General features: G+C 70.3%; 32 protein-coding genes and 5 pseudogenes. 13 read left to right on the top strand and 24 right to left on the bottom strand.

The genetic code is table 11. The features are described from left to right. The 15 genes and pseudogenes from ACWDA7_RS28240 to ACWDA7_RS28170 all read right to left on the bottom strand — a co-directional run. Nucleotides 1-846 (bottom strand): annotated as a pseudogene (locus ACWDA7_RS28240) (IS200/IS605 family accessory protein TnpB-related protein); the annotation flags it as partial. Between the two features lie 300 nt (nucleotides 847-1,146). Beyond that, nucleotides 1,147-1,566, bottom strand: a complete 420-nt coding sequence (locus ACWDA7_RS28235; protein WP_450607465.1) for a hypothetical protein — start codon at nucleotides 1,564-1,566, stop codon at nucleotides 1,147-1,149. 640 nt (nucleotides 1,567-2,206) lie between these two features. Beyond that, nucleotides 2,207-2,887, bottom strand: a complete 681-nt coding sequence (locus ACWDA7_RS28230; RefSeq protein WP_450607463.1) for a TetR/AcrR family transcriptional regulator — start codon at nucleotides 2,885-2,887, stop codon at nucleotides 2,207-2,209. Nucleotides 2,888-3,033: 146 nt separating this feature from the next. Next, nucleotides 3,034-3,381 carry an ATP-binding protein gene (locus ACWDA7_RS28225; protein ID WP_450607461.1) on the bottom strand — a complete coding sequence of 116 codons (348 nt, stop codon included), beginning with the start codon at nucleotides 3,379-3,381 and terminating at the stop codon, nucleotides 3,034-3,036. Nucleotides 3,382-3,689: 308 nt separating this feature from the next. Beyond that, nucleotides 3,690-5,657: an FUSC family protein gene (locus ACWDA7_RS28220; RefSeq protein WP_450607459.1), complete on the bottom strand. Its 1,968-nt coding sequence runs from the start codon at nucleotides 5,655-5,657 to the stop codon at nucleotides 3,690-3,692. 376 nt (nucleotides 5,658-6,033) lie between these two features. Further along, nucleotides 6,034-6,621 carry an NADPH-dependent FMN reductase gene (locus tag ACWDA7_RS28215; RefSeq protein ID WP_450607457.1) on the bottom strand — a complete coding sequence of 196 codons (588 nt, stop codon included), beginning with the start codon at nucleotides 6,619-6,621 and terminating at the stop codon, nucleotides 6,034-6,036. A gap of 688 nt (nucleotides 6,622-7,309) precedes the next feature. Then, the gene (locus ACWDA7_RS28210; RefSeq protein ID WP_450607455.1) at nucleotides 7,310-9,454 is read right to left on the bottom strand and encodes a discoidin domain-containing protein; all 2,145 of its coding nucleotides are present in this window, start codon (nucleotides 9,452-9,454) and stop codon (nucleotides 7,310-7,312) included. An 87-nt stretch (nucleotides 9,455-9,541) separates the two neighbouring features. Continuing rightward, nucleotides 9,542-9,736: pseudogene (locus ACWDA7_RS28205) on the bottom strand (DUF3459 domain-containing protein); the annotation flags it as partial. After that, nucleotides 9,736-10,554 (bottom strand): annotated as a pseudogene (locus ACWDA7_RS28200) (ABC transporter substrate-binding protein); the annotation flags it as partial. The pseudogenes ACWDA7_RS28200 and ACWDA7_RS28205, both read right to left, overlap by 1 nt. Before the next feature lie 110 nt (nucleotides 10,555-10,664). Beyond that, nucleotides 10,665-11,663 (bottom strand): LacI family DNA-binding transcriptional regulator, encoded by a 999-nt coding sequence (locus ACWDA7_RS28195; RefSeq protein WP_450607454.1) that lies wholly within the window; start codon nucleotides 11,661-11,663, stop codon nucleotides 10,665-10,667. Nucleotides 11,664-11,739: 76 nt separating this feature from the next. After that, nucleotides 11,740-12,891, bottom strand: a complete 1,152-nt coding sequence (locus ACWDA7_RS28190; protein ID WP_450607452.1) for a winged helix DNA-binding domain-containing protein — start codon at nucleotides 12,889-12,891, stop codon at nucleotides 11,740-11,742. A 77-nt stretch (nucleotides 12,892-12,968) separates the two neighbouring features. Then, entirely contained in the window at nucleotides 12,969-13,784 is an 816-nt protein-coding gene (locus ACWDA7_RS28185) for an ABC transporter permease (RefSeq protein WP_450607450.1), read from the bottom strand. A 15-nt stretch (nucleotides 13,785-13,799) separates the two neighbouring features. Beyond that, nucleotides 13,800-14,690, bottom strand: a complete 891-nt coding sequence (locus ACWDA7_RS28180) for an ABC transporter permease (protein WP_450607448.1) — start codon at nucleotides 14,688-14,690, stop codon at nucleotides 13,800-13,802. 10 nt (nucleotides 14,691-14,700) lie between these two features. After that, a complete protein-coding gene (locus tag ACWDA7_RS28175) occupies nucleotides 14,701-15,906 on the bottom strand; it encodes an ABC transporter substrate-binding protein (RefSeq protein ID WP_450607446.1) in 1,206 nt (401 codons plus the stop codon). A gap of 27 nt (nucleotides 15,907-15,933) precedes the next feature. Further along, nucleotides 15,934-16,971 carry an ABC transporter ATP-binding protein gene (locus ACWDA7_RS28170; RefSeq protein WP_450607444.1) on the bottom strand — a complete coding sequence of 346 codons (1,038 nt, stop codon included), beginning with the start codon at nucleotides 16,969-16,971 and terminating at the stop codon, nucleotides 15,934-15,936. Between the two features lie 113 nt (nucleotides 16,972-17,084). Here ACWDA7_RS28170 and ACWDA7_RS28165 point away from each other — a divergent pair, with 113 nt between their 5' ends. Together ACWDA7_RS28165 and ACWDA7_RS28160 are read left to right on the top strand one after the other, a co-directional pair. Further along, the gene (locus tag ACWDA7_RS28165) at nucleotides 17,085-17,822 is read left to right on the top strand and encodes a FadR/GntR family transcriptional regulator (protein WP_450607443.1); all 738 of its coding nucleotides are present in this window, start codon (nucleotides 17,085-17,087) and stop codon (nucleotides 17,820-17,822) included. Between the two features lie 38 nt (nucleotides 17,823-17,860). Further along, nucleotides 17,861-18,616, top strand: coding sequence for a cache domain-containing protein (locus ACWDA7_RS28160; RefSeq protein ID WP_450607441.1), 756 nt, complete (start codon nucleotides 17,861-17,863; stop codon nucleotides 18,614-18,616). Between the two features lie 136 nt (nucleotides 18,617-18,752). On the opposite strand, the gene ACWDA7_RS28155 is transcribed toward ACWDA7_RS28160, so the two are convergent. Beyond that, nucleotides 18,753-19,424: an MmyB family transcriptional regulator gene (locus ACWDA7_RS28155; protein WP_450607439.1), complete on the bottom strand. Its 672-nt coding sequence runs from the start codon at nucleotides 19,422-19,424 to the stop codon at nucleotides 18,753-18,755. Between the two features lie 220 nt (nucleotides 19,425-19,644). On the opposite strand from ACWDA7_RS28155, the gene ACWDA7_RS28150 reads away from it, so the two are divergent. From ACWDA7_RS28150 to ACWDA7_RS28130, 5 genes are all read left to right on the top strand, one after another. Then, on the top strand, nucleotides 19,645-20,301 hold the full coding sequence (locus tag ACWDA7_RS28150; RefSeq protein ID WP_450607437.1) for a helix-turn-helix domain-containing protein: 657 nt from the start codon (nucleotides 19,645-19,647) through the stop codon (nucleotides 20,299-20,301). Between the two features lie 32 nt (nucleotides 20,302-20,333). Next, nucleotides 20,334-20,867: a toxin-antitoxin system, toxin component gene (locus ACWDA7_RS28145; RefSeq protein ID WP_450607467.1), complete on the top strand. Its 534-nt coding sequence runs from the start codon at nucleotides 20,334-20,336 to the stop codon at nucleotides 20,865-20,867. A 20-nt stretch (nucleotides 20,868-20,887) separates the two neighbouring features. After that, nucleotides 20,888-22,072 (top strand): MAB_1171c family putative transporter, encoded by a 1,185-nt coding sequence (locus tag ACWDA7_RS28140; RefSeq protein WP_450607435.1) that lies wholly within the window; start codon nucleotides 20,888-20,890, stop codon nucleotides 22,070-22,072. Nucleotides 22,073-22,169: 97 nt separating this feature from the next. Beyond that, nucleotides 22,170-23,132, top strand: coding sequence for a polyprenyl synthetase family protein (locus ACWDA7_RS28135; RefSeq protein ID WP_450607433.1), 963 nt, complete (start codon nucleotides 22,170-22,172; stop codon nucleotides 23,130-23,132). 87 nt (nucleotides 23,133-23,219) lie between these two features. Next, on the top strand, nucleotides 23,220-24,638 hold the full coding sequence (locus ACWDA7_RS28130; RefSeq protein ID WP_450607431.1) for an FAD-dependent oxidoreductase: 1,419 nt from the start codon (nucleotides 23,220-23,222) through the stop codon (nucleotides 24,636-24,638). A 42-nt stretch (nucleotides 24,639-24,680) separates the two neighbouring features. Here the strand turns inward: ACWDA7_RS28130 and ACWDA7_RS28125 are convergent, their stop codons facing one another. The 3 genes from ACWDA7_RS28125 to ACWDA7_RS28115 are packed head-to-tail and all read right to left on the bottom strand — an operon-like array spanning nucleotide 24,681 to nucleotide 27,675. Continuing rightward, nucleotides 24,681-25,925 carry a DUF6545 domain-containing protein gene (locus ACWDA7_RS28125; RefSeq protein ID WP_450607429.1) on the bottom strand — a complete coding sequence of 415 codons (1,245 nt, stop codon included), beginning with the start codon at nucleotides 25,923-25,925 and terminating at the stop codon, nucleotides 24,681-24,683. A gap of 4 nt (nucleotides 25,926-25,929) precedes the next feature. Beyond that, a complete protein-coding gene (locus ACWDA7_RS28120; protein WP_450607427.1) occupies nucleotides 25,930-27,093 on the bottom strand; it encodes an MAB_1171c family putative transporter in 1,164 nt (387 codons plus the stop codon). A 9-nt stretch (nucleotides 27,094-27,102) separates the two neighbouring features. Further along, the gene (locus tag ACWDA7_RS28115) at nucleotides 27,103-27,675 is read right to left on the bottom strand and encodes a toxin-antitoxin system, toxin component (RefSeq protein ID WP_450607426.1); all 573 of its coding nucleotides are present in this window, start codon (nucleotides 27,673-27,675) and stop codon (nucleotides 27,103-27,105) included. Nucleotides 27,676-28,219: 544 nt separating this feature from the next. Here ACWDA7_RS28115 and ACWDA7_RS28110 point away from each other — a divergent pair. Continuing rightward, nucleotides 28,220-28,444: a hypothetical protein gene (locus tag ACWDA7_RS28110; protein ID WP_450607425.1), complete on the top strand. Its 225-nt coding sequence runs from the start codon at nucleotides 28,220-28,222 to the stop codon at nucleotides 28,442-28,444. A gap of 1 nt (nucleotide 28,445) precedes the next feature. On the opposite strand, the gene ACWDA7_RS28105 is transcribed toward ACWDA7_RS28110, so the two are convergent. Beyond that, entirely contained in the window at nucleotides 28,446-29,126 is a 681-nt protein-coding gene (locus tag ACWDA7_RS28105) for a 4'-phosphopantetheinyl transferase family protein (protein ID WP_450607424.1), read from the bottom strand. Beyond that, nucleotides 29,074-29,979 (bottom strand): metallophosphoesterase family protein, encoded by a 906-nt coding sequence (locus ACWDA7_RS28100; protein ID WP_450607423.1) that lies wholly within the window; start codon nucleotides 29,977-29,979, stop codon nucleotides 29,074-29,076. Before ACWDA7_RS28100 ends, ACWDA7_RS28105 begins: the two co-directional genes overlap by 53 nt. A gap of 330 nt (nucleotides 29,980-30,309) precedes the next feature. Between ACWDA7_RS28100 and ACWDA7_RS28095 the strand changes: the two genes are divergently transcribed. Both ACWDA7_RS28095 and ACWDA7_RS28090 read left to right on the top strand, forming a co-directional pair. Then, a complete protein-coding gene (locus ACWDA7_RS28095; RefSeq protein ID WP_450607422.1) occupies nucleotides 30,310-31,440 on the top strand; it encodes an ATP-grasp domain-containing protein in 1,131 nt (376 codons plus the stop codon). Between the two features lie 220 nt (nucleotides 31,441-31,660). Continuing rightward, nucleotides 31,661-33,346, top strand: coding sequence for a carbohydrate binding domain-containing protein (locus ACWDA7_RS28090; RefSeq protein ID WP_450607420.1), 1,686 nt, complete (start codon nucleotides 31,661-31,663; stop codon nucleotides 33,344-33,346). A 121-nt stretch (nucleotides 33,347-33,467) separates the two neighbouring features. On the opposite strand, the gene ACWDA7_RS28085 is transcribed toward ACWDA7_RS28090, so the two are convergent. Genes ACWDA7_RS28085 through ACWDA7_RS28075 form a run of 3 tightly spaced genes read right to left on the bottom strand, consistent with a single transcriptional unit; the run spans nucleotide 33,468 to nucleotide 38,655 of the window. After that, complete coding sequence (locus ACWDA7_RS28085) at nucleotides 33,468-36,524, bottom strand: alpha-mannosidase (protein WP_450607418.1); 3,057 nt, start codon at nucleotides 36,522-36,524, stop codon at nucleotides 33,468-33,470. A 29-nt stretch (nucleotides 36,525-36,553) separates the two neighbouring features. Then, the gene (locus ACWDA7_RS28080; protein ID WP_450607416.1) at nucleotides 36,554-37,894 is read right to left on the bottom strand and encodes a 6-phospho-beta-glucosidase; all 1,341 of its coding nucleotides are present in this window, start codon (nucleotides 37,892-37,894) and stop codon (nucleotides 36,554-36,556) included. Next, the gene (locus ACWDA7_RS28075; RefSeq protein WP_450607414.1) at nucleotides 37,885-38,655 is read right to left on the bottom strand and encodes a DeoR/GlpR family DNA-binding transcription regulator; all 771 of its coding nucleotides are present in this window, start codon (nucleotides 38,653-38,655) and stop codon (nucleotides 37,885-37,887) included. Before ACWDA7_RS28075 ends, ACWDA7_RS28080 begins: the two co-directional genes overlap by 10 nt. Before the next feature lie 81 nt (nucleotides 38,656-38,736). Here ACWDA7_RS28075 and ACWDA7_RS28070 point away from each other — a divergent pair. From ACWDA7_RS28070 to ACWDA7_RS28060, 3 genes and pseudogenes are all read left to right on the top strand, one after another. Continuing rightward, nucleotides 38,737-40,122 (top strand): annotated as a pseudogene (locus ACWDA7_RS28070) (beta-galactosidase small subunit-related protein); the annotation flags it as partial. 43 nt (nucleotides 40,123-40,165) lie between these two features. Then, nucleotides 40,166-42,013 (top strand): LamG-like jellyroll fold domain-containing protein, encoded by a 1,848-nt coding sequence (locus ACWDA7_RS28065; protein ID WP_450607412.1) that lies wholly within the window; start codon nucleotides 40,166-40,168, stop codon nucleotides 42,011-42,013. Beyond that, nucleotides 42,010-42,542: pseudogene (locus ACWDA7_RS28060) on the top strand (histidinol-phosphatase); the annotation flags it as partial. The gene ACWDA7_RS28065 and the pseudogene ACWDA7_RS28060, both read left to right, overlap by 4 nt. Nucleotides 42,543-42,835: the final 293 nt, after the last annotated feature.

Raw genomic sequence — 42,835 nt, 5'->3', positions numbered from 1 at the left:
GCGGTCTGTGTCGTAGTGGATGCGGTAGGCCACGGACCGGGTCGTGGTGATGCGGTCGGCCCACTCGTCGCTGCGGTGGTGGAAGACCGCGGTTGCGGCGAGGACGTACCGGCCGTGCGGGGCGTTCGCCAGGTGGGCGAGCGGAGCAGGCAGCTTCAGTGACACTTCGCCGTCGGGCGTGACGCGGATCGTCTCGTTGCCGAACCGCTTGCCCGATTCGCCGTCCGCCTGCAGGAACCAGCGCGCTGCTTCCCAGCGCTGTCGCCATGCGTGCCTGGTGAGCTGCGCCGCGTCGAGGTGGTGTCGGGTGGTGAGCAGGCGTTTGCCGCCCCGCACGACCCGCACCCGCCCCACCTCGTGATCGGCCCGCTCCCGCTCCAGCCGGTCCTTGAGCAGATGCAGTCGCCGGGACTTGTGGAACCACTCCTGCCGGGTGCGGTATCCGCCCGGCGCCCGCTTCGAGCCCTTCTCGCCCACCGGCAGCGACAACCGGTGCGCGATCGTCTTGATGCCGGCCTCAAGGCTGCGGATGTGCGCGAGTTGGGCACGCCGGGACAGCGCCCACTGATCGTGGGTGGCCTTCGTGATCGAACCGGCCCACCGCGAGGACGACGTGTCGGTCAGGGCCCGCTTGCGCCTGGCCCACGTATCCGCGGAGTGCTCCAGGCCCTCGGCGCACCGGCGTTTGAGATCCTTCGAGGCCAGCGATCCCAGATGCGCGCCGACCAGACGTAACACCTGCTCGTCGTCCGGCGTGAGGGCCTTGAGGCGGGTGCGGATCGCCACGCCGGACGGGCCGACGGCCACGAAGGGGGCAGCGATCGTACGCAGCGACTCACCACGCATCGACGTGCCCCCTCCCCAACACGTGATCGGCAACAGGAAGAACGCTACCGGCCGGCACTGACATTCAGAGCCCGCCAAGCGTCGTGCGCGCGCTGCAACACCACAAACCGGTACATGCTCGTGCGCACTCACACACACTCCTGCACATCCGAAACCGAACAGCTCCCAACCCTCGGCGACCTGCTCCGCATGGCCCAGCGCAGGGAACCCGCGATGGCGCCCCGATCGGGCGTCTGCTTCCGGGGTCTCGGACGTGCGCCTCGCGATGCAGGACAGAAACCCGGACATCGCAAGACCCGCTCAGGCGGGGCGCCCACCCCACCACGGCCGACTGCCACGGACGTCGTGGTCCCGATCCTGCACGCCGTGACGACCCGTGAGGTCACCGTACGACGCGAAGAGCGTCAACTGGTCGGCGACCCAAGGGTGAAAACGGGCGTCCATGCGATACTCCCCGTCACCGCACCGACCGGTGCACCAGCCGTATGCCCCGAAGCAACGGTCACCGAGCCGGTCCCCCCGCCAGTCGCACCCCTGGTCCTGTCGTACGTGGTAGCCGTTGGGCGCCATGGCTCCCACGGCCGCGGTGACCTCGACGGGCAGGTGCCGGACGGGCGGAAGCGTGGCCGCCGTCGCCGAGCCGCCGGCGGCGAGCAGAGCACCTGCGGCGAGTGCGGCGGCGGCCACCCAGGCGGCGACGGGCCGCATCAACTTGTTCATGGTGGGTTCCTTACTCCTGGATCTGCGAACCGCGGCACTCGGCATCTCCCGCGCGCTGCCGCGACTCCAATTACATTACACATATTGGCTGTAACTTAATTCGCTGTCTACTGTGTCATCGCTCATAGAGCGCCACGCGAGCCTCATGGTCAGGAGCTGTCGCCGTCGGCCCCGACTCGATCGGAAGTCGAACGGCTCTTCGCGCCGGCTCCCCGGTCCGCGAGCCAGTCCCTTGCCAGGCCTGGCAGGTTCAAGTCCTGGCAGACAGTACGAAGCGTCGCCGCACAGCCGCACTCCTGAGCGCCCACGACGACGGGGCCGTGCAGAACAATGCGAATACTCGCATCAACCCAGGCCGGACGAGCGACCTGAACCGCTCGGATCACAACACCGCCGGTTCGGTGAGAACCTCTACACCGACACCCTCGATATGGCGCGACGACCCCGCGGTCAGACGGGAACGCCGGCGGCGCATCGCACGAACCGTGAACCCGTGGAATCCATCACGGCCTTCTCCGAAGAGGGTCCGTAACCGCGCTTCGACGACAGCACGCGCAGCCGGACGCCCACAGCACATGACGCGGTCGCCTGCCCGCCGCGCCATCTGTCGGTCGCGACTCTCCCCATATGTCGGGCGTGATCAGTCGGACGAGGCGGGGTCGGTTGCGATGGCGGGCCAGAGGGTGTCGACAACACGGTCGGGGAGGTCGGTGCCGTCTCCCCCGGTGCGCAGGTAGTCCGCGAAGTAGCTTCCGAAGCACAGGGTGACGACGGCGTCCAGGTCGACGTCCTCACGCACCTCACCGCGCTGCTGGAGTCGTCGCAAGATCTCCATGAGCTCGTCGCACCGAGGCCGCACTCCTTGCTCGCGCAGCTGCTCCAGGAGGCCGGGGACGCGTTCGGCCTCCGCCATGAAGTTACCGTGCAGCGCCATCGCGGCCTTGTTGTGGTACCGCGGATCAAGGCGGCGCACGGCCTCTCGGAACGCCTCGACGGCCGGCAGTTCATCGAAGTCGATGTCGGGATACGCCTCACGCTGGGCACGGAATCCGTATGCGAGAGCGTCGATGACCAGGTCGTACTTGTTCGCCCACCGGCGGTACAGAGTGGGCCGGGTGACGCCGGCATCGGCGACGATGTCGCCGATGGTCATCTGGGAGTAGCCGTCGGCAACCAGCCGCTTGCGTGTGGCCTGGATGATCGCGTCCTCGATCGCGGGATCGCGCGGCCGACCGCCGGCTCGCCAGGCGCCACCGCCGTCCGATGCAGGGCCCGGCACCTTGTCGCCCTTGGCGCCTGCGGCGCGGTCGTCGCTGGTCATCGGCGGTTCTCCCTGGGCCCGGATACAGCTTCATGACATTGGTTGCGGGCATTACAAGGCATAAGCGTAACGGCGGGGTGGCTCCACCTTGACGGCGCCTCGGTCCCGCGTGCGCGGCAACCGAGTTGCCACCCCGAGTGAGCGCGTCACCATGCGCCGACCTCCGCCCACCACACCGTTGTGCCCCCCTCACCTCGCAGGGTGCCACGGCGGGACGCAAGCACGGTGATCACCGTAATGCCACGGCCCCCCTCATCCGCCCCGCGGACAGGACAGGGGGATAGCGCTCCATCGGCCGGACCGCCGTCGACAACCTCCACCCGAACAGCCGGGCGGCCGTCGCGGGAGACCACCTTCCAGGTGATCCGGACGTCGGGGCGCGCGTGACAGACGGCATTGGTGACCAACTCGGAGACGACCAGTTCGACGCGGGCCGCACAGTCTCCGTTCACGCCCCAGCGGTGAAGCAGCGGAAGCGTCAGTCGTCGGGCCATGGACGCCGCGGAGAGCGAGTGCGGAAGCGGGCAGGTGAAGTGCCTGCCGACACTCTCCCTCCCGAAGGGCCCACCGTCGTCTTCCCGGCCTGGGTATGTCCTCGCCCAGGACACCGTCGCGTGTGTCGAAACGGTGTTCCGCCGTCGGCGACTCGCGGTGCCCTCAGGGTTGACGCGACTGATCATCGCGGTTCGCTCTTTCCTCGCCCTTCCGCGCGGCCCCGACCGGGCCGGCGGGCCGTAGACCGGATATCGATGCATCCCACTGTGCATCGCGCTTTCATTACAGTCAATACTTGTAACTTAATTCAGCGCCTCATCGGCCGGTCGGGCCATGCCCGCCGGCCGATGCGCATTCGCCTCGGGGTCCCGACCCTGCCGGACACACGGGTTCGGATCCGCAAGCGCGGCCGTCCGCGGGACGGGCCGGGCCCGCATCCGGAGGGATTGTCGCCGGCGTCACCCGCGATGCCGAGGCTGTCGTACATGCTGAGCCATGCGGCTGACAGGCAGGGCAGAGCACCGAGGGACCCCAGGTGCAGGACCGAGGGTGGCTCGCCGGTCTCGACCGCAGCGGCGAGGGCTTGGAAGGCGGCGCCGACGCGCCTTGCCTCCACGCAAGTGAGCCGTGCTCGGCACCGCAGGGAACGAGAGACCGAGATCGCCAGGTAGCCGATCCGCTGAGTCGCGACGACAGCCGACCAGAGCAGTTCCGACTCGCGGCACGTGGGAGGGTCGCCAGCAGCGTTTTCGGCGACGGTCCGCAGGTCGATCAGCTCCGTACGAAGCCGGTGGCGCGCCTGCCGGGCACCCGCGCTCTCCGTATCGCCACTATCCACGAGGATCAGCTCCCACGCCCGTCCCTGCGCGCGGAGCGCGTGTGCCAAGGCGCCCGGGAGCCGCACGGACGGCGTCCGCCCCCAGAGGGTGCGACCCGCGATCAAAGCGATGACACAACCGCACGCGGTGTCCAGGAGGCGGGCGGTGACCAAGCGGTTCGGGGGCAGCGCGGGATCCGCGGCTTCGGTGAGCAACAACGAGAGTGGGGTGATGAAGGCCACCCCGAGCGCGTAGTTGCGTGCCATGACGGTCTCGGCGGCGAACTGCAGGAGCATCACGGCGGCGACCAACAGCGGCGCGTCCGGGTGGAGGGCAAGGACTCCGCCGGCGAGGGCGACCCCCGCCGCGGTCCCCACACTGCGCTGCGCACTGCGCCGCATCATGGTGGTGACGTTGGCCCCTTGCAGCACCACGATCGCGGCTCCGGACGCCCAATAGGACTGCGGGAGTCCACAAGCATGGGCGACCCAGCCCGCTACCGCGGCACCGGCCAAGACGCGCAGTGCCCCGGGCAGCACCAGCGAGTTCCGTGCCGCGCCCGAGGCGAGCAGCCTGGGCGCGCTCGACGGCTCGAGTGGTTCGTCCTCGTCGTGGAAGGGCACGGTCTGGGCTGCAGTCGGCAACCCGCGGTTGACCTGGGTCCGCAGCGCACGCCGACCCTTCGGCTCTGCGTCCGGCAGAGGGAGCGCGGGCAACGGCCCTACGGTCATGGGCCGGTGACGGAGTGACTCGGCCATTCGGGCGACGGCGTCAATGAGATCGTGCGGGATCGACTCGCTGGATTCCGCGGCGGCACGGATGGCCGCCGAGAACAGGTGATGTGCCTGACGCACGTGCAGCCGTAGCCGCACCACGGTCCCCGCACGTCGAAAGGGCTGCGGCGATGCGGCCACGGCGTACCACGCGCGGCGCAGCGCGACGGCGGCCTCGTGCTGAGCAGTGTCCTGACGCGGGCCGCCGATCGCGGACAGATAGGCGACGAGCCGGTCGTAGCCGTGGGCGACGGCCGCGGTCTCGGGCCCGCGTCGATTCACCAGGGCCCCGGACATGGCCACCAGCCAGACGCAGGCGGCTCCCGACAGGGTGAGGACGGCGCGCTGCCCAATGGCCGCTGTGTCGGCTGGAAGGCCGGCGGACGTGGCGCACGCAAGCGCGAACAGGTATCCGCCCGGCGCCCCTGTCCGAAGCGCGTCGCAGACGTAGCCGGCCACCGCGCCCACGAGGCCGACCATGACGGCCGCAAGCCAGACCCGGCCTCCCACCAAAGACCCCGCCACGACGCACAGCACGAAGCCCGCCCCCGCTGCGGCGAGCAACACTGCGCGTCGGCCGTACGGCTCACCCGTCGCGTAGACGGCGGTGAAAGCCCCCATCGTGGCGGTGAGTCCCCATGACAGATGGCCTGTGGCCACGCCCACAGCCAGGGGAACACCCATGCTGACTGCGACACGTGAGCCCGCCGCGAAGCTGTTGGCCGTGCCACCGACAAACCGCAAGGCGTCACGCAGTGCGCCACCGGTCGGTCCTCGCGGCCCTGGCGGCTCTCCCACGGCGTCGGGATCTGTGTGGTGCGGCACCTTTGTCGTCTCCGAACCCTCATACATGACGGCCTCTTGATGACTCGTCAGTCGTTTTCGCCCCTTGGATCGACCTGGTCCGCAGCGCGGCAGGACGCCACGGGACGGGGCGTCCCCGCGTTCCGGCCCGCTGCGTCGGGGGCCCGAACGCCTCCCCCCGTCGACCTCCTGATCACGGTGCCGATGACCGGGGCGACGGTTGCAGGAGACAGGTCGCCCTGCCCCGGCGGCGGCCTCAAGCGCTGCCGGCGGAGGCGGCAGCGTCACGCCGCTGCTGCTCGACGAGTCCGAGCAGACCGCTGAGCACATCGCCCAGGAGCTCGTAGGCGGGCGAGTCCACGGGCAGCCGACCGTCCGGTCCCAGTTGCTTGTGCGCGTGGAAGAGCAGGAACTCCGGCTGCCCGAGGACGTACGCGTTCATCTTGTGGAGCACCTGACGCAACGCCAACTGAGCCCGGAGCGTACCGAACGGGCTCGGCGAAGCGCCGACGATCGCCACCGGCTTGAGCGTGAGCACCGGGCGTTCGCCGGTGGGGCGGGACAGCCAGTCCAGGGCGTTCTTCAGCACGCCGGGCAGCGATCCGTTGTACTCGGGCGTCGCGATCAGGACCGCGTCGGCGCCCCTGACCCGGCGACGCAGGTCGCCGACGGGGGGCGGCTCCGGATGTTCCTCGTCCTCGTTGAACGGCGGGATCCGGGCGAGTCCGTCGTAGGGCTCGACACGGGCGCCCGTGGCGAGACGGGCGGCTTCCCCGAGTAGCCGTGTATTGAGGGAGTCCCGGCGCAGACTCCCAGATATGGCCAGAACGCGAATGTCAGACATGTGATACCTCTCCGCCGGCGATCGGCCGGCTGCTTTCCGAACAGACTCCGGGTCCGGGAAGGGCAGTTGGCGCGCCTCGGCCCCTGCGTACGGCCCCGCGCGCCTGGGCCGAGGTGGCGCCGCCCTCGTGGATCGGGCGCGATGCCTCGCACTGTCGGCAGCACGTCGCCCAGGTCCGGATGCCGTGGGCTTCTACGTGTTTGTCGCCGGACCCTGGTGCCGGGGCGGGTGGGTGATGTCGTAGGAGATGCGGCCGACAGGCAGGTAGAACAGGGCGATCAGAGCGCCGCCCGCCGGTAATCCATCGTCCGTCCTCCTCCACGGCTGTCCGAGCGACCGGGTCGCCCCTGTCGAGGGATCACGCTCGCACAGGTTTTCGTTACAGTCAATCTATGTAAACAAAACCTTCAGAGATCGCCCCCTCCCACACCACCGAGCCCGCCACCGCCACCGCCACATCCAGTGGTGAACGGACCATGGTGGCCTGGTCGGTCTCATCCTCTCGACCCCGGCCGCCACGTGGCCCTCGGGATTGCCTTTCGCCATCGCCGGGGAACATCTTCAAGGTCACGGATGGCGTTGGGCGTACGCGATCGGCGCCCTGCTGACTGGGTGACCCCGCGCCGCGGCCGGCTCCGGACCCGTGGTCAGCAGCGGGCCGGAGCGGTGCGGCGCGGGGTCACGGTGGTCACGAGGCCGAGTACGCCCCCACCTCACTGAACTGACCGGCGGGCCAGCCGGTGTTGGCACTGACGGTCAGCCTCAGGTAGCGCAGATTCGTGCCGGCGGGCAGGGCGACCGTCGCGGTGTTGCCGGTCGCCGGGTCGAAGCGGTAGCCCTGCGATCCGACCACCGTCGAGAAGTTCGAGCCGTCGGTGCCGCCCAGCACCGTGATGGTCTGGGTGCGCGCACCCCAGGCAGGGGACGGCGGCAGCTTCAGCACCAGTCGGCGCACGGCCTGGGTGGAGCCGAGGTCGACCGTCCAGGACTGCGGGAAGGCGTTGTTGGTGGACTCCCAGTAGCTGTTCGCGTCCCCGTCGACGGCCTTGCCCGGGGTGTAGACGTCCTGCGAGCCGGTCGCGGTGGCCGGACGGCCCTTGGCGAGGTTGCGGTCCGGGTCCGGGGGCGGGTTGCCCTGACCGGGCTGGGGCCAGGTCGAGCAGTCCGACCAGGTGCTGCTCCAGCCGGAGTTCCCGCCGCCGTCGGTAAGCGCGAAGGCGCCGGAGCCGGACGGGTAGGGGCAGTTGTAGATACCCGCCGAGCCCACGCCGGTGGCGGTCACGTTGCGGAAGGTCGCGGCGCCCTGGGCCTCGGCCTGCACGACCACCGTGCCGGTGTTGCGCACGGTCGCGCCGTCCACGGTGACGTTCCTGACCGGGTAGCCCTGTCCGCCGCCGGAGACGAACTCGAAGGCGCTGTAGGGGCCGTCGGTGATCGTCGTGTTGGTGATGTTGACGGCGGCGTTGATGGCGCTGTCGTAGGAGTCGACACGCAGCGCGCTCATGGGGTGGTTCCAGTTGGGGTTCATGGCCCCGGTGCGGACCAGCGTGTTGCCGTCGACCGTGATCGTGCCGGCCAGCGGGTTGAAGGGGTCCAGGAACTTCTGGTTGGAGATGGCGATACCGCTGCCCAGGGCGTTGGTGTCGGAGATCAGATTGTTCCTGACAGCGATGTCGGTGCCGCCGTAGATGGCGATGCCGTTGGCAAGGTTCGGCTGCGAGATGGTGTTGTTCTCGAAGCTGCTGTTGGTGTCGGGCGAGTACAGCGACCACATGGCGAGCGAGTCGTCGCCCTGGTTGCGCAGGAAGTTGTTGCGGACACGCACGCCCTTGGCGGTGCCGTTGAGGTTGAGACCGTCCGCGGTGGTGTCGAGGATGCGGTTGTTCTCCACGACAAGGTTGTCGTTGTTGCCGGTCAGCCAGAGGCCGACCTTCAGATGCTGGATCCACATGCCCGAAACGCTCGATTTCGGGCCGAGCGAGCCGTTGACGAAGTTGTCGGGGCTGGAGTCCACGCGCTCGGTGACCTCGCCGAGGACCGCGAAGTCCTTGATGTGAACGTTCCCGGAGGATCCGGACTGGTCGATGAAGCGCGAGGTGTGCACGACGGAGTACCAGCTGCCCGCGCCTTGGAGGGTCACGTTCTGCACGCCGCTGAGCGAGGAGGTGAGCCGGTAGTCGCCCGGCGGGATCCAGACCACTCCGCCCTGGGCAGCGGCGATGGCGTCCCGGAACGCCTGGGTGGAGTCGCCCTGTCCGCTGGGGTCGGCGCCCTTGGAGGTGACGGAGACCGATCCGGCCGGCTGGGCGGCGGCCACCGGGACCTGTTCGAAGTCGGCGACGTCCACCGAGACCTGCGTACCCGTGGACTCGAAGGCGATCCTGTCGCCCGCCTGCACGTTCTGCCCGAGCAGCAGCCTGGCGTTGTCGAAGAAGTGGTGGGTCTTCGAGCCGGGGATCCACCCCGTGTCGATGTACGAGTACTTGGAGGTGACCGCCAGGGTCTTCGACAGCCTGGTGCCGTTGACGTACACGTTCAGCGTGCCGGACTGGCCGTCGGGGACGCTGTAGGCGACGTTCACCGCGTTGGCCGCGCGTGGCACGGTGAACTCGACGCGCTGGCCGGCGCCGAGGCGTACGGCCTGACGCCCGGAGGCCTCGGAGGCGAGGGTGCCCTGGGTGTAGTCCGGGCCGATCCTGGTGCCGGTGGTGGTGGCGGACTCGGCCTCCACCGAGGTGAAGGGCAGGGTGGCGCCCGCGGCATGGGCGGCGGGGGTGCCGAGGGTGGCGAGCATGGCGGCGGCCAGGGCGACGACTGCCCCGATGGCTGGCATGCGCCTGACAGAACTGCGTGTGTGCCCGTGCATGTGCTGATCCCTTCATTGTGGGGGTGGTGGGATAGCGCGGTGCGTCAGGCGGTCTCAGGCGCGCAGCCAGGCCGCCGTGTCCTGCGGCAGGCGGCCCCGGTCGTCCAGGGGGCCGCTGGTCAGCAGGGGTCGGGAGTGGGGAGGCAGTTCGGCGGGCGTGGCGCTGAGGTTCACCATGCAGATCACCCCGTCCGCGCGCCGGAAGGCCAGGACGCCCTCGGGGGCGGGCAGCCAGGTCAGCGGACCGTCCCGAGCTTCCCGGAGCCCATCAGCTGCTGTACGTCGTTGATGACGAGGAGCTGCTTGCTGCCCATGGAGTTGTCGGTCCAGCGCATGTCGTGCATGTTCTGCAGCACCGCGTGGCCTTCGGGCGTGTCGATGGTGGCCTTCTTGCCGTCGGTGCTGACGACGTCCCCGCCCTGTGAGTACAGCTCGGCCGTGAAGTGCCAGCCGCCCTGGTTCTGCGCGCTGTAGTCGGCGTAGCCCACGGTTCCGTTGCCGAGCGCGGCGATCTTCTTGGCGTCGGCGCGGACCTCCTCCCAGGTGGCCGGGGGCTTCTCCGGGTCGAGACCGGCCTTCTGGAAGAGCTGCTTGTTGTAGATGAGCCCCATCGAGTAGCCGGTGCGCGGGATGCCGTAGATCTTGCCGTCGACGGTGTAGATGTCGCGCAGCTGCTGGATGGTGTCGTAACTCTTCAACTCCTTGACGTACGAGGTCAGATCGGCCGCCTGACCGGTGTCGACGACGTGCTTCACGTCCGTGAAGTAGGTGTAGAACACGTCCTCCATCTGACCGCCGGCGAGCTTGGCGTCGAAGGTCTTGGGGTCCTGGCAGGGGAACGCGTCATGGGCCACGACGTCGATGTCCGCGTTCTTCTTCTCGAAGGCGGCGATGTCCTGCTCGAAGAACCCGCGGTCGACCTCGGCGCTCTTGGGCGGCTCGCAGTTGACGGTGATGCGCGTCTTGCCGCTCGCCGAGTCGTCCCCGGAGCCGCAGGCGGATGCGGCGAGGGCGAGGGAGCAGACGCTGAGCGCGACGAAGGTACGGCGGAACCCGGTGCTTCTCATCGGTGGACCCCTTTGGGCAGGAGCGGTCGGCCCCGCACACTCAAGCACCGACAGAAGCAAGCCGCAAGATGTCGCACAGAATCTGAAATTATTTGACAGCACACCGGATCTCAGAGACGAGGCGCTTGCGCGGTCGACCCCCTGACCACCAGTTCGGGCTCGAACAGCAGCTCGTCGGCCGGTACGGAACTGCCTCCGATCTGCGCGTTCAGCAACTCGACCGCGGCTTTCCCCATCGACTCGATGGGCTGGCGGACGGTGGTGAGAGGTGGTTCCGTGCAGTTCATGAGGGCCGAGTCGTCGTAGCCCACGACGGATATCTGCGACGGAACGTCAAGTCCCCTGCGGCGGGCGGCCCGTACCACCCCCAGCGCTAGCGGGTCGCTGGCGCAGATGAACCCGGTGACCCCTCGGTCGATGAGCTTGGACGCCGCCGCGTGACCGCCCTCGATCGAGAACATGGCCCGCGCGACGTGCTCGTCGGGCAAGTGGCCGGCGATCGCCCGGGCCGCCGCGAGCTTGCGGGCCGAGGGCACGTGGTCGCCCGGTCCGAGCACCAGCCCGATGCGCTCGTGCCCCAGCGAGGCGAGGTGCCGCCAGGCCTGTTCGACGGCGACGGCGTCGTCGCAGGAGACGCCCGGGAACCCGAGGTGCTCGATGGCCGCGTTGACCAGGACCACCGGGATGTTCCGCTCGGCGAGCACCCGGTAGTGGTCGTGCGGGGCGTCGGCCTGCGCGTACAGGCCGCCGGCGAAGACGACGCCGGAGACCTGCTGTTGCAGCAGCAGCGCGACGTAGTCGGCCTCGGACACGCCGCCCTTGGTCTGCGTGCACAACACGGGGGTCAGGCCCAGCTGGGCCAGGGCACCGCCGATGACCTCGGCGAACGCCGGGAAGATGGGGTTCTGCAGCTCGGGAAGGACGAGCCCGACGAGCCGGGCGCGCTCCCCGCGCAGCTGTGTGGGCCGCTCGTAGCCGAGGACGTCGAGCGCGGAGAGCACCGCCTGCCGGGTGGCTTCGGAGACTCCGGGCTTGGCGTTGAGCACCCGGCTGACCGTGGCCTCGCTGACCCCGACCTTCTTCGCCACTTCAGCAAGTCGTCGCGTCATGCGCGCAAGAATAGCGCAAGAAATGCAAAATGCTTGCGCGATCGCACGAGCTGGAGCCGATGGCCCCGTGGGCTTCTCAGGAGACGGCGCGGCCCGGGAGTATCCGCACCCGGGCGTCGGGGAGTTTGTCCCACCAGTGGCCGTACCGGCTGTAGACGAGGGGTTCGCGATCCGCCAGCAGCGTCGTCAGGGCCCGGGCCTCCGCGGCGAGTCCGTCCCAGGCCTCGGGCGACAGTTCACGGAAGGCCGTCGCCTCGATACCGCCCTCGACCGGGCGCCACACGCCGGCGACATGGCCGTCCACCAGCAGCGTCGGCAGCACGTCGCCGTTCCTCCGGGTCACCAGCGGGCGGTAGTCCTCGGGAATCACCCGGCCCCGGTCGGCGTAGGCCAGCAGGACGCTGTCCCACATGGCCATCAGTCGCGGTGGGGCGGGTGTGTCCGCGGACGGGCGCGGAGCGCCGGGTATGTCGAACAGGGGCGTACCGCCGGGTCCCTGGATCCGCTCCACAGCGCCGTCCAGGGCGTGCAGCGCCTCGCGGACGTGGGCCCGCTGCACCATCGCGAACTGCGCCACGTCCGCCACCGACGCGGGCCCGAACCCGGCCAGGTACCGCAGGACGAGGGCCTGCACGGCCTTCGGATCCGTCTGCCGCCCCGTGGGCGTGAAGGCCGCCCGCGACGCGACGTACGACGGCCGGGCGCCGAAGGCGCACGGCCCGCCGTCCGCGACGTGCCACAGCGGCGCGTACGACCGCAGTCCCCACCAGGCTCCGGCCCGCTTCTCGGCGCCCAGCCGCCGCTCGAGCCAGGCCTCCAGCTCGGTGGCCGTTCGCGGCCGATCAGTGAACTCCACCAGTTCCGGTACCAGTTCGCCCGCGTCCGCGGGGGTGAGCCCCGCCGCCGCGAAACGGTAGCCGAGCCGGGACGCGTACAGCGTGGGCTGCATCGCCGCACGGAAGACCGGATAGTCGTCCACGTGGACCGCGTGCGGCGTGATCCGCATCAGGGTCGCCTTGACGACCTCACCGCCGGTGAAGGTGGCGTCCAGGTCGGCCGGGTCGAAACCGCTGAGCCGGTTCCACAACGCGAGGTACGGCGAGGCCGGGTGCTGCGCCTGCAACGCCACGACACGACGGACCGCGTCGGCGGCAGTCAGGGACTCCCGCCGCAGCAGCAGTTGACGGGCGAGTGTGGCCCGGTTGAGTTCGCGTGGGGTGAGCCGCATGACCGAGATTGTGCCGCGAACCGCTCCAAGGTCGCGGGGCCGCCCCCGTGGTTCGGCCCCAAGCCCAAGGCCGGGCGTTAGATCCGGCTCTCCGTCGCCGTGTCCGCCGACAGCCGCTGGGCGACGTAGATCGGGATCACCGACAGCAGGACGAGTACCGCCGCCACCACGTTGACCACCGGTGCCTGCTGCGGCCGGGTCATGTTGTTGAAGATCCAGATCGGCAGGGTCTCGATGCCGGGTCCGGCCGTGAACGTGGTCACCACGATCTCGTCGAAGGACAGCGCGAAGGCAAGCAGCGCACCCGCGAACAGCGCCGAACGCACCAGCGGGAACGTGACGTCGACGAACGCCCGGAACGAGTCGGCGCCCAGGTCCATCGCCGCCTCCTCATAGGTGCCCGAGGTGCGGCGCAGGCGTGCCACCACGTTGTTGAACACCACGACGATGCAGAAGGTGGCGTGCCCGATCACCACGGTGAACAGGCCGAGACCGACCCCGAGCGGCTCGAGGACCGTGCTGAACGCCGAGTTGAGCGCGATGCCGGTGACGATGCCGGGCAGCGCGATCGGCAGCACGACCACGAACGAGATGACGTCGCGGCCGAAGAAGCGGTGCCGGGCCACAGCGAACGCGATCAGCGTGCCGAGCACCAGCGCGATCACCGTGGCACCGAGGCCCGTCTTCACCGAGACCCACAGCGCGCTGCGGGCACCGGCGTTCTCCCAGGCCACCGACCACCAGTGGAAGGTCCACCCGGGCGGCGGCCAGCTCGCACTGCGGTCGGGGTTGAAGGAGTTGACGAGGACAAGGGCCAACGGGACGTAGATCACCGCGAAGCCGAGCCCGGCGGCGATGCGCAGCGCGATGCGCGCGGAGCGGGACAGTTGCATGACGAGGGACCTCTTCTAGAGGCTGCTGAGTGCGCCCGTGCGGCGCATCGCCAGCAGGTACAGCACGATGACCACCACCGGAACCGTGCCCAGCGCGGCAGCCATGGGCAGGTTGAGCTCGATGTTGGAGTAGACGAGGTTGCCGATCAGCTGGGTCTTGCCGCCGACGATCTGCACGGTGATGTAGTCGCCGAGGCTGAGCGAGAAGGTGAAGACCGAGCCGGCCGCGACGGACGGCAGCACCATCGGCAGCACGACCGAGCGGAAGGTGCGGCCGGGCCGCGCCCCCAGGTCGGCGGAGGCGTCCATCAGGTTGACCGGAAGCTGCTCGAGCGCGGTGTGGATCGGCAGGATCATGTACGGCAGCCACAGATAGGTGAGCGCGACGACCGCCGCCGGGAGGCCGAACCCGGGCCCGCTGAGGCCGAACGGGCGCAGCATCCAGTCGGCGAGCCCGCCCTCGGACAGGATCAGCCGCCAGGCGTACACCTTGACCAGGTAGCTCGCCCACAGCGGGGTGAGGATCGCGACCACCAGCAGGGGGCGCCACCTGGGCTTCGCCACCCGCGCGGTGTAGAAGGCCAGCGGGAAGGCGATCACCGCGCACAGGACGGTGACCGCGAGGGCCACGCCGATGCTGCGCAGGATCACCTGGCGGAAGACCGGTGTCGTCACCAGCTCCTGGAAGTTGTCCGTCGACCAGACCTTCACCACCTCGGAGGTGAAGGAGTCCGTCGTCCAGAACGCGGAGACGAACAGGACGCACAGCGAGCCGAGGTAGAGCACGGCCAGCCACAGCAGGGGGGCGGTCAGCAGCAGGGACAGCCGCAGCCGCGGGCGGCGGTGCAGCAGCCCGGCGAGCCGCCGGACGGGGGTCCGTCCGGCGGCAGGCAGGGTGGCGGTCATCGTCGTGTCCTCAGCCCTTGATCTCGGTCCAGGCCTGGACCCACTTCGCGTACGGCACGCACTTGACGTCCGTACGGCCGTCGAGGCACTGCTCGATCGGCGTGTTCCAGAAGGCGACGTTCTTCCAGTAGGCCGTGTCGGCGGCGTGGAAGGTGGTGCAGAAGCTCTTGTCGCTGGTCTCGTCGCACGCCTTGGCGTTGGACGGGGCCTCACCGAAGTACTCGGCGACCTGGGCGTTCACCTTCGGCGAGATGATCCAGTCCAGCCACTTGTAGGCGCAGTTGGGGTGCTTGGCCTTGGCGGAGACCATCCAGGTGTCGGACCAGCCGGTCGAGCCCTCCTTGGGCACGAAGGCCTTGACCTTGGCGCCCTCGCCCTGCGCGAGGTTGGCGATCACCTGCCAGGTGGTGCCGACCACGGAGTCACCGCTCTTGAAGGCGGAGATCTCCTTGAGGTAGTCGCCCCAGTACTCGCCGACGTTCGCGTTCTGCTTCTTCAGCAGGTCGACCGCCGCGTCGAACTGCTTCTGGTCGAGCGCGTACGGGTCCTTGATCTTCAGCTCTGGCTTGGTGGCCTTCAGGTACAGCGCCGCGTCGGCGATGTAGATCGGGGAGTCGTACGCGGTGACATGGCCCTTGTACTTCGCCGCGTCGTCGAAGACCGCGGACCAGGAGGTCGGCGCGGGCTTGACCTTGTCGGTGTTGTACATGAGCAGGTTGGCGCCGCGGCCGTGCGGGATGCCGTACGCCTTGCCCTTGACGGAGTTCCAGGCCTGCAGCTTCAGGTCGCCGAAGACGTCCTTGTAGTTCGGCACGAGGTGGGTGTTGACCGGCGCGGCGTCACCGGAGGCGATCAGGCGCAGAGAGGCGTCACCGGAGGCGGAGACGGCGTCGTACTCGCCGGTCTTCATCAGCTTGACCATCTCGTCGGAGCTGGCGGCGACCTTCGAGTGGACCTGGCAGCCGGTCTGCTTCTCGAAGTCGCTGACCCAGTCGACCTTGGGGTCGTTGGAGCCGTCCTCGACATAGCCGGCCCAGGCGATCAGATTGACCTGTCCCTCGGTCTTGCCGAGTTTGGACGGCGCCTTCATGTCCGGCGGGTTGAGACCGGTGGACGAGCCGCCCGAGCCGGACGATCCGCAGGCGGTGGCCGCGATCAGCAGCGACACGGCTGCGGCGACCTGGAAGGTACGGGTGAGACGCACGACGTTCTCCATACGTGAGGGTGGGCCTGGCGTGAGGGGTCAGCGGGCGTCGGGGACCTGGACGGTGTGCCGGCGGTGCCACGTGAGGCGCACCCGTCCGCCGCGGAAGGCGGCGACGTCCTCGGAGGAGGTCTCCAGGTTCTGCTGGAGCGCGGTGAGGCGGCCACCCGCGTCGAGGTCGACCAGGAACCGGGTGGTGTCTCCCAGGTAGACCACTTCGGCGACGGTGCCGATGGCGGTGGAGTGCTCCGGATCGTCCGCGGTGGCGGACTCCTTGAGGACGCGGATCTTCTCGGGCCTGATGTTGTACGTGCCCGCCGTGCCGACGACCCGCTCGGCCGCCTCGCCGTCGAGCAGGTTCGAGGTGCCGACGAAGGAGGCGACGAACGCGGTCGCGGGGCGCTCGTAGATCTCCGCGGGGGTGCCGACCTGCTCGATTCGGCCCTGGTTGAAGACGGCGATGCGGTCGCTCATCGTCAGGGCCTCCTCCTGGTCGTGGGTGACGAACACGAAGGTGATCCCGACCTCCCGCTGGAGCGCCTTGAGTTCGACCTGCATCTGCTCGCGCAGCTTGAGGTCCAGGGCACCGAGCGGTTCGTCGAGCAGCAGCAGGCGGGGGCGGCCGACAAGGGCGCGGGCGAGCGCGACCCGCTGCCGCTGGCCGCCGGAGAGCTGTCCCGGCCGCCGTTTGCCGAACCCTTCGAGGCGCACCCCGGCGAGCGCCTCGCGGGCCCGCTCGCTCCGCTCGGCCTTGGGCACCTTGCGGACCTTGAGGCCGTAGGCGACGTTCTGCTCGACGGTCATGTGCGGGAAGAGCGCGTAGTCCTGGAAGACCGTGTGCACGTCCCGCTCGAAGGGCGCGAGGCCGGTGACCTCCTGTCCGGCCAGTTCGACGGTTCCGGAGGTGGGACTCTCGAAGCCGGCGATCATGCGCAGGACGGTGGTCTTGCCGGAACCCGACGGGCCGAGCATCGAGAAGAACTCCCCGTCGGCTATCTCCAGGTCGACCCCGGCCACTGCGGTGGTGTCACCGAACTCCTTCCGCAGCCCCTGCAGCCGGATCGCGTTTCCCTCCATGGGCGGGAACCTTTCTGGTGCACTCTTTCGTTGGTCGAAAAGATATGAAGTCATAGTTCAAAGCTCAAGACCCCTTTAAGGTAAAGCTTGAGTCAACGCACAAGGTGGTGGCCGTGAAGCACAACAGAAGCGGCGGGGCCCGGAGAGCCGTCTTCTCTCCGGTGGACACCCGGGCGCGCGTGGAGACGGTCGTCCGGCGGCTCGGCGACGCCATCGAACTCGGGCTGCTCGCCGACGGGGAGCAACTGCCCGGCGAGAGCGAGCTGGCGGCCCAGCTCGGCGTGTCCACCGTGACCCTGCGGGAGGCGCTCATGGCGCTGCGGCAGCAGGGCCTGGTCACCACCCGGCGGGGGCGCGGCGGGGGCAGCTTCGTCTCGCTGCCCGCCGACCCGGCCGAAGAGCGCATCAGACAGCGCCTGGCCGGCTGGAGCACGGAGGAGCTGCGGGACCTGGGCGACCACTGGGCGGCCGTCTCCGGGTTCGCCGCCCGCCTCGCGGCCCAGCGCACCGAACCGGACGAACTCCAGCCGCTGCGACGCACGCTGGAGGAGTTCACCGCGGCCGAGGACGCGGCGGCACGCAGCCGAGTCTACGGCCGGTTCCATGTGGAGCTGGCCGCCGCCGCGCAGTCCGCCCGGCTCACCCGTGAGCAGGTGGCCCTGCAGACCGAGATCGGGGCGCTGCTGTGCCTCGTGCTCGGGGACGGCACCTATTGCGAAGAGGTGGCGGACCGTCATCGCTCCGTAATCTCCGCCGTGCAGGATGGGGCCCACGATTCGGCCAGGGAGCTGGCCGAGCGGTGCGTCCAGGAATCGACGGCCCGGCTGATCGCGCTGCGTCTCGCCCTGTGACGCGCCGGCTTCCGGTCGACGTGCGCGGAAGGGTGCCGATGAGCAGGAGCCCCGGTCTGGCCGCAGTGCCCGAGGCGGACGTGACGGCACGCGTCCGTTCCGCCCTGGAAGCGGTCTTCGACGCCGTCGCGGAGACCCGCGCCGACACCGCCGCCTTGCTCTCGCGAGTGGCCGGCCAGGGGCGGCGGCCGGCCACTGTGGACCTGGCGGGACTGCGTCCGGGACTCCACCGTCGGCTGATGTGCGAGGAGTTGGTGTCCGGTGTGGGTTTCGTGGCGGCCCCGGGGCTGCTGAACGATGTACCGGCGTGGCTGGAGTGGTGGCAGACCGCCGGGAACGGCGACGTACAGCCCCTGCTGCTCGACCTGGACCCCGCGCACTCCGCGTACTCGGACTACACCCACTGGGACTGGTTCGCGCTGCCCCGGGACACCGGGCGGCGAGCGGTGGCCGGCCCCTACGTGGACTACCTCTGCTCCGACGAGTACAGCCTCACGCTGTCGGCGCCCGTGCTGATGGCGGGAAGGTTCGCGGGCGTGGCGGCGGCCGACGTGTATCTGCGGCACTTCGAGGCGGCCGTGCTGCCGCTGCTGCGCGCTCTGCCGCGGCCTGCCCATCTGGTCAACGCGCGCGGCCGGGTGGCGGCGTCGGCCGACCCGGCGCATCTGGCCGGTTCGCTCACCAAGGGGCCGGACTTCGCCGCCGTGCTGGAGCGCGGAGGGCAGGACGCGTGGCAGGGTCTGCGGCTGATCCCGTGCGACGGCGTTCCGCTCGTCCTCGTCGTGGGGCCCTGAACCGGAGACGGCCTGCCCGGGGCGAGGACGAGCCCCGGCGCCGTCGGCGACCTGAACGCCGACGGGGCCGGGGCTCCGGACCGCGGCGAGTGAGCCGGGAGGGCTCAGGCGCCGCGGAACGAACCGCGCGGGGTACTCAGTCCGGCGGCGAGGGCACCACGCTGAGGTGTCCCGTCGCGCCCCGCGCGCGGCGCACCGTGCGCGGGACCACGGCGGCCGGGCGGGGTGCCTCGCGCAGCACCAGGGTGAGCCGCGAGTAACCCATGTCCTGAAGTGTCTTGGGGGTCTCCCCCACCACCCGGCAGTCGGTGCCCCAGCGCGGGTCCGGGTGCAGCAGCGGACGCACCGCCCCGTCGTGCTCGACGGCGCCGGGTCCGACCGACCGGATCCAGTGCGGCAGTCCGTGCCGGTAGGCGGCGTCCATGATCGGGTCCTGGGCGATCTCCCGGCGGATGGCCTGCAGCCCGTGGTCGTGGCCGTGCCGCTCCACCGCCGCGGCGAAGTGCGCGAGCATCGGCAGGCACCAACTCGACTCGTGTTCACCGAGGATCATCGCCGCATCGGGGTGGAACAGCACGAAGCGCAGGAAGTTGTCGCCTGGCATCGCCGTCGGATGCGACGCCACAGAGCGGAAGAGCATCTCGAAGGCGGAGTTGGCGAGAACGACGTCCCAGCGGTGGTCGAAGACGACGGACGGGAAGGGCACGGCTTCCAGCAGCGTGGCGTAGTCCTGCAGATACGCCCGTGCTTCCGGACTCTCGGGGACGGGCCGCGGATGCGACCGCTGCCCTCCTGCCTGAAACGCCATCGGGAGGTCACCCCTCTTGCCCTTGCGGCCTTCACGCGGCGCCCTGATCCTGCTGCTCCGCTCGCACGGTGTCAACTATCGTGGCATTCCGTGGCCGTTGACGGCCGAATCTCGCCACAATCGTGGCGAGACCTGGATGTGAGTTCGAGGAAACGGCTAATCTCCGGATGGTTCCGGATGACCATGTGAACTTTGTGAGAGAGACGTAGGAGACCTGTCCGTGACGGATGGCTTCGAGGTTCCGGGCGCCACGGCGACGGGTCTGCTGCCGGCCGTCGTGGCCCGTGTCGCCGCCCTCGCCGACCGGCTGGGCGTGCCGCACGAGGAGATCTTCGACATCCCGCGCCTGTCGGTCGAGTCGGGCGTGCCGGAGCCGGTGGTCAAGGCCCTGATGAACGGGGTGCCCGCCGGGGAGCCCGATCTTCAGACGCGCTTCCTGCAGCGGCTCGACCTGCTGCGCCGTACCCGGCTCAAACCCAACGGACGCAGACACACCCAGCAGGAGATCGCCGACGGCGCGGGTATGTCGCGCCAGCAGGCGGGTGCCCTCATCAACGGCGACCGACGCCCTACCATGGAGCATTGCGACGCCATTCAGCGCTTCTTCAAGGTGCATGCCGGGTTCCTCACGGCCGAGGACCCCGAGGCGCTCGCGAACGCCCTCCAGCGCTCGGAGCAGGAGCTCCTCCAGCGGGTCGCCGACCGCGAGCGCGAGGCGGCGCACGCCGCCGAGGACCCGCTGCAGCGACTGTTGCAGGACCACGGTGTCCGGGGCATCGCCTGGCGGGCGGCCCAGCTGCCCACCGACCAGCACCGCGACAAGGTCGCGGAGTGGCTGGACATGCTCCTGGAGAGCGTCAAGCGGCCCGAGTCCTGATCCGGGGGAGAACCGTGGGCATCGGAAAGGAAATGCGCCGCCTGTGCGGCGACCTGGTCGCGGAGCTGTCGCTCCCGGCACCGGCGGATCCCGCCGACCTCTACGCCGCGCTGTGCGACGGGATGAGCAGACGCCGCGGCCGTCCCGTCCAGTTCCGCACGGCCGCCTTCCCGCCCGGTACGGCGAGCGGGCTCTGGCTCGACATGGCCGACCAGGACCTCGTCGTCGTCGAGGAACGCACCGTCCCGGACCACCAGTTGGTGATCCTCGGCCACGAGCTGTGGCACATGAACGCCGGGCACCACGGCCACCATGTCGAGGGCGCCGCGGTGGCGGCGCGTCTACTCAGTGACACCGCCGATCTGGAGGCGGCCGTCCGCAAGGTCGCGGCCCGTACGCACTTCGACCTCGCCGACGAGAAGGACGCCGAGAGCTTCGGGCTGCTGCTGGCCAGCAAGTGCCGTACCTGGTTGGCCGGTTCGTCGCTGCGCGGGCCGGTCAAACGGGACGATCTGGCGGGGCGCCTCGAGGCCTCGCTGGGTTATCGCGGGCCGCAGGACTGCTGAGCGACCCGGACAGCGACACGATGGACGGTTCGAGCTACTACATACCTGCCGCCGCGATGGCGCTCGCCTTCGCCTTCAAGGCACCAGCGCTGATCCGCTCCTGGCGCGACCCGCTGATGCGATCCGTATGCGCTCTGCTCGCGCTGACGGCGCTGGTCTTCCTCTTCGCCGCGCCGCCGACGATCGCCGAGGTCAACGACTTCACGGGCGTAACCAACATATCTGCTCCGCTGGTCTACGGCCTGCTCAGCGCGTTCAGCGCCGCAAGCCTCGTAGTCGTCGTCAACTGGCGGGGCGGGCCGCCAGCGGTGACCCGCCGCATCAACCGCCGCATCATCACCGGCTATGCGGTCGTCATCGTCGCCCTGGGCGTCCTGTTCGCACTGGGTGACGCTCCGGTGGAGCGGCTCCGGGACTTCGACACCTACTACGCCGACACCCCGTTCATCCGCGAGCTGATCGTGCTCTACCTCGCAGCGATGACCATCGCGGCCTTCGCGATGAACCTCATGTGCTGGCGTTGGGCCCTCCAGGTGCGCGGCTTGCTGCGTGCAGGGCTGCTGATCATCGTGACCGGCTATCTGTTCAACCTGGCCTACCTCGGCGTGAAGTTCACGGCCGTGATCGCGCGCTGGAACGGCGGGAACCTCGACGACCTGAGCACCTATGCCGCTCCCGTGCTGGCCTCCGTGGGGGCGCAGGTCAGCGCTATCGGCTTCTGTCTCCCGCTGGCCTGCCGGCGCGTCGGCGACAGCTGGATCACCTGGGCGACCTACCGCCGCCTCGGACCCCTGTGGCGGGAGCTGAGACCGGTGTCCGCGCATGTCGGCGGTGACGTGCGCATTTCCTGGTGGTCGTCGGCCCAGCTACAGGTCACACAGCGAGAGTCCGACATTCACGACGGAATGCTCACACTGTATCCCTACTTCGACTCGGAAGTGCGCACACGGACCTATGACGCGGCTGTGGCGGCGGGCTCGGACCCCGTCCACGCGCGGGCGGAGGCGGACGCGGCGATGGTGACTGCGGCTCTGCTGGCCAGGGCCGCCGACCCTGAGGGCAGAGTCATCAGGGCGACGGTGGTAAACACCGAGCCCGCCACCGCTCACGAGAACTCCCGGGACCTCGTGCGGATGTCCATGGCCCTGCGCCGGTCACCGGTCGTCGCGGCAGTGCGGGGGCAGGCCGGGGAACGGCTTCGATGAGACGACGTGCGGACGACCCGGTCGTCGAATCCGTCGCGACGGCCCACTCTCCCGAAGGGTGGAAGACGATCCGACCGCAGGCACATGGGGGTGGCGCGTGAAGACGTACCTGGAACTGCACCGCGAGTTCTCCGCAGACACCGAGGCGGAGTTGGAGGCCACTCTCGCCCTGTTGGGCAGCTCGTCGGATTCGGTCCGACATGCGGTCCGTGGACTCCTGCGGCACCAGCCGATGAAGTACCCGCTATCAGTGCTTCCCCTCTTGGTGCACGGCGCCGAGACCGGTTCCCCCGCTCCGACCCTGCCCCTGTCGGCCACACATGTGCTGTGGTGGACATCGGACTGCTACCTGGACGACCTGACGGACGGCCACCGCGTCGGCCTGCCCGCCGGACTAGGCGTCGACGAGGCACTGCCGGCAGCCGTCGTCACTGGGCATGTGCTCCCCCTCAGGGCCGTCCACTCCCCGCGTGTCCCACAGCCGGTCCGCGGTGCCCTGACGGCCGAGATCCTGGACTGCGGGATAGCGGCGGCCGAGGGGCAACTCGGCAACATGCGGGCGGGCAGGGAGCAGACGAGCCGGAGTTCGGTCCTCGCGGCGTACCGGGGAAAGTCCGGCGCCCCGTTCGGCATGATCACCGCCATGGCCGCCGTACTGTCCGGGGCGGGAGACGAACGGACGGACCTCTGGCGGGAGTTCGGTTATGTCTTCGGTGTCCTCTGGCAACTCTTCAACGACCAGGAGGACATCACCTCCGACCGGAACGAGGACCTGACGAACGGTACGGTGACCTATTTGCTGGTGTGTGCCCTCGAGGAGGCGTCGCCGGCCGGCCGAACGCGGATCCTGGACCTGCGCTCGGCCGCACGTACGTCCGTGAAGTCACGATCGGACCTGACCGACGTCCTCCTCGCCCCCTCCGTCCTGACCCGCTACGAGAAGGACATCAATGAGTTCCGCGGCGAGGCGCATCGGATGCTCAACGCTCTCGGCGGCGACGACACCTACCTGCCCGTCCTCCGGCAGCTCGTGGACGAGACGTCACAGCTCCTCCTGTAAGGACCCCGAACCGAAGCCCCACGCCGTGACGTCCCCGGCAGCGATGCCGTGGCTGTTCCCTCCCCGCAACAGAAAGTGTGCCCGACCATGTCTGAAGGAGCCGCCCCCCGCCGCGTCGCGGTCGTCATCGGCGGGGGCATGACGGGCATGCTCGCCGCCTCGGTGCTCGCCGAACACGCCGATGTCACCGTCATCGAACGGGATCTGCTTCCCGAAGGTCCCCAACCGCGCAAGGGCCTGCCGCAGGCCCGCCATGCCCATGTGCTGTGGTCCGGTGGCGTGAAAGCCCTCGACGACCTGTTGCCCGGTGTCATCGACCAGCTTGTCGCCCGTGGCGCCTGGAAGGCCCGGATCATGACCGATCTGGTGTCCAAAGCACCCTCGGGCCAGTGGTTCCGCCGGTTCGCCCACAGCCGTCATGTCAACCTCCTGTGCAGCCGTGACCTGTTGGACGCCGTGGTGCGCGCACGGGTGCTGGAGGATCCGCGCATCACCCTGATGGCACAGACCGAGCTGCTCGGCCTGGAGGGAAGCGGTGAGCGGGTGACCGGTGTGGGCACGCGATCGGCGCACTCCTCCGGTTCCCTCACGGCCGACCTGGTCGTCGACGCGAGCGGGCGGTCCAGCCGCGCTCCCGTCTGGTTGGGGGAACTGGGGCTTCCGCCGGTCCTCGAGCGCAAGGTGGACGCCGGCGTCGCCTACGCCAGCCGGATCTACCGAGCGCCCGGAACCGCCGCCGGCGGATTCCCCATCGTCAACGTCCAGGCCGACCCGCGGCAGGCCCCCGGCAGGGGCGGCATCATCACCCCGATCGAGGGGGGCCGCTGGCTCGTGACGCTCGCCGGGACGCGCGGCGGACAACCCACGGCCGACAACGACGCCTTCCTTCCCTTCGCCCGGACGCTGCCCCACCCCGTCATCGGCGATCTGCTCGCGGGCGCCGAACCCGAGACGGATGTAGTCACCACCCGCAGCACCGCCAACAAACGGCGCTATTACGAGAAGTCCGCCCGCTGGCCCGATGGCTTCGTCGTTCTCGGCGATGCAGTGGCCGGCTACAACCCCGTCTACGGGCACGGATTGAGCGCGTCCGCGCAGAGCGTCATCGCCATGCGCCGTGTTCTGGGCCGCCAGGGCATCGGCGCGCCAGGCACGGCCCGGCGCATCCAGAAGGCCGCGGCCCGCCCGGTCGAAGGCGCCTGGAGTCTGGCGGTGGGCCAGGACGTCTTCTACCCGGACGCCGCCGAACAGCCCCCCACCTGGGTCGAAAGGACCCTGGCCGCCTTCGTCGACAGGGCCGTCGATGCCGGATCGCGAAACCCGCGCGCCCTGCGGGTGCTTCTGGACGTGATGAGCATGGAGGCGCCACCGGCCCGGCTGCTCATGCCGGACATGCTCGCCATGGTGTATCTCGGCCGCAAGATGCAGCCCCTTGACGGACCTCCGCTGACCGAGGCCGAACGGAGAGCCGCCGCTGCCGCGGCGCGGCTCGACCGGAAGGACTGACCCTCCGGGTGCTTGCTCGCGCCCCGCGCCGCTCGGCGCGCCTCACGTCGCCGCGCCTTCGGAGCCGAGCCGGTGACGGCGGCGTATGTCCCTGACGACCCGGGTCCGCAGAGCACGGGAGAGTTGGGCCAGGTCGCTGATCGTGGGTGAAGGACCCTGCCCGCCGGGGTCCGCCCGGTCACCCGGGGGCTCGCCGCCGGCGGTGCCGTATGCGTCGGCCGCCGCGGCGATCATCGCGGCTTCCGCGATGACGCCCGCGTGCTCGTGGCCGGCGCCCTGGGCGAGGGCGGCCGCGTGCGCCTCGCTCCATATCCGGGGGTCGAAGTGGCCGCGGCACACGACGATGCGGTCCGAGATGAAGGTCTGACGCTGGGTCAGTCGCAGTCTGAACTTGGGATTCCACCAGGGCAGCGGCAGCAGTTGGAAGCTGGGTGCGCCGTGGACACGGCTGACGGTCCTGACGAGGGGGCCCAGTTGCCAGAACCGGATGGCGTCCTCACTGCTGCGCCCGACGAGCGGAAGGATGAAGCCGACGGCGACGAGCAGCGCACTGGGCTGGCCCATGCTGGGCGCGACGCCGGTGGCCAGGAAGCCCCAGTCGTGCCCCGTCCAACGGGCCCCGATGGCCACGAGTTTGGCCGCGTCGTAGCCGACGTAGTGCATCAGGTAGCCCAGTGCCAGGGCACGCAGTCCGATCCGCATGGTGCCGTGCACATCGCGCGACCAGCGCCAGCACAGGCGGCTGCAGACGAACGACGCCAAGCCGTGGGCGAGGAGGTAGAGCAGGATCATCTCGCGGATGAAAGGCGTTCCCGCGTAGTACACGTCGAAGTCGGTACGGCGCTCCACCGAGGCGTCACCGAGCGCGTACAGCGTGACGATCAGGATCCAGACGAGCAGGTACAGCGCGATGATCCGCCGCGACAGCCGTCGCGTGTGTTCCTTGTCCGGGCCCCCGCGCCAGTTGAGGACGAGCACGACGGAGGCCGCGGAGAACCCGGTGAGCGCGCAGTAGACCAGGGGGGCAGAGAAGTTCGACACGCCCGTGGCCCTGTTGACCAGGATGATCGTCCGGGGGGCGGAGGTGAACAGGACACCCGCTCCGACCAGGAGCAGGGCGCAGATCGAGGACAGCAGCCAGTCCCGGCCGCGGGCGCGGACGAGTCCGGGCAGTTTGAGTAGGCAGGCTAGTAACAGCAACCCCCCGGCGACGTAGAAGCCCAGATTGGCCTTCACCGCGCGACGGTCCGGTACGGCGAGCTCGGCCAGAGGGCTGCCGGAACGCACAAGTTCATGTCTGCTGGTTCTCCGGCCTTCGGTCTGCGCGCACTACGTCGGCGACGATGCTGGTGTGGACGGCTCGGGAGACGCGGACGAGGTCGCTCAGGTTGCCGTCGAGCGCGGTGAGGATTTGATCGCGAGGGGCGACGGTCCTCGGCCTTCCGGCCCGCGCGGCGATCACCACCATGGCAGCGGCACCGATGGCCTCGGCCTCCGGGGTGCTCGCACCGTCGGAGATCGCTCTGTCGCGGGCCTGCGCGCGGACACGGTCGTCGAGACGGGGTCCCAGGCGGGTGATGCCGTCGCGGATACCGGTCTCCCGCTGGGTGAGACGCAGGTCGATGTCGGCCTTCGACCTCCAGGACAGCGGCACCCAGTACCGTCTGTCGGCGGGGTCGACCAGGAGCTTGAACAGCGGGCCGAGCCGGGCGTAGGTGACGAGGGTGTCGAGGCGCGGTCCGATGAGCGGCAGTGCGTATCCGACGGTGACGAGGGCCGCGGCGACGGCGGCCGCGCCCGGTGCGAGGTCGGTGCTGAGTGCGTCCCAGTGGTGCCCCGTCCAACGGCCCATGACGGCGGCCATCTTGACCGCACCGAAGATGCCGTTGAGCAGCCAGCCCCATACGAGGACGACGAGGCCCTTGTGCGTCCAGCCGGCGACCTTCCGGGACCACCGCCAGCACAGCGTCGTGGCGGTGAAGGCCGCCACCAAGTGGGCCACCAGGTACAGAGCGATCATCTCGCCGATGAACGGGGTGCCGGCGTAATAGGTATCCAGGTCGGTTCGGCGTTCGACCGGCGCGTCACCCAGCGCGAAGAGCACCCACAACGTCACGATCACGGCGGCATAGGCGATCAGCCAGCTACGGACGACACGGCGGACGTGTCCCGGGTCCCCGCCTCGCCAGTAGACGATCACGACGAGACAGGCGGCGCTGAACGCGGTCACCACCGTGTACACGAGCGGTGCGGCAACGTTCGGGATGCCGGTCAGACGGTTGACGGCGGCCACGCTGGCGGGGGCCGACAGGGTGAAGGAGATCCCGGCCACGAGGACGACCGCGCACAGCGAGACCAGCGCGGGATCACGCCGCCGGTGCAGCAGTCTGGGAATCCTGATGGCCATGCCGCTCCAGAGGATCAGCGCCGTCAGGTAGTAGAACCAACCGTCCACGGCCCCGCCTCAGAGACCTCTGCCCAGCGAGTCCTCGATACGTGCGGCCACCTGCCCCACGTCGGCACGCCAGTGAGTCCTGCGGAAGATCCGCAGATCGGTGCCCAGCCGCAGCCCGAACATCTCGGCTTCCGCTTCGTGCTTCTCGTCGAAGCGGGTACGGGCCGCGTAGCCGAGCCCGGGCGCACCGAGGCCGTCGAGCTTCGCGTCCCGGGCGACGAGGAGCTGCTTGACGACGTCGTCGACGACACCGTCGTGGGCCGCGTGCGCCCGCGCGGCGGCACGGCCCGCCGGGCTGTGGGCACCGCAGTGCCCTTCGAACATGTGCCAGATCTCGTGGCCGAGGATCACGTGCTCGTGCTCGCTGTTGGTCGTGTCGTCGCGGACAGCGATGACATCCATGTCCTCGAGGTCCAGCCACAGGCCGCTCGCGGTCCCGGGTGGGAAGGTGGTCCGCTTCAGCACCACGGGGCGCCCCCGCAGGTCGGTGAGGACTCTGCCCAGCTCCGTGAACATCTCCTCGTCGTCGCGCGGCACGGCCTGGGCCAAACGGGTCAGGAGCGCGGTGCTGAGCTCCTTCATCCTTTTCTCGCGCCTGGTCCTCACGTCGTTGCTCCCCCTTCTCGACGTCGCTCCGGAAACCGCCCGGCGCTCACCCGCGGCGGCTGCGGGCCCGTCGGCACGGACCCTGGAAGGTGCAGAACGACACAGTAGCCAGTTCTCCGCAGTCCTCAACCGAGCGGCGCCGCCAAGGGCGGTGAGGACCCCGGCTACGGCCGGGCGAAACCCGGCCACCCGTTACGCACCGCGCCGGTACCGCGCTGCCACGCTCGTTCCGGGTAGGCGTCGTGGGCATGCCCCCGGTCGGCAACTCCCCGCGTCCTGGCCCTGATCAGTGCCCGGCACCTCATCGCGCAGGCGGACGGGGCGCGCCACGCACGCCCGGCCTCGCCTCCGCTGACCGGGCGAACCCTCGTCAGGAAAGCGGGATTGTCAGTGGCAGACGGCAAGCTGGAGATGCGCCATCCGGTGCGCGCGGCGGAACCGTCCGCACACCGGCGGCGAGTGCCGTGCACGTACCGCCGCGCGACCTGTGTCGCACGGCCGACCCGGGGAGAGCCGACCGATGCCGACCGCCGTACTGACCGACCGTGAACGCGCCGCCGTGCAGGCCTATCTGCGCCTCCTCCACACCGTACGAGCCGCCTTCGACGGACCGCCCGATCCGCGCCGACCACCCATGGTCCCGACCGCCGCCCTGGCCGAGGCGGACCGGGCCCTCGCGGAGGCCGGACTCACCGGCACGGAGGAGGAGTTCTTCCGGCTGCTCGGGGACCGGGGTCCCCGGTGACTCAGGCGTGGGGCACGACGACGGCCGTGGCGACCAGCCCCCGCCGGGTGGTCCAGCGGCCGTCGAAGGCCTCGATACGGCGGCCCTCGACCAGCGGTCCCGGGACGAGCAGCCGCGCCCGGAAGCCGCCCGAGGCGCCGGACGCGCGGCCGGGGTCGATCGTGATGTCGGCCTCGAGGAAGTCGAGCCACTTCCCGGTCAGGGGGAACCACGCCTTGTAGACGGATTCCTTGGCGCTGAACAGCAGCCGGTCCCAGTGGACGGACGGGTGGCTGCGGGCGAGGTCCTGCAGCCGCTCACGCTCCGCGGGCACGGCTGTCACGTCCAGGACACCGTCCGGCAGCCGGTCGTGCGGTTCGGCGTCGATGCCGAGCGAGACCAGGTCCGCCGTCCGGGCCAGCGCGGCGGCGCAGTAGCCGTCGCAGTGCGTCATGCTGCCGATCAGCCCGTCGGGCCAGAGCGGTGCGCCGCGCTTGCCGGGTAGGACGGGCCCGGGTGGTACGCCGAGCTTCTCCATGGCCTGCCGGGCGCAGACCCTTACGGCCGCGAACTCACGGCGCCGCTTGTCGACCGCGCGCGCGACGACCGCCTCCTCCTCGGGGTAGAGGAACGCGCCGCCGGCGACGGCGTCACCGTCCGCCTCCACCACCGCGACCGACCCCGGGAGCAGTTCCTCGAACACCGGCTTGGACCTCCATCGGCAGAATGCGGCGCAGTCTTCCCGGCGGCCCCGGGCGCGGGCCCCACTCGCGCGGGTAGCCGACCGACACCTCTTCGAAGCGGACCCCCTCGTAGTAGGTGGTCCGCGGAATGTGCAGATGCCCGTAGACCATGCACGCCACCCGAAAGCGGCGGTGCCAGTCGGTGGTCAGCTCGGTGCCGCACCACATGGCGAACTCGGGATAACGCAGCACGTCCGTGGGGTGGCGGTCCAGCGGGTAGTGGTTCACCAGCACCGTCGGAAGGTCGCCGGGGATCTCCTCCAGTCTGCGCTCGGTCCAGGCGACCCGCGCGCGGCACCACGCCTCACGGCTCGGGTGGGGAGCGGGGTGCAGCAGGTACTCGTCGGTACACACGATCCCGGTGCCGTGCGCGTACTCGAGCCCCTGCTCCTTGGTCGTGCAGCCCTGGGGCAGGAACGAGTAGTCGTAGAGCAGGAAGAGTGGTGCGACGGCCACGGGCCCGCCGGGTCCCTCCCAGACCGGGTAGGGGTCCTCGGGTGTCGTCACGCCCAGTTCCCGGCACACGGCGATCAAGTGCTCGTACCGCTCGACGCCGCGCAGGGTGACGGGGTCCTTCTGGTGCGTCCACAGTTCGTGGTTGCCGGGCGCCCAGATCACCCGGCGGAAGCGGCCCGCCAGCAGTTCCAGGGCCCACCGGATGTCGGCGACGGTCTCGGCCACGTCGCCCGCGACCAGCAGCCAGTCGTCGTCCGAGGTGGAGCGCATCTGCTCGACCAGGGCGCGGTTCTCGGGGTACGCGATGTGAAGGTCGCTGATGGCGAGCAGCTGTCCACGGCCGTCCGTCGACTCCACCGTCGCCCCTTTCCAGAACCGAATGGGAACACAAGAGCACATCGGTCCACCTGCGGACAAGGGCGACCCGCGGCAGGCGCGCGACCGCTCACGAATGAGCCGGCACCGCCCGCGCACGAGCTGCGGAGGACCACTCCCGCCCGTGGATCAAGGGCCGGGGAAAATCGGTAACACTCGCGTAGCAGTGACGGGCCCGAATGGGCCTATGATCGGCCTCAACACATCCGCCACGAACGCCACTCCGCGTACGGCGGTTTGATGTGCCTTCCCCCTCCCCTGGCCGGGCACGGCCTGCTCCGCCGTGCCCGCGAACCGTGAAAGGTGGCCTGCATGGTCTCTCGCGTACGCGTCTGGCTCAACCGCACGTACGCGGAGAACGTGTTCTTCATGGATCAGCTGCGGAGAAACCCCAGCGATCGAGCCGTCGAGATCCATGCCACGCACGGCGACCCCGACTCGCCCGTCCTGGCCGCGGCGGACACCGCCGACCTGGAGCCGGAGGGGCTGTCCCCGGCGGCCTATGTCGAGTACGCCCTCGACCAGTGCACCCGCCGCGCCATCGATGTGTTCGTGCCCCGCCTGCACCAGGAGGCGATCGTCGGGCACCGTGCCGAGTTCCAGGCCGCCGGTACGGCTCTGCTGGCGCCGCCCACCGAGGCGATGGCGGTCTTCCACGACAAGGCGACGGCGTACCAGGCCGCGCAGTCGATAGGGGTCCCGGTTCCTCCGTGGTGGCGGGTCACGAACGAGGACGAGCTCCTCGCCGCGGTCGAGGAGCTCGAGGTCGGCGGGCACCGGGCGTGCTTCAAGCCGGCGGCGGGTGCGGGGGGCGTGGGATTCCGCGTCATCACGCGCACCCCCTTCTCGCTGGCGCATCTCAGCGGCTTCCCGAGCGCCTATGTGCCGCTGGACCTCGTCGTCCAGGCGGTACGCGAGGCCGAGGAGCCCGTCGACTGGCTGGTGATGCCGCGTCTGGACGAGCCGGAGGTGTCGGTCGACTGCCTGACCGGCCCCGACAACCGCATCCGCATGGCGGTGGGCCGCACCAAGAACGGCCGCCGCCGGGGCTTCACCCTGCACGAGCAGTGGCTGGCACCGGCGCGGCGCCTGGCGGAGGGCTTCGGGCTGCACCATCTCTCCAACATCCAGTTCCGGATGTACGGCGACGAGCCCGTGCTTCTCGATGTCAACACGCGCCCGGCGGGCGGACTGCACCAGCTCTCGCTGTGCGGCATCAACGCCCCTTGGGCCGCAGTGCAGTTGGCCCTCGGCGAAGACCCGGGCGAGGTGGTGCCGCCGTTCCTGGGCACGGACTACGCCGTGGTGTCGGGGCCGCGGCCGGTCCGCCCCGTCACACTGCCCCAGCAACGGACGGAGGAGCCGGAGCAGGCTCCCGTGCTGCCGGCGGCGGCGCCGGTCGACACGGTCGGCGTCACCGCGGCGGAGGCCCTGCCTCTGTAGGACGTTCACCGGCTGCGGCCGGATCGCGGCTCGTCGCGCCCCTGTTTCCGGAGCGCCGCACGATCTCGCCCCTCGCGCGCCCGTCGGGCGCGGTCCGCCTGAGGTATGGACCAATCCGCGCCCAAGCCTTGACACTTGGATTGGTCCATACCAACTTGGTTGTGCACCCTTCAGCACTTCTCTGCACTCCCGAACCCCCCTTCCCCCTCAGGGAGATCGCGTGCGCACACTTCTCAGACGCTCCAGACGCGCCTTCTTCGCCCTCGTCGGCTCCGCTGCCCTGGCGCTGGCCGGGGCGGTCGCCCTCCCCGGGACCGCCCAGGCGGCCAACATCCTCTCCAACCCCGGCTTCGAATCGGGCAGCCTCTCGCCCTGGTCCTGCACGGGCAATCTGGGCTCGGTGGTCTCCAGCCCCGTGCACGGCGGGTCCAAGGCCCTTTCGGGCGCGCCGAGTTCGAGCGACAACGCACAGTGCACCCAGACCGTCTCGGTCCAGCCGAACACGACGTACAGCCTGAGCGGCTGGGTCCGCGGCAGCTACGTCTACCTCGGCGTGAACGGCGGCGCCTCGACCTGGACGACGTCCCCGTCGGCGTACAGCCAGCTCACCGTCTCCTTCACGACCGGCGCCTCGCAGACCAGCGCCACGATCTACGTGCACGGCTGGTACGCGCAGGGCACGTACTACGCCGACGACATCAGCCTGGACGGACCCGGCGGCGGTGGCGGCTCCGACACCCAGGCGCCGACCGCGCCGAGCGGCCTGACCTCCACCGGCAAGACCTCCTCGAGCGTGTCGCTGAAGTGGAACGCCTCGACGGACAACGTCGGTGTGACCGCGTACGACATCTACAGCGGCTTCAGTCAGGTGCTGAGCGTCTCCGGTACGTCCGCGACGGTCAGCGGGCTGTCGCCCAGCACGGGCTACACCTTCACCGTGAAGGCCAGGGACGCGGCCGGGAACACCTCCGCGGCCTCCAACTCCGTGTCGGTCACGACGGACGCGGGCAGCGGCGGCGGCACCGGCTTCAAGCAGGCGGCGCCGTACCTGTACGAGGGCTGGGGCGATCCCCCGAGCCCGAGCACGGTGATGAGCGCGACCGGCATCAAGTGGTTCACGATGGCCTTCGTGCTCGACTCCGGAGGCTGCACCCCCGCCTGGGACGGCAGCCGTGCGCTGACCGGCGGCGTCGACCAGAGCGCCATCAACCAGATCCGCTCCGCGGGTGGCGACATCGTCCCGTCGTTCGGCGGCTGGCAGGGCAGCAAGCTCGGTGCCAACTGCTCCTCCGCGAGCGCGCTCGCCGGAGCTCTGCAGAAGGTCATCGACGCCTACTCCCTGAAGGCGATCGACATGGACATCGAGAACACGGACGAGTTCGAGAACGAGGCCGTGCAGGCGAAGATCCTGACCGCCCTGAAGACGGTCAAGGCCAACAACCCCGGCCTGAAGACCATCGTCACCTTCGGCACCTCGACGACCGGCCCGACCTACTACGGCAACCGGCTCATCGAGCAGGCCCAGTCGCTCGGCGCCAACATCGACGTGTTCACCATCATGCCGTTCGACTTCGGCGGCGGCTCGGACATGTACGGCAATACGGTGAACGCGGCCGAAGGCCTGAAGGCCAAGCTGAAGTCGACCTTCGGCTGGGACGACGCCACGGCCTACTCCCACATAGGCATCTCCGGCATGAACGGACTGTCCGACCAGCAGGAGAACACCACCCCGGCGATCTGGACCCAGATCCGTGACTGGGCGAACTCCCACCACATCGCCCGGCTGGCCTTCTGGGCGGTCAACCGCGACCGGCCGTGCGCGGGCGGCGGCGTGGTGAGCAACTGCTCGGGCATCAGCCAGAACAACTGGCAGTTCACCTCCATCACCGCCGGGTTCACCGGCTGAGTGCGGGGGCGGGGGCGCCCGGCGAACCGGGCACCCCCGCCCTCCCGGTAAGTGGCCCGACCCAGCCTTCGGTGCGGGGCGGGCTCCGGGCTTGAGCCTGGAGCCCGCCCCGTGACCGTCTCTACCGGCGGGCGCCGGCCCTCTTCAGACGGAGCGTCAGGATCTCGAAGGGCCGCAGCCGGACCGGGACAAAGCCGTTCCCGTCGCTGTCCACCTGCCCGAGCGGGCGCTCCAGAAGATCGGTGACCTGCGCTTCCCCGAGCGGGAAACCCGTGCGCAGGGTGCCGGCGGCCCGGCCGCCCCGGGACTCGTACAGCCGCACCACGACGTCACCGGACTCGTCGTCGGCGAGCTTGACCGCCTCGACGGTCACGCCCTCGCCGTCCACCGAGATGACCGGTTCCGGCGCACCCGCCGCATCCGCCACGCGCAGCGGCAGGTTGAGCGCGTAGCCCTCGGCCACGGCGTCCTCGATGCCCGCCCCGGGAAGCAGCGAGTAGGTGAAGCTGTGCCTGCCCTGGTCGGCCCCGGGGTCCGGGACGCGCGGGGCGCGCACCAGGCTGAGGCGGACCGTGGTCGTCGTGCCGCCGTCCTCGCGGACCGTGCGGGAGACGTCGTGCCCGTACGTCGAGTCGTTGATGACCGCGACGCCGTACCCGGGTTCACCGATGTGCACCCAGCGGTGCCCGGAGACCTCGAAGCGGGCCGCCTCCCAGCTGGTGTTGGTGTGGGTGGGCCGCTGGACGTGGCCGAACTGGATCTCCGCCGAGGAGTGCGGTGCCCGGATGTCCACCGGGAAGCCCGCCTTGAGGATCTTCTCGGCCTCGTGCCAGTCGATCTCGGTCTCGAAGTCGACACGGGGGCTGCCCGCGCGGACGGTGATCGTCTGGGTGATCCTCGAACCCCGGCCGAAGCTCCGCTCGACCCGGATCGCGCCGACGAGCGGATCCTCCTCGACCACCGTCACGGAGTCCGCTTCCAACAGGTCCGTGTACCGCTTCTTGTAGTGCTTGTCGATGTCCCAGGCGTCCCAGCGGTTGGGCAGGTCGGTGTGCAACCGGAGCAAATTGCCCCGGCCGGCGAGGACTTCGCGGTCCGCACGCAGGTCGCGGACGGAGGACAGCGTCCCGTCCTCGGCCACCTCGACGCGGACCAGGCCGTTGTCGAGGACGCGGCCGCCGGCCACCACGGGCTTGGGGGGCTCGGCGGCGGTGAGGGGCGCGCTGCCGCCCGCCGGGACCACCACGTACGCGGGTGCGCCTTCGGCCGTACGGAGCACTTCGGCGCGGTCGTAGGGGCTCGTGTTGAAGACACGGGTGGCGCCGGGCCCCAGCGCCGCGACCGCGTCGGCCGTCAGCTCCTCCAGCTCCCCGGCCACCCGTGCGTACTCCGCCTCCGCCTCCCGGTGCACCCAGGCGATCGACGAACCCGGCAGGATGTCGTGGAACTGGTGGAGCAGCACCGTCTTCCACAGCCGGTCCAGCTTCGCGTACGGGTAGACGTAACCGGGCGCGTGCAGGGCCGCCGTCGTCGCCCAGAGCTCGGCCTCGCGCAGCCGGTGCTCGGACCGCCGGTTGCCCTGCTTGGTGCGGGCCTGGGAGGTGTACGTGGCACGGTGCAGTTCCAGGTAGAGCTCGCCGGCCCAGACGGGGGCGTCCGGGTACTCCTCGCGGGCGGCCTTGAAGAAGGCGTCGGGGTGCTCGACGACGACCTTCGGGGAACCCTCCAGGTCCTTCAGACGCCGCGCCCGCTCCATGATCTCGCGGGTGGGACCGCCACCGCCGTCGCCCCAGCCGAAGGGCGCCAGCGAGCGGGTGGCGCCGCCCTTCTCCTGGTAGTTGCGCACCGCGTGGGCCATCTCCGCGCCGCTGAAGCGGGCGTTGTAGGTGTCGACGGGCGGGAAGTGGGTGAAGATGCGGGTGCCGTCGATGCCCTCCCACCAGAAGGTGTGGTGCGGGAACTTGTTCGTCTGGTTCCAGGAGATCTTCTGGGTCAGGAACCACTCGTTGCCGGCGAGCTTGGCGAGCTGCGGGTAGGCCGCGGTGTAACCGAAGGAGTCCGGCAGCCAGACGCCCTTGGTCTCGATGCCGAAGTGCTCCATGAAGAACCGCTTGCCGTGGACGAGCTGCCGGGCGAGGGCCTCGCCGCCGGGCAGGTTGCCGTCGGCCTCGACCCACATGCCGCCGACCGGCGCCCACTGGCCCTTCTTCACCGCCTCCTGGATCCGCGCCCACACCCGCGGGTAGTTGTCGCGCACCCACTCGTACTGCTGGGCCTGCGAGCAGGCGAAGACGAACTCCTCGTACTCGTCGGCGAGCGAGGTGACGTTGGAGAAGGTGCGGGACGTCTTGCGCTTGGTCTCCCGGATCGGCCACAGCCAGGCGGAGTCGATGTGCGCGTGGCCGACTCCGGAGACGATGTGGGCGCTGGCGTGCGCGGGCCTGGCCAGGACGGGCCTGAGCACCTCACGGACGGCGGCCGCCGAGCCGGAGATGTCGTCGAGGTCGAGGGCGTCCATCGCACGGTCGAGGGCGTGCAGGATCTCGTGCCGGCGCGGCTCGTGCTCGCCGAGCTCCACCATCAGCTCCCGCAGCACCTGGAGGTCGAGGTCGAGATGCCAGACCTGTTCGTCCAGGACGGCGATGTCGGCGCGCTTGAAGGTGTAGAGCGGCTGGTCGCCCGCCGTGAGCACATCGCCGAGCGGGGTCGGGGCCGCGAAGCCGTTCGCCAGGATGTCGGGGTTCGAGGCGGCCTCGACGAGGTAGTCGATCTCCTCACCGCCCGCGGCCGGGTGGGCGATCGGGACGTACTGGTTGAGCGGGTTGACGGCCTTGAGCGGCGTCCCGTCGGTCAGATGGACCAGCGCCTCGGCCTGGTTGCCGGGCCAGTCGCCCACGAAGCCGAGGTCGATGACCGCCTCGACCCGTTTGCCCGACCACTCCGCGGGGACCTGTCCCCGCATCCGGAACCAGGTGGTGCCCCAGGGCGGGCCCCAGGGGGTGCCCATCCCGAAGGGCGTGTACGAGGCGGCGGCCGCTTCCTCGAAGGGCACCGGCTCCCCCGGTGCCTGCCATGCCTCGACCTCGAAAGGTACGGAGGCCGCGTAGATCGCGGGCTTGATGCGCTGGTTGTGGAGGCGTGCGACGCGCTCCTCGATCCGGCGGCGTTCGTCGTGCATGGGGGTCTCCAAGGAGAGGACGGAAGCGCTTATCTGAGGTACGCCAGGCCGGGGTGAACCGAGGTGTAGCCGTCTACCAGCTTGCGCGCCACGTTCACCGAGTCGACGAGCGGGTGCAGGGCGAAGGCCTTGACCGCCGTGGCGCGGGAGCCGGACTCGGCGGCGGACAGCACCTCGCGCTCGACCGCCTTGACCGCGCAGACCAGGCCGGTCGCATGGCCGGGGAGCGGGTCGGCCGCGAGCGGGTGTGCGCCATCGGCGCCGACCAGGCACGGCACCTCGATGACCGCCTCGGCGTCGAGGGCGGAGAGCGTGCTGCGGTTGCGCACGTTCAGGATCAGGGTCGTGCGCTCGTCGCGGGCGATGGCCCGCATCAGGGCGAGGGCCACCTTCTCGTAGCCGCCGGAGAGGTCGTCGGCGTCCCGCTGGCCGGCGCCCGCCGCCTCCCGGTTCTCGGCCATGTAGGTGGCCTCCCGTTCGGCGCGCGTGCCTTCCCAGACCGCCAGGGCGGACACGTCCGGCCGCTTCACCTCGTCGTAGAACCGGGCCTGCTGATCGCGTAGGAAGGCGCCGCGGGTCTTCTCCGCCGCGCGGTAGGCGCTGACGGCCTCGCGGTTGAAGTAGTAGTAGTGCAGATACTCGTTGGGGATCGCGCCGAGGGACTGCAGCCAGTCGGCGCCGAAGAGCTTGCCCTCCTCGAAGGAACCGAGCAGCTCCGGGTCGTCGAGCAGCCGCGGGAGCCGGTCGCGGCCGGCCACACGCAGGCCGCGCACCCAGCCGAGGTGGTTGAGGCCGACGTAGTCGATGAAGGCCTCGCCCGGCCTCGCGACACCGAGCACCCGGGCGATACGGCGGCCGAGGCCGACCGGGGAGTCGCAGATGCCGATGACGCGGTCGCCGAGGTGGCGTGACATGGCCTCGGTGACGAGTCCCGCCGGGTTGGTGAAGTTGATGACCCAGGCGTCCGGGGCCAGCCGGGCCACGCGCCGTGCGATGTCGACGGCGACGGGCACGGTCCGCAGCCCGTACGCGATACCGCCCGCGCCGACGGTCTCCTGGCCGAGGACGCCCTCGGCGAGCGCCACCCGCTCGTCGTCGGCGCGTCCCTCGAGGCCGCCGACCCGGATGGCGGAGAAGACGAAGTCGGCGCCGCGCAGCGCCTCGTCGAGGTCGGTGGTGGCGGTCACCCCGGGCGCGTCCGGCACGCCCGCGGCCTGCTCGGCCAGCACCCGGGTCACGGCCGACAGCCGCCCGGCGTCCAGGTCGTGCAGCACGACCCGGGTGACCCGGCCCTCGGCTCGGTCCCCGAGGAGCGCCCCGTAGACGAGCGGCACCCGGAACCCGCCGCCGCCCAGAATCGTCAGCTGCACGGTTGCACCTCTCCTGCCACGACCACCTCGACGTCCGCCTCCTGAAGCGACGAGCGGGTCGCCGCGTCCACGGGCGCGTCCGTCACCAGCACGTCCAGTGCCTGGGGGTCGCAGACCTTCGCCATCCCGGTACCCGGGAACTTCGCCGAGTCGGCGAGCAGGACGACCCGGTCGCTTGCCTTGATCATCGCCCGCTTGACCGGCACCTCGACGACCGTGGTGTCCATCACCTGACCGCCGGGCCGCACCCCGCTGGCACCGAGGAACAGCCAGTCGGCGTGCAGCTGGCGGAGGTTGTCCTCGGTCAGGAAGCCGATCAGGGAGCGGTACTCGCGGCGGACCGTGCCGCCGAGCAGCACCAGCTCGATTCCCTCGTCGTCGGCCAGCTCCTCGTAGACCACCAGATTGCTGGTGATCACCGTGAGCCGGCGGCCGCGCAGCTGCCGGGCCAGCCGGTAGGCGGTGGTGCCGATGTCGAGCAGCACGGAATCGCCGTCCTGGACCATCGAGGCGGCCCGGATGGCTATCGAGTCCTTCTCGGGCACGCGCACCGCGGCGACCTCGGCGAAGGGCTGGTCGCCCTCCTCCACGACCGCGCCTCCGTGGACGCGGGTGAGCAGGCCCGACTCCTCCAGTCTCACCAGGTCCCGCCGGACGGTGGCGGGGCTGACGCCCAACTGCTCCGACAGGTCGGTCACGGCCGCGGGGCCGCCGGAGCGCAGGGCCCGCAGGATGAGTCGGTGACGTTGTTCCGCCAGCACGCCATGAACACTACTCGTCATCTTCAATCACTTCCACGCGCGTTTCTGCGCAGTAATCAACCGCTCCGGCAGGGGGCCGCGGGCACACAGGCCGACCACTGGGCCGCCATCGAGGCCACCCCGGGTCTTCAGGGCGGCTTCATCTGGGAGTTCTGGGACCACGGCATTCTCCTGCGCGTGAGCGACGGAAGACCGGCCGGGCGCGCGAGCGCCGATCTGTACGACAACGGTGTCGCCACGCCCGGTCACCGCTGGGCGTACGGCAGCGATTTCGGCGACGCGGTGCACGACGGCGCGTTCGTCGCGGACGGTGTGGTCTTCCCCGACCGCGCGTCCGAGCCGGCGGTGCACGAGCACCCGGAGATCGCGGCCCCGGTGGGCATCGAGCGCTACAAGCACGAGGGCATCGTCCTCACCAACCAGCAGCGCTCCCGGAGCCTGGCCTGGCTGTCGGGCCGGTGGGAGCTGGTGCTCGACGACGGCCGCACCCTGACGGCACCGATGGACCTGCCCGATCTGCGGCCGGGTGAGACGGCGGCGGCACCGCTGCCGTTCCTGCTGCCGCGCGACGGCGGCGATGCCTGGCTGACGCTGCGGGTGACCACGGCTGAGGACATGCCGTGGGCGCCGCGCGGTACGGAGCTGTGCGCGCCGCAGGTACGGCTGCGGATGGCTCCGGAGCCCGCGGCGGAGGGTCCCGTGCGGGTCGACGCGGAGGGGCTGCTCGTCCATCCGCTGCTGGCCGCCGCCCCCGTGCTGTGGCTGTGGCGGGCGCCCGCCGGCGACGCGTCGGGCGGCGCCGCACCATACCTGGGGTCGTGGGGCCTGGACGCGCTCGTCCGCAAGGTCGTCTCCGTCCAGCGCGACGAGGCCCGCGTGACGGTGCTCGCCGAGTACGCCGGCGCGGTCGGCGTCATCCGGCACCGGCAGGTGTTCACCTCCCTCGAGGGCGGCATCCGCGTCGAGGAACAGGCGGAGCTGCCCGAACAGTTCGACGACGTGGCGCGGGTCGGCTCCGTCTTCGAGACGGTGGCCGGCCTCGACGTGCCGGGGTGGTCCGGGCACGAGCCGTGCCCCGAGCAGAACGCGGGCGCGCCCGTGGGCCACCCCTCCGTCCCCGTGGACGAGTTCTTCACCTCCTGCCCGCGGCCGCAGGAGAGCGATGTCCGGCACGGCGTACGGCGCTTCACGCTGTCCGCACCGGACGCCACCGGTCTCACCGTCGTACTGGACGAGCCGCGCCAGGTCTCCGTGACCCTCCACCGGCCTTCGACCATGGACACCCCCGTCCACGCCGAGGACCCGGTCGCACACCACGACGAGCCGGAGCCGCGCTCTGGCCGCGTGGTGCACATCGACGGGGCGCACCGCGGGCCGGGCACGGCCTGCTGCGGCCCCGACGTCCCGCCCTCGCATCTCGTCGCACCGGGCGTCCATCGCTGGAGCTGGACGCTGCGCACCCTCTGAACCCCCGCGCTTCCCCTCCTCCAACACCTCTCACGGAGCACACGTGTGTACTTCACATGACCACGCCCAGGGCGAGGCCGCGCAGGCCGGAGCCGGCAGACGGAGCTTCCTGCGGGCCACCGCGCTGCTCGGCGCCGCCGCCACCACCGGGGTCGCCCTGCCGGCCACCGCCGAGGCGGCGACGGCGACGGCGAGCCGCTGGCGCCCCGACTCCGAAAACCGGCGCTTCACTCTCGTCGTGATGCCGGACACCCAGTACCTGTTCGACGGGCCGAGCATCAACCCGGCCCCCATCAAGGCCTCACTGCGCTACATCCTGGAGCACGGCAAGGACGAGAACATCGTCTTCCTGTCCCACCTGGGAGACCTGACGCAGAACGGCGCCGCCGTCGAATTCGACGCGGCGAGCGAGGCGTTCGGGCTCCTCGACCGGAGCGGGGTCGGGTACAGCGTCCTCGCCGGCAACCACGACATCCGGTCGTCCACCGACGACCAGCGCGGCCCCACCCCGTACCTGGACGCCTTCGGCCCGCAGCGCTTCAAGGGCAAGCGCACCTTCGGCGGCTCCTCCCCCGACGGCTACAACACGTACCACGTCTTCCGTGCGGGCGGCCGCGAGTGGCTCGTGCTCGCTCTCGACTGGCGGCTGTCGGCGCAGGGCTTCGCCTGGGCGAAGGACGTGATCGCCCAGCACCCCAAGACGCCGGTCATCCTCACCACCCACGAACTGGTCTACGGGGACGACGCGCTCTCGTCGTACGGGGAGCAGCTCTGGGACCAGCTGATCGCGGACCACGACCAGATCTTCCTGACCCTGAACGGCCACTTCTGGCCCGCCGCCCGCGCCACCAGGAAGAACGCCGCGGGCAACGACGTACACCTGCACCTGACGAACTACCAGAACCGGTACTACGGTGGCGCGGCGATGATCCGCCTCTACCGTTTCGACCTCGACCGGGACACCATCGACGTCGAGACGATCTCCCCGTGGATCCTGGGACGGGCGGCCGAAGGGCTCAACGAACTGGAGCGGCAGGAGATCGAACTGACCGGCCCCGAGGACCGGTTCTCCGTGGCGATCGACTTCGAGCAGCGCTTCTCCGGCTTCGCCCCCGTGCCTCCCCGCCCCGCGCGGCCCACCTCCCAGATGCTGGTCCGCGGCACCGTCGCGTACTGGCGCTTCGACGGCCACGACGACGGCGCGGCCGTGAACGGCACGGTCCGCGATCTGTCGGGCCGCGGCAACGACCTGACCGTCGTCAGCGTCCTGGACGGCTCTCTCACCTGGTCGTCGGACCATCACCCGGACCAGCCGGGGCACGGCAGCCTGCGCTTCCAGGGGTACAAGTCACCGCTGCGCGGCGCCTATCTGCGCACGGTCGACGGCGCCCCGCTCAACACCGCGACGTTCTCGCGCGGTTACACCATCGAGGCGTTCTACAAGGTGCCCGATGACTGGGACGCGTCCCACAACGCCTGGGCGGGCCTGGTCAGCCGGACCGGCACGGGTGGCGCGGCGGGCAAGACGCAGGACGATCCGGACGAGCCGCTCGCCACCCTCTCGCTGTCCGACGGCCCTGGACCGCAGTGGGCCGTGCGGCCCCTCAACCAGGAGGGTATCGTCACCAACTGGGGTGACGAGACCGCACGCGAGACCTGGTGGCACCTGGCGGTCGTCAACGACGGCAGCCACACCACGATGTACGTCCAGGGCTGCCCCGTCGCCCGCAATCCCAACGCCCGTGCCGTCGGCCTCGCCTCGGTCGGCCTGCCGTGGCTGCTCGGCGGCTACGAGTACGGGGGCAGGATCGACCAGATCCACCACGGGTGGCTCGGTGACGTACGGATCGTGGACCGGGCGCTGCCGGTCTCCCAGTTCATGAACCACTGACGTCCCGGGGATTCGACGCGACCACGACCGAGCGGCACCTGCCCGTCCGGGCCGATCCGTCCGTCGCCCCCGAACACCTCGACGCCCAGGGCGTGTCCGGGCGTCAGCTCCTGCGCCGAGCGGCCCTGTTCGGCGCCGCCTTCACCCTCGCTCCCGCGGCGGCGGCCCCTGCGGCCGCCGCCTCCGGGCGGGGCTTCGGCGACGACGGCCCGCGTCTCGCGTACCTCGTCGGCGACCACCGCGTCCACAGCGTCTACAGCCACGACGGCAAGTACGCGTTCTCCCAGATCGCCACGCAGCCGCCCGGTACGGGCTCGACTGGATGGTATTCAACGAGCACTCCAACTTCGGGCACGCCTCCTACGGCGCGAAGATGGAGCACGAGGAGATCCTCAAGGTGCGCGCCGAGAACCCGCGCCAGCTGATCTTCCAGGGTCTGGAGCGGTACACCCCGGCCGCCGAGCACGCAACGGTGTTCACCGCGCCCGGCCCCAACGAGGTCGACCTGCTCCCACAGTTCGAGCTCGCCTAAGAGTCATCCCGTCATGGGATGCCATCCGACCAGTTCCTGTTCGGGTGCGCCGCCTGTGGGCGGGGCGTTCCCTACTGGGGCGGCTGTTCCGACGTGGGCCTTGTGCCGCTCGCGTGCGGGTTGGGCCTCATTCGGGGTGGGCCGGTACCGGTCGGTGGTGTTTTGCCGAGCAGAGGCCCGTGGCCCCGGAAGCCGGGGGGTGTGGGCTGCCGCGTGGGTGCGGCCCCTGCGGGGGCGGGCACCGCGCTGCGGTTGACTCGACAGGGCTTCTTGCAGCCCTTGTGCGAACG

Source organism: Streptomyces sp. NPDC001156 (assembly GCF_053598275.1).
This window is presented reverse-complemented; position numbering and strand designations above follow the sequence as displayed.

Bases quoted from the DNA above. Each gene is read 5' to 3' on its own strand.
- ACWDA7_RS28235 (WP_450607465.1), bottom strand. From the start codon at position 1,566: ATGAACAAGTTGATGCGGCCCGTCGCCGCCTGGGTGGCCGCCGCCGCA.
- ACWDA7_RS28230 (WP_450607463.1), bottom strand. From the start codon at position 2,887: ATGACCAGCGACGACCGCGCCGCAGGCGCCAAGGGCGACAAGGTGCCG.
- ACWDA7_RS28225 (WP_450607461.1), bottom strand. From the start codon at position 3,381: ATGGCCCGACGACTGACGCTTCCGCTGCTTCACCGCTGGGGCGTGAAC.
- ACWDA7_RS28220 (WP_450607459.1), bottom strand. From the start codon at position 5,657: ATGGGTGTTCCCCTGGCTGTGGGCGTGGCCACAGGCCATCTGTCATGG.
- ACWDA7_RS28215 (WP_450607457.1), bottom strand. From the start codon at position 6,621: ATGTCTGACATTCGCGTTCTGGCCATATCTGGGAGTCTGCGCCGGGAC.
- ACWDA7_RS28210 (WP_450607455.1), bottom strand. From the start codon at position 9,454: ATGCCAGCCATCGGGGCAGTCGTCGCCCTGGCCGCCGCCATGCTCGCC.
- ACWDA7_RS28195 (WP_450607454.1), bottom strand. From the start codon at position 11,663: ATGACGCGACGACTTGCTGAAGTGGCGAAGAAGGTCGGGGTCAGCGAG.
- ACWDA7_RS28190 (WP_450607452.1), bottom strand. From the start codon at position 12,891: ATGCGGCTCACCCCACGCGAACTCAACCGGGCCACACTCGCCCGTCAA.
- ACWDA7_RS28185 (WP_450607450.1), bottom strand. From the start codon at position 13,784: ATGCAACTGTCCCGCTCCGCGCGCATCGCGCTGCGCATCGCCGCCGGG.
- ACWDA7_RS28180 (WP_450607448.1), bottom strand. From the start codon at position 14,690: ATGACCGCCACCCTGCCTGCCGCCGGACGGACCCCCGTCCGGCGGCTC.
- ACWDA7_RS28175 (WP_450607446.1), bottom strand. From the start codon at position 15,906: ATGGAGAACGTCGTGCGTCTCACCCGTACCTTCCAGGTCGCCGCAGCC.
- ACWDA7_RS28170 (WP_450607444.1), bottom strand. From the start codon at position 16,971: ATGGAGGGAAACGCGATCCGGCTGCAGGGGCTGCGGAAGGAGTTCGGT.
- ACWDA7_RS28160 (WP_450607441.1), top strand. From the start codon at position 17,861: ATGAGCAGGAGCCCCGGTCTGGCCGCAGTGCCCGAGGCGGACGTGACG.
- ACWDA7_RS28155 (WP_450607439.1), bottom strand. From the start codon at position 19,424: ATGGCGTTTCAGGCAGGAGGGCAGCGGTCGCATCCGCGGCCCGTCCCC.
- ACWDA7_RS28145 (WP_450607467.1), top strand. From the start codon at position 20,334: ATGCGCCGCCTGTGCGGCGACCTGGTCGCGGAGCTGTCGCTCCCGGCA.
- ACWDA7_RS28140 (WP_450607435.1), top strand. From the start codon at position 20,888: ATGGACGGTTCGAGCTACTACATACCTGCCGCCGCGATGGCGCTCGCC.
- ACWDA7_RS28130 (WP_450607431.1), top strand. From the start codon at position 23,220: ATGTCTGAAGGAGCCGCCCCCCGCCGCGTCGCGGTCGTCATCGGCGGG.
- ACWDA7_RS28115 (WP_450607426.1), bottom strand. From the start codon at position 27,675: ATGAAGGAGCTCAGCACCGCGCTCCTGACCCGTTTGGCCCAGGCCGTG.
- ACWDA7_RS28110 (WP_450607425.1), top strand. From the start codon at position 28,220: ATGCCGACCGCCGTACTGACCGACCGTGAACGCGCCGCCGTGCAGGCC.
- ACWDA7_RS28095 (WP_450607422.1), top strand. From the start codon at position 30,310: ATGGTCTCTCGCGTACGCGTCTGGCTCAACCGCACGTACGCGGAGAAC.
- ACWDA7_RS28085 (WP_450607418.1), bottom strand. From the start codon at position 36,524: ATGCACGACGAACGCCGCCGGATCGAGGAGCGCGTCGCACGCCTCCAC.